Origin of the sequence: Marinobacterium lutimaris, assembly GCF_900108065.1 — a bacterium.
Classification (GTDB): Bacteria; Pseudomonadota; Gammaproteobacteria; order Pseudomonadales; family Balneatricaceae; genus Marinobacterium_D; species Marinobacterium_D lutimaris.
This window is the reverse complement of sequence record NZ_FNVQ01000005.1, coordinates 1-57671: the sequence shown is the minus strand read 5'-3', so window position 1 is coordinate 57671 and position 57671 is coordinate 1. Positions and strand designations below refer to the sequence as shown.

50 protein-coding genes and 2 tRNA genes (1 of these 52 running past the window's edge) are annotated in these 57671 nt (G+C 58.4%); 30 read left to right on the top strand and 22 right to left on the bottom strand.

Annotation, left to right across the window (positions count from 1 at the left end):
• The 6 genes from parE to greA all read left to right on the top strand — a co-directional run.
• Window positions 1-327, top strand: the 3' portion of a protein-coding gene (gene parE / locus C4S72_RS19650; RefSeq protein WP_104004889.1) for a DNA topoisomerase IV subunit B. 1569 nt of this gene lie to the left of the window's left edge; the window shows 327 of its 1896 coding nt (coding positions 1570-1896); the start codon falls outside the window, past its left edge; the stop codon is at window positions 325-327.
• A gap of 77 nt (window positions 328-404) precedes the next feature.
• The gene (locus C4S72_RS19645; RefSeq protein WP_160115553.1) at window positions 405-2030 is read left to right on the top strand and encodes a L,D-transpeptidase family protein; all 1626 of its coding nucleotides are present in this window, start codon (window positions 405-407) and stop codon (window positions 2028-2030) included.
• 105 nt (window positions 2031-2135) lie between these two features.
• On the top strand, window positions 2136-2708 hold the full coding sequence (locus C4S72_RS19640; protein WP_235009204.1) for a YcbK family protein: 573 nt from the start codon (window positions 2136-2138) through the stop codon (window positions 2706-2708).
• 676 nt (window positions 2709-3384) lie between these two features.
• Complete coding sequence (carA, locus tag C4S72_RS19635; protein WP_104004886.1) at window positions 3385-4518, top strand: glutamine-hydrolyzing carbamoyl-phosphate synthase small subunit; 1134 nt, start codon at window positions 3385-3387, stop codon at window positions 4516-4518.
• 54 nt (window positions 4519-4572) lie between these two features.
• Window positions 4573-7797: a carbamoyl-phosphate synthase large subunit gene (carB, locus tag C4S72_RS19630; RefSeq protein ID WP_104004885.1), complete on the top strand. Its 3225-nt coding sequence runs from the start codon at window positions 4573-4575 to the stop codon at window positions 7795-7797.
• The gene (gene greA, locus C4S72_RS19625; RefSeq protein WP_104004884.1) at window positions 7794-8270 is read left to right on the top strand and encodes a transcription elongation factor GreA; all 477 of its coding nucleotides are present in this window, start codon (window positions 7794-7796) and stop codon (window positions 8268-8270) included. Before carB ends, greA begins: the two co-directional genes overlap by 4 nt.
• Before the next feature lie 114 nt (window positions 8271-8384).
• On the opposite strand, the gene C4S72_RS19620 is transcribed toward greA, so the two are convergent.
• A complete protein-coding gene (locus C4S72_RS19620) occupies window positions 8385-8693 on the bottom strand; it encodes a YhbY family RNA-binding protein (RefSeq protein ID WP_104004883.1) in 309 nt (102 codons plus the stop codon).
• A gap of 110 nt (window positions 8694-8803) precedes the next feature.
• Between C4S72_RS19620 and rlmE the strand changes: the two genes are divergently transcribed.
• From rlmE to pnp, 15 genes are all read left to right on the top strand, one after another.
• The gene (gene rlmE / locus C4S72_RS19615; protein WP_104004882.1) at window positions 8804-9430 is read left to right on the top strand and encodes a 23S rRNA (uridine(2552)-2'-O)-methyltransferase RlmE; all 627 of its coding nucleotides are present in this window, start codon (window positions 8804-8806) and stop codon (window positions 9428-9430) included.
• 121 nt (window positions 9431-9551) lie between these two features.
• Entirely contained in the window at window positions 9552-11561 is a 2010-nt protein-coding gene (gene ftsH, locus C4S72_RS19610; protein ID WP_104004881.1) for an ATP-dependent zinc metalloprotease FtsH, read from the top strand.
• 103 nt (window positions 11562-11664) lie between these two features.
• Window positions 11665-12531: a dihydropteroate synthase gene (gene folP / locus C4S72_RS19605; protein ID WP_235009232.1), complete on the top strand. Its 867-nt coding sequence runs from the start codon at window positions 11665-11667 to the stop codon at window positions 12529-12531.
• Entirely contained in the window at window positions 12528-13877 is a 1350-nt protein-coding gene (glmM, locus tag C4S72_RS19600; RefSeq protein ID WP_104004880.1) for a phosphoglucosamine mutase, read from the top strand. Before folP ends, glmM begins: the two co-directional genes overlap by 4 nt.
• A 45-nt stretch (window positions 13878-13922) precedes the next feature.
• Window positions 13923-14687 (top strand): triose-phosphate isomerase, encoded by a 765-nt coding sequence (gene tpiA / locus C4S72_RS19595; RefSeq protein ID WP_104004879.1) that lies wholly within the window; start codon window positions 13923-13925, stop codon window positions 14685-14687.
• 13 nt (window positions 14688-14700) lie between these two features.
• Window positions 14701-15075: a preprotein translocase subunit SecG gene (gene secG, locus C4S72_RS19590; RefSeq protein WP_104004878.1), complete on the top strand. Its 375-nt coding sequence runs from the start codon at window positions 14701-14703 to the stop codon at window positions 15073-15075.
• 16 nt (window positions 15076-15091) lie between these two features.
• Window positions 15092-15177 (top strand) — tRNA-Leu (locus C4S72_RS19585).
• Between the two features lie 48 nt (window positions 15178-15225).
• A tRNA-Met gene (locus tag C4S72_RS19580) sits at window positions 15226-15302 on the top strand.
• A 209-nt stretch (window positions 15303-15511) separates the two neighbouring features.
• Complete coding sequence (gene rimP, locus C4S72_RS19575) at window positions 15512-15967, top strand: ribosome maturation factor RimP (RefSeq protein WP_104004877.1); 456 nt, start codon at window positions 15512-15514, stop codon at window positions 15965-15967.
• 33 nt (window positions 15968-16000) lie between these two features.
• Complete coding sequence (nusA, locus tag C4S72_RS19570) at window positions 16001-17491, top strand: transcription termination factor NusA (protein ID WP_104004876.1); 1491 nt, start codon at window positions 16001-16003, stop codon at window positions 17489-17491.
• Between the two features lie 24 nt (window positions 17492-17515).
• Complete coding sequence (gene infB, locus C4S72_RS19565) at window positions 17516-20062, top strand: translation initiation factor IF-2 (RefSeq protein WP_104004875.1); 2547 nt, start codon at window positions 17516-17518, stop codon at window positions 20060-20062.
• A gap of 33 nt (window positions 20063-20095) precedes the next feature.
• Window positions 20096-20497 carry a 30S ribosome-binding factor RbfA gene (gene rbfA, locus C4S72_RS19560; protein WP_104004874.1) on the top strand — a complete coding sequence of 134 codons (402 nt, stop codon included), beginning with the start codon at window positions 20096-20098 and terminating at the stop codon, window positions 20495-20497.
• Window positions 20498-20500: 3 nt separating this feature from the next.
• Window positions 20501-21457, top strand: coding sequence for a tRNA pseudouridine(55) synthase TruB (gene truB, locus C4S72_RS19555; protein WP_104004873.1), 957 nt, complete (start codon window positions 20501-20503; stop codon window positions 21455-21457).
• Window positions 21458-21571: 114 nt separating this feature from the next.
• On the top strand, window positions 21572-21841 hold the full coding sequence (gene rpsO / locus C4S72_RS19550; protein WP_104004872.1) for a 30S ribosomal protein S15: 270 nt from the start codon (window positions 21572-21574) through the stop codon (window positions 21839-21841).
• 234 nt (window positions 21842-22075) lie between these two features.
• Window positions 22076-24175: a polyribonucleotide nucleotidyltransferase gene (gene pnp / locus C4S72_RS19545; RefSeq protein WP_104004871.1), complete on the top strand. Its 2100-nt coding sequence runs from the start codon at window positions 22076-22078 to the stop codon at window positions 24173-24175.
• A 166-nt stretch (window positions 24176-24341) separates the two neighbouring features.
• Here the strand turns inward: pnp and C4S72_RS19540 are convergent, their stop codons facing one another.
• From C4S72_RS19540 to rsuA, 3 genes are read right to left on the bottom strand one after another with little or no spacing between them, the layout of a single operon-like run.
• Window positions 24342-25019 carry a YciC family protein gene (locus C4S72_RS19540; RefSeq protein WP_104004870.1) on the bottom strand — a complete coding sequence of 226 codons (678 nt, stop codon included), beginning with the start codon at window positions 25017-25019 and terminating at the stop codon, window positions 24342-24344.
• 43 nt (window positions 25020-25062) lie between these two features.
• On the bottom strand, window positions 25063-26106 hold the full coding sequence (locus C4S72_RS19535) for a class I SAM-dependent methyltransferase (RefSeq protein ID WP_104004869.1): 1044 nt from the start codon (window positions 26104-26106) through the stop codon (window positions 25063-25065).
• Between the two features lie 2 nt (window positions 26107-26108).
• On the bottom strand, window positions 26109-26798 hold the full coding sequence (gene rsuA, locus C4S72_RS19530; RefSeq protein ID WP_104004868.1) for a 16S rRNA pseudouridine(516) synthase RsuA: 690 nt from the start codon (window positions 26796-26798) through the stop codon (window positions 26109-26111).
• Window positions 26799-26910: 112 nt separating this feature from the next.
• Here rsuA and C4S72_RS19525 point away from each other — a divergent pair, with 112 nt between their 5' ends.
• Window positions 26911-27744 carry a 6-carboxytetrahydropterin synthase gene (locus C4S72_RS19525; RefSeq protein WP_104005234.1) on the top strand — a complete coding sequence of 278 codons (834 nt, stop codon included), beginning with the start codon at window positions 26911-26913 and terminating at the stop codon, window positions 27742-27744.
• A 70-nt stretch (window positions 27745-27814) separates the two neighbouring features.
• Here the strand turns inward: C4S72_RS19525 and C4S72_RS19520 are convergent, their stop codons facing one another.
• From C4S72_RS19520 to dksA, 10 genes are all read right to left on the bottom strand, one after another.
• On the bottom strand, window positions 27815-28996 hold the full coding sequence (locus C4S72_RS19520) for an acetyl-CoA C-acetyltransferase (protein ID WP_104004867.1): 1182 nt from the start codon (window positions 28994-28996) through the stop codon (window positions 27815-27817).
• Window positions 28997-29256: 260 nt separating this feature from the next.
• Window positions 29257-30105, bottom strand: a complete 849-nt coding sequence (gene panC / locus C4S72_RS19515) for a pantoate--beta-alanine ligase (RefSeq protein WP_104004866.1) — start codon at window positions 30103-30105, stop codon at window positions 29257-29259.
• Between the two features lie 3 nt (window positions 30106-30108).
• Window positions 30109-30903: a 3-methyl-2-oxobutanoate hydroxymethyltransferase gene (gene panB / locus C4S72_RS19510; protein ID WP_104004865.1), complete on the bottom strand. Its 795-nt coding sequence runs from the start codon at window positions 30901-30903 to the stop codon at window positions 30109-30111.
• A gap of 58 nt (window positions 30904-30961) precedes the next feature.
• Entirely contained in the window at window positions 30962-31453 is a 492-nt protein-coding gene (folK, locus tag C4S72_RS19505; RefSeq protein WP_104004864.1) for a 2-amino-4-hydroxy-6-hydroxymethyldihydropteridine diphosphokinase, read from the bottom strand.
• Entirely contained in the window at window positions 31446-32903 is a 1458-nt protein-coding gene (gene pcnB / locus C4S72_RS19500; protein WP_104004863.1) for a polynucleotide adenylyltransferase PcnB, read from the bottom strand. The genes folK and pcnB overlap by 8 nt, the downstream gene beginning before the upstream one ends.
• A gap of 568 nt (window positions 32904-33471) precedes the next feature.
• Window positions 33472-34875, bottom strand: a complete 1404-nt coding sequence (locus C4S72_RS19490) for a sigma-54-dependent transcriptional regulator (RefSeq protein ID WP_104004861.1) — start codon at window positions 34873-34875, stop codon at window positions 33472-33474.
• Window positions 34876-34911: 36 nt separating this feature from the next.
• Window positions 34912-37824 carry an ATP-binding protein gene (locus tag C4S72_RS19485; RefSeq protein WP_104004860.1) on the bottom strand — a complete coding sequence of 971 codons (2913 nt, stop codon included), beginning with the start codon at window positions 37822-37824 and terminating at the stop codon, window positions 34912-34914.
• A complete protein-coding gene (locus C4S72_RS25945; RefSeq protein ID WP_200826844.1) occupies window positions 37814-37987 on the bottom strand; it encodes a hypothetical protein in 174 nt (57 codons plus the stop codon). Before C4S72_RS25945 ends, C4S72_RS19485 begins: the two co-directional genes overlap by 11 nt.
• On the bottom strand, window positions 37988-38878 hold the full coding sequence (gluQRS, locus tag C4S72_RS19480; protein WP_104004859.1) for a tRNA glutamyl-Q(34) synthetase GluQRS: 891 nt from the start codon (window positions 38876-38878) through the stop codon (window positions 37988-37990).
• A gap of 73 nt (window positions 38879-38951) precedes the next feature.
• Entirely contained in the window at window positions 38952-39383 is a 432-nt protein-coding gene (gene dksA, locus C4S72_RS19475; RefSeq protein ID WP_104004858.1) for an RNA polymerase-binding protein DksA, read from the bottom strand.
• Between the two features lie 266 nt (window positions 39384-39649).
• Here dksA and C4S72_RS19470 point away from each other — a divergent pair, with 266 nt between their 5' ends.
• Complete coding sequence (locus tag C4S72_RS19470) at window positions 39650-40816, top strand: aminotransferase class I/II-fold pyridoxal phosphate-dependent enzyme (RefSeq protein WP_235009203.1); 1167 nt, start codon at window positions 39650-39652, stop codon at window positions 40814-40816.
• Here the strand turns inward: C4S72_RS19470 and C4S72_RS19465 are convergent.
• Window positions 40813-41130 (bottom strand): Rieske (2Fe-2S) protein, encoded by a 318-nt coding sequence (locus C4S72_RS19465; RefSeq protein ID WP_104004856.1) that lies wholly within the window; start codon window positions 41128-41130, stop codon window positions 40813-40815. The two genes, C4S72_RS19470 and C4S72_RS19465, sit on opposite strands and share 4 nt — an antisense overlap.
• Window positions 41131-41226: 96 nt before the next feature.
• Here C4S72_RS19465 and C4S72_RS19460 point away from each other — a divergent pair, with 96 nt between their 5' ends.
• Both C4S72_RS19460 and C4S72_RS19455 read left to right on the top strand, forming a co-directional pair.
• On the top strand, window positions 41227-42243 hold the full coding sequence (locus tag C4S72_RS19460) for a FecCD family ABC transporter permease (RefSeq protein WP_235009202.1): 1017 nt from the start codon (window positions 41227-41229) through the stop codon (window positions 42241-42243).
• Window positions 42236-43003, top strand: coding sequence for a heme ABC transporter ATP-binding protein (locus tag C4S72_RS19455; protein ID WP_104004855.1), 768 nt, complete (start codon window positions 42236-42238; stop codon window positions 43001-43003). The genes C4S72_RS19460 and C4S72_RS19455 overlap by 8 nt, the downstream gene beginning before the upstream one ends.
• Here C4S72_RS19455 and C4S72_RS19450 read toward each other — a convergent pair.
• On the bottom strand, window positions 43000-44535 hold the full coding sequence (locus C4S72_RS19450; protein ID WP_235009201.1) for a bifunctional aminoglycoside phosphotransferase/ATP-binding protein: 1536 nt from the start codon (window positions 44533-44535) through the stop codon (window positions 43000-43002). The two genes, C4S72_RS19455 and C4S72_RS19450, sit on opposite strands and share 4 nt — an antisense overlap.
• A 33-nt stretch (window positions 44536-44568) precedes the next feature.
• Between C4S72_RS19450 and mrcB the strand changes: the two genes are divergently transcribed.
• Both mrcB and C4S72_RS19440 read left to right on the top strand, forming a co-directional pair.
• Window positions 44569-46899, top strand: coding sequence for a penicillin-binding protein 1B (gene mrcB, locus C4S72_RS19445; RefSeq protein ID WP_104004854.1), 2331 nt, complete (start codon window positions 44569-44571; stop codon window positions 46897-46899).
• A 26-nt stretch (window positions 46900-46925) separates the two neighbouring features.
• Entirely contained in the window at window positions 46926-47519 is a 594-nt protein-coding gene (locus tag C4S72_RS19440) for a tetratricopeptide repeat protein (RefSeq protein ID WP_104004853.1), read from the top strand.
• Here C4S72_RS19440 and C4S72_RS19435 read toward each other — a convergent pair.
• From C4S72_RS19435 to C4S72_RS19420, 4 genes are read right to left on the bottom strand one after another with little or no spacing between them, the layout of a single operon-like run.
• Window positions 47513-48133: a hypothetical protein gene (locus C4S72_RS19435; RefSeq protein WP_104004852.1), complete on the bottom strand. Its 621-nt coding sequence runs from the start codon at window positions 48131-48133 to the stop codon at window positions 47513-47515. The genes C4S72_RS19440 and C4S72_RS19435 overlap by 7 nt on opposite strands.
• Window positions 48130-49410, bottom strand: a complete 1281-nt coding sequence (gene hemL / locus C4S72_RS19430) for a glutamate-1-semialdehyde 2,1-aminomutase (RefSeq protein WP_104004851.1) — start codon at window positions 49408-49410, stop codon at window positions 48130-48132. The genes C4S72_RS19435 and hemL overlap by 4 nt, the downstream gene beginning before the upstream one ends.
• A 39-nt stretch (window positions 49411-49449) precedes the next feature.
• Window positions 49450-50079, bottom strand: a complete 630-nt coding sequence (thiE, locus tag C4S72_RS19425) for a thiamine phosphate synthase (protein WP_104004850.1) — start codon at window positions 50077-50079, stop codon at window positions 49450-49452.
• The gene (locus C4S72_RS19420; RefSeq protein WP_104004849.1) at window positions 50076-51827 is read right to left on the bottom strand and encodes a chloride channel protein; all 1752 of its coding nucleotides are present in this window, start codon (window positions 51825-51827) and stop codon (window positions 50076-50078) included. The genes thiE and C4S72_RS19420 overlap by 4 nt, the downstream gene beginning before the upstream one ends.
• Before the next feature lie 115 nt (window positions 51828-51942).
• Here C4S72_RS19420 and argC point away from each other — a divergent pair, with 115 nt between their 5' ends.
• Both argC and erpA read left to right on the top strand, forming a co-directional pair.
• Entirely contained in the window at window positions 51943-52977 is a 1035-nt protein-coding gene (gene argC / locus C4S72_RS19415) for an N-acetyl-gamma-glutamyl-phosphate reductase (RefSeq protein ID WP_104004848.1), read from the top strand.
• 62 nt (window positions 52978-53039) lie between these two features.
• Window positions 53040-53387 (top strand): iron-sulfur cluster insertion protein ErpA, encoded by a 348-nt coding sequence (erpA, locus tag C4S72_RS19410; protein WP_104004847.1) that lies wholly within the window; start codon window positions 53040-53042, stop codon window positions 53385-53387.
• A 102-nt stretch (window positions 53388-53489) separates the two neighbouring features.
• Here the strand turns inward: erpA and C4S72_RS19405 are convergent, their stop codons facing one another.
• The gene (locus tag C4S72_RS19405) at window positions 53490-54587 is read right to left on the bottom strand and encodes an anhydro-N-acetylmuramic acid kinase (protein ID WP_104004846.1); all 1098 of its coding nucleotides are present in this window, start codon (window positions 54585-54587) and stop codon (window positions 53490-53492) included.
• A gap of 3 nt (window positions 54588-54590) precedes the next feature.
• A complete protein-coding gene (locus C4S72_RS19400; RefSeq protein ID WP_104004845.1) occupies window positions 54591-56021 on the bottom strand; it encodes an OapA family protein in 1431 nt (476 codons plus the stop codon).
• Window positions 56022-56215: 194 nt separating this feature from the next.
• Here C4S72_RS19400 and tyrS point away from each other — a divergent pair, with 194 nt between their 5' ends.
• Window positions 56216-57508 (top strand): tyrosine--tRNA ligase, encoded by a 1293-nt coding sequence (tyrS, locus tag C4S72_RS19395; RefSeq protein WP_104004844.1) that lies wholly within the window; start codon window positions 56216-56218, stop codon window positions 57506-57508.
• The last annotated feature ends 163 nt before the right edge of the window (window positions 57509-57671 follow it).

Here is a 57671-nt window from a genome sequence, read left to right as displayed (position 1 = left end):
GCGATGCCTCCGCTCTATCGTATCGATGCCGGCAAGGAGGTTTACTACGCGCTGGATGAAGAGGAGAAGCAGGGCATCGTTGAGCGAATCAAGGCTGAACGTCGTAATGCCAAGATCAATGTACAGCGCTTCAAGGGTCTCGGTGAAATGAACCCGATGCAGCTGCGTGAAACCACCATGGCGCCGGATACTCGCCGTTTGGTTCAACTAACGTTGACCGATGGCGACGATACTTTTGAAGTCATGGATATGCTGCTGGCCAAGAAGCGTTCCTCTGACCGCAAGCAATGGTTGGAGAGCAAAGGTAACCTCGCAGAGGTGATCTGAGCGCCCGCGGGGTCTATAGTTAAGGCATGGAGCCGGCGAAGGATGCCGGCTCATCACCGCTTGTCGGGGGTGTGCCCATGCCTGTTGATCGATCTCCCTTGCGCTGTTTATTGCTGACGACGCTGTTGAGCGTACTGACCGCACTAAGCGCGCTGAATGCCGTTGCCGCCCCTGTGCCGGCGGCGCAGGGACAGGTTATCCAGACTGTCGGTGAAATCGCGCCGGACTGGTCACGTCTGTACGCCCTCTATGCACGCTCTCAGTCACCCTATCTCTGGCATGATGCCGAACAACACCCCGATATCGAGCTGATCGACTCGCTGCTGAATGCGGTGGATATCGCCTACGCCCAGGGACTGCCCGCCTCCCGTTATCATGATGTGCGCCTCAGTCGTGAACCTGATCCTGGGGTAAGAGATCTGCTGCTGTCGGATGCCTTGATACGCCTGATGAACGACCTAGGTCGGGGGCGGGATGAGGCTGCCATTGATCGGCTCTGGTATCTTCCGCGCCCCGATATCGACCCGGTGGAACAGGCCTGGCTGGCGCTCCAGCAGCGCGCTCCCAGCGAAAGGGCGGAAGTGCTGGCGCCCAGGTCGCCCCAGTATCTCGCACTGGTAGATCTGTACGGACGCTATCGCGCTTTGTTGAAAAAGGGTTCAGTACAGCCGCTGCAACTGGATGATCTGCTGGAGCCCGGTGACCAGTCTGTGCTGGTGCCTGCGTTGCGAGAGCGGCTCGTTCAACTGGGTGATGCCCAGCCGGATCCGCTGGCTATGGAAACCGCCCCCGATCTTTACGACCAGCCTCTGGCAGAGTCTCTGAAACGTTTTCAGGCGCGTCATGGGCTGGCTGAAGATAGCGTGGTTGGGCCGAAAACCCTGGCAGAGCTGAATCGCAGCCTGGATCAGCGCTTGGCGCAGATCGAGGTTAACCTGGAGCGCTGGCGCTGGATGCCAAGAGAGCTGGGTCAGCGTTATATCCTGGTCAGCCCCGCGGGTTACTTCCTCGAACTGGTGGAGAATGACCAGGTCAGTCTCTATGCCAAAACCATCACCGGACGCCCAAGAAGGCCGACACCCTCTTTTCAGTCTGATCTTAGCTATCTCACCGTGAATCCCGACTGGACCGTGCCGCGACGGATTATGCGTGAGGATCTGTTGCCGAAGGTCCGTGCCGATATCAACTGGCTGGCGGAAAACCAGGTTCGGGTACAGCAATACCGGGATGGCAGCTGGAGCTATGTCGCCGCCGAGGAGATCGACTGGCAGGCGCCTGGCAATATCCGCATGATTCAGGCACCGGGTGCAGGCAATGCCCTGGGGCAACTGAAACTTGGTATGGAGAACCCTTACTCGATCTATCTCCACGATACACCGTCAAAATACCTGTTCGACAAACCCCTGCGTCCGTTCAGTTCAGGCTGCGTGCGAGTGGAGGGTATAGAACAGCTTGCGCAGCGACTGATCGCCGACTCGCCGTCGATGCAGAGCTGGTTTGATGCAGCGCAGGCGGGAGGGGAGAAACGGATCCGGAAACTACCTCAGTCGGTCCCTGTTTACCTTGTTTATCTATCAGCCTGGGTCGATCCCGAGGGTGGGGCGCAGTTCCGTCCGGATATCTACGGTCTTGATGCTCAGCTTCAGGCTAGGCTGGATGCTGCCGCGCCGATTTCGGATACCCAGGTGGCTGTGCACAAGTGATTAAAATATATACATTTGTTTCTTTATTGGTTAGCATTTGAACTATTGAAGGAATTTATAGCCAAAGGATTAAATCAAGAATCGACACCCTGAGGTAATACACGAGTGCCGTTCAAACGTAGTTCGAGGTTGACCGCACCTCTCTCCCGCCGCGGTTTTATGAAGGGCTTCGCAGCGACCGCTGCAGGGCTTTATATCCCCAAAACCTTTGCCAATATCCCCAATGAAAAAGAGCGTCAGGTCGCCCTGCATAACCTGCATACCGGCGAGAAGGTGAAACTGACCTACTGGGAAAAAGGGAATTACCTCAGCGAAAGCCTGGCCGAAATCGACCATGTGTTACGCGATTTCCGCACCGGCGATGTGCACCCCATGGATCCGGCGCTGATCGATCTGCTCAATGCGCTCAGGCTGCGGGCTGGTCGTAAGGGGCCGTTTGAAATCATCTCCGGCTACCGCTCTCCCAAGACCAACAACATGCTGCGTGCCAACAGTAATGGTGTGGCGAAGAAGAGTCTGCATATGCAGGGTAAGGCGATGGATATCCGTCTCCCCGGCATGGAGCTGCATCAGTTGCACAAGATGGCGGTGGATCTGAAGGTAGGTGGCGTCGGCCTCTACACCGAGTCCAACTTCATCCATGTGGATACAGGTAAGGTGCGCTACTGGGGCAGCTGATTGGCCCCTCCAGGTCGCCAGAAAGGTTATGCACAGGCCGATGGTCTCTGATGGAGCAGACCTGTCCATAACCTCTCTTTATCTCTTTATCTCTTTATCTCTTTATCTGGCCTGGCGAAAGCGGGCGACCAATCCAGGCTCTGCCTTTTTCCTATTACTGCAGGTTGCTCAGGTGCCTCCCAGTTCGCACAGCAGAGTAGTATTCGTCGCTATCCGGTTAACCCTCCGCACCTTCTGCTGAGTCTCGGTTCAGTAATCACGGTCGTGAAGGGGTTGCGTAAGCCCGGCGTTAAGCTCGCTCTGCGCGCGAGGCTGGAAATTTCATCGCCTGGGGCTCCTGGTCGAGAGTGTGACATCTGCCTGGTCGGCCACTCTATGACGGAAGTGTCATAAAAGTGTGATTGAGTCCAAATCAAGACACTTGGTGATGTCGGGTTTGAGCAGATTCGTGCCAGGTTTCGTGGACAGGAATAGCGACATACACTAAAATATTGCCGGTTTTAGCCACAGGTCTGTGGCGAATCAGCAGAATTTTTGTAGAAGCGAGGTGAGCCGAAGGCTCGACCTCGCTTTTTTGCACGTATTAGGCGGTGTTTAGAGGCTTTTGGGCTTCGAGCCTGAGGCGGCACTCTCTTTCAGATCATAAAATTTTTAGCGCACGCGCGGGGAGGTTCAATTGACGCGACCAGCCATTCTGGCCCTTGAAGATGGCAGCGTATTCCGGGGGGTAGCGATTGGCGCCGATGGAGAGTCCAGTGGTGAGGTGGTATTCAATACCTCGATGACCGGCTACCAGGAGATCCTGACAGATCCTTCCTACTGCCGCCAGATCGTCACGCTCACCTATCCGCATATCGGTAACGTCGGCGTCAATGCCGAGGACGAAGAATCCCGTGACCTCTGGGTTGCCGGACTCGTCATTCGTGACCTGCCGCTGCTGGCAAGCAACTTCCGTAGCGAAAAAGCGCTGGATGAATACCTGCGCGACAACAACATTCTCGGCATCGCCGATATTGATACCCGTCGCCTGACCCGTATTCTGCGTGAAAAAGGTGCGCAGAACGGCTGCATCATGGCAGGCGATGCCATCGATGAAGAGAAAGCGCTCGCGTCTGCCCGCGCCTTCCCGGGTCTGCAGGGTATGGATCTGGCTCGCGAAGTCAGCGCCAAAGAATCCTTTGAGTGGAACTCCAGCACCTGGAAACTGGGCGAAGGTCACGCAGAGATCGCTGCCGCTGATCAGGATTTCCACGTGGTCGCTTACGACTTCGGTGTGAAGAGCAATATCCTGCGCATGCTGGTTGAGCGCGGTTGCCGCCTCACCGTGGTACCGGCACAGACTCCCGCCGCTGACGTGCTGGCGCTGAATCCGGATGGTGTGTTCCTGTCCAACGGTCCTGGCGATCCAGAACCCTGTGACTACGCTATCCAGGCTATCCAGGAGATCCTGGCGACCAAGCTGCCAGTATTCGGTATCTGCCTGGGTCACCAGCTGCTGGCGCTGGCATCCGGTGCCAAGACCGTGAAGATGAAGTTCGGTCATCACGGTGCGAACCACCCGGTGCAGGATCTGGATAGCACTCATGTGATGATCACCAGCCAGAACCACGGCTTTGCTGTCGATGAGGCAACACTGCCGGATACGCTGCGTGCGACCCACAAATCCCTGTTCGATGGTTCCCTGCAGGGGATCGAGCGTACCGATTGCCCGGCTTTCAGCTTCCAGGGTCACCCTGAAGCCAGCCCGGGTCCTCACGATGTGGCGCCGCTGTTCGATCGCTTTATCGAACTGATGCGTGCTCGCGCCTGAGGCAAGACGCTCTACAAGCCCTGAACTGAAAACAGCGACGACCGGTTACTACAGATGCCAAAACGTACGGACATTAAAAGTATTCTCATCCTCGGCGCAGGCCCCATTGTCATCGGCCAGGCGTGCGAGTTCGACTATTCCGGAGCGCAGGCGTGTAAAGCGCTGCGTGAAGAGGGTTACCGGGTCATCCTGGTAAACTCCAACCCGGCTACCATCATGACCGACCCGGTGATGGCTGATGCTACTTACATCGAGCCGATCAACTGGAAGACCGTAGCCAAGATCATTGAAAAAGAGCGCCCGGACGCGCTGCTGCCGACCATGGGTGGCCAGACTGCACTGAACTGTGCGCTGGACCTGGACCGCGAAGGCGTGCTGGCCGAGTTCGGTGTCGAGATGATCGGCGCGACTCAGGATGCCATCGACAAGGCGGAAGACCGTGAGCGTTTCGATAAGGCGATGAAAAACATCGGCCTGGAATGCCCGCGTGCATCCATCGCTCACAGCATGGAAGAAGCACTGCAGGTGCTCGATTCTATCGGCTTCCCGGCGATCATCCGTCCCTCCTTCACCATGGGTGGTTCCGGTGGCGGTATCGCCTACAACCGTGAAGAGTTCATCGAGATCTGTGAACGTGGTCTGGACCTGTCCCCGACCAGCGAGCTGCTGATCGATGAATCCCTGATCGGCTGGAAAGAGTACGAGATGGAAGTTGTTCGCGACAAGAACGACAACTGCATCATCGTCTGTGCTATCGAAAACTTTGACGCCATGGGTGTGCACACCGGTGACTCCATCACCGTGGCGCCGGCCCAGACTCTGACCGATAAGGAGTACCAGATCATGCGTAATGCATCGATCGCGGTGCTGCGTGAGATCGGTGTAGAGACCGGCGGCTCCAACGTACAGTTTGGTGTCGATCCGAAGACCGGCCGTGTCGTGGTTATCGAGATGAACCCGCGTGTATCTCGCTCCTCCGCGCTGGCTTCCAAGGCTACCGGCTTCCCGATCGCCAAGATCGCGGCCAAGCTGGCGGTGGGTTACACCCTGGATGAACTGCAGAACGACATTACTGGCGGTCGCACTCCGGCATCATTCGAGCCGGCTATCGACTACGTAGTTACCAAGATTCCGCGTTTCACCTTCGAGAAATTTCCTCAGGCCAATGATCGTCTGACGACTCAGATGAAGTCTGTTGGTGAGGTGATGGCGATCGGTCGTACCCAGCAGGAATCCCTGCAGAAAGCGCTGCGGGGCCTGGAAGTGGGTTCAGATGGCTTTGATCCGATTGTTGATCTGAGCCACGAAGATGAAGCTCGCGACGAAGTGATCGCCGAGCTGTCTCAGCCTGGCGCCCAGCGTATCTGGTATATCGGTGATGCTTTCCGTCTGGGAATGAGTGTTGATGAGATCTATCAGTACAGCGGTGTGGATCCCTGGTTCCTGGTGCAGATCGAAGATCTGATCAAGGACGAACAGCGCGTTTCCGAAATGGCGCTGAGCGAGTTGGATAAAGACCAGGTTTACCGCCTCAAGCGCAAGGGCTTCTCCGATGCACGTCTGGCGAAGCTGCTGGGCGTGTCTGAGAAACAGTTCCGCAAGCAGCGTCAGAAGCTGGCCGTACGTCCGGTGTTCAAACGTGTTGATACCTGCTCTGCCGAGTTCGCTACCGATACCGCTTACATGTACTCGAGCTATGAAGAGGAGTGCGAAGCGGCGCCGAGCGATCGTGAAAAGATCATGGTCATCGGCGGTGGCCCGAACCGTATCGGTCAGGGTATCGAATTTGACTACTGCTGCGTACACGCAGCGCTGGCAGCCCGTGAAGACGGTTACGAGACCATCATGGTCAACTGTAACCCGGAAACGGTTTCCACCGATTACGACACCTCCGATCGCCTCTACTTCGAGCCGATCACCCTGGAAGATGTGCTCGAGATCGTTAACGTCGAGAAGCCCAAGGGCGTTATCGTGCAGTACGGCGGTCAGACTCCGCTGAAACTGGCGGTCGCACTGGAAGAGGCTGGCGTGCCGATCATCGGTACCAGCCCGGAAGCGATCGACCGTGCGGAAGACCGTGAACAGTTCCTGCAGATGCTCAAGCGTCTGGGGCTGAAACAGCCGGAAAACGCCACCGTGCGTTCCCTGGAAGAAGCGATCATTCAGGCCAAGAACATCGGTTACCCGCTGGTTGTGCGTCCGTCCTACGTTCTTGGTGGCCGTGCCATGGAGATCGTCTACAAGGAAGACGAGCTGCGTCGCTACATGAACAACGCGGTTCAGGTTTCCAACGACGCACCGGTGCTGCTTGATCACTTCCTGAATGCAGCGATCGAAGTCGATATCGACGCAGTCAGCGACGGCAAGACCGTGGTGATCGGCGCGATCATGCAGCACATCGAACAGGCCGGTGTACACTCCGGTGACTCTGCCTGCTCACTGCCGCCGTACAACCTGGCGGCGGACGTTCAGGACGATATGCGCGAGATGGTGCGCAAGATGGCGCTGGAACTGGGTGTTGTCGGTCTGATGAACGTGCAGCTGGCCTACCAGGACGGCGAAATCTATGTGATCGAGGTGAACCCGCGTGCATCCCGTACGGTGCCGTTTGTTTCCAAGTGTATCGGTGTTTCCCTGGCAGCTGTGGCTGCGCGGGTGATGACCGGCAAGACACTGGAAGAGCTCGGCTTTACCGAAGAGATCGTACCGAAGTTCTTCAACGTCAAGGAAGCGGTATTCCCGTTCAACAAGTTCCAGGGTGTTGACCCGATTCTCGGCCCTGAGATGAAGTCCACCGGCGAAGTCATGGGTACAGGTGATACCTTCGGCGAAGCGTTCATGAAGGCTCAGCTTGGAGCTGGTGAGCGTCTGCCGCGCAAGGGTACTGCCTTTATCTCCGTGCGTGATGTGGATAAGGCGGGCGTTGTCGCCGTAGCTCAGGATCTGGTAGAACTGGGATACAAACTTGTTGCAACTGCTGGCACTGCCTCTCTGCTGAGCGACAACGGTATTGCCGTAGAGCGGATCAACAAGGTGGCTGAAGGTCGACCGAATATCGTCGACATGCTGAAAAATGGAGAGATCGCCTACGTCATCAACACGACGGAAGGGCGCAAGGCAATTGCAGATTCTGCTGAGATCCGTCGTTCTGCGCTGCAGCACAAGGTGCCTTACACCACCACGCTGGCGGGCGCTGCGGCCACTGCGGAAGCACTGAAGTACGGTGAAGAGAAAACCGTGCGTCGTCTGCAGGATCTGCATTCAGGAGTTGCAGGATGAAACGAGTACCCATGACGGTCGAAGGCGAAAAGCGCCTTCGTGAAGAGTTGTCACATCTCAAGTCAGTGGAGCGTCCCAAGGTGATCGGTGCGATCGCTGAGGCGCGCGAACACGGTGATCTCAAGGAGAACGCCGAATACCATGCTGCGCGTGAGCAGCAGGGTTTTATCGAAGGCCGTATTGCCGATCTGGAGCACAAGCTGTCCCAGGCTCTCGTGATCGATGTGACGAGCATCGATCACACCGGCAAGGTGATTTTTGGTACCACCGTTGAGCTGATCAACCTGGATACTGAAGCGACTGTGCGCTACCAGATCGTCGGTGACGATGAGGCGGATATCAAGGCGGGCAAAATCTCGGTGAACTCACCGATCGCCCGCGCGATGATCGGCAAGGAAGAGGGTGATATCGCCTGCGTGGAAACGCCGGCGGGTGCCACCGAGTACGAAATTGCTGAAGTGCTGCATCTCTGATTCAGTTAGCGAACGAAAAAAAAAGCCGCTCCGGGTAACCGAGAGCGGCTTTTTTATGCTGAAGCCAGATTTTGCGGCAGCTAATAAAGTCAGGCTGCGATTAGGGCGCGCGAATTAGAGTACGCGATGCAGATTTGAGAGCTTCGGGTTGGGCTTGTCGGCAGCGCGATAGATCAGAGCGATATTGCCGATCTCCTGTACCAGGTCGCATTCGACAATGGCGCAGAGCTCGCGAATCATCTCTTTTTTGACGTCGCGGTCGCCGACGACGAGCTTCACCTTGATCAGCTCATGATCCTCAAGCGCACGATCGACTTCCAGCTGGATGTTTTCTGTCAGGCCGTTGCCGGCAACGGTGACGATCGGATTCAGTTTGTGTCCCAGGGTACGGAACTGCTTCTTTTGCTCGGGGGTCAAGCTCATACTAGAATATGGTGCCTCGTTGAAAAGGGGTTTCCCAGGCGGGTTGAAGTACAATTTTAACCGAGTTGTTCAGAATAGAGTAGCAACGCGGTGCCGGAGATGAGTTTCACGTGGCAAAATCTAAAAGTAGCGGGCGCTGGCTCAAGGAACATTTTGATGACCAGTACGTCAAACGCTCGAAGGAAGCGGGCCTGCGCTCCCGTGCCAGTTATAAGCTGCAGGAGATAGACGCCAAGGATAAGCTGTTGAAGCCGGGTTCTACCGTGGTGGATCTGGGCGCAGCGCCGGGCGGCTGGTCTCAGGTGGCGGCGGAGCTGGTGGGTGAGCGCGGTCGTGTGGTCGCCTCGGACATCCTGTCGATGGATCCGCTGGCCGGTGTCGAGTTCATACAGGGCGACTTTACCGAAGAGGCTGTGCTGGAAAAAATCCTCCAGGCGCTCGGTGGTGAGCTGGCCGACCTTGTAATCTCTGATATGGCCCCCAATATGAGTGGTAATGCGTCTATCGATCAGCCGGCAGCCATGTATCTGGTTGAGCTGGCGCTGGATCTGGCACGTCAGGTGTTGAAGCCCGGTGGTAATTTCCTGGTGAAAGTGTTCCAGGGTGAGGGTTTCGACACGTACCTGCAGGATATGCGGTCCAGCTTCGGATCGGTGGTAACACGCAAGCCAGACGCCTCCAGGGCGAGATCCAGAGAGGTCTACCTGCTCGGAAAAGGTTTCTTGCGCGTAGATTAGAATATTGACCGACCGGGGGCTGGCATGGTCAGCTGGACCCGGGCCGAAAAATGGCTGTCCGGATACCCCTGAGGCAGCCACAGCGAGTTTAGAGAGAACCGAGGGTAGCTCATTGAACGATATGGCAAAAAATCTGGTGCTCTGGCTGGTAATCGCCGCAGTGCTGTTGACGGTGTTCAACAACTTTAGCACCGAGACCGATTCACGCCGCGTGAATTACTCCGATTTCGTGAAGGAGGTTCAGGCGGATCGCGTCACCAAGGTGACCATCGATGGCTACACCATTGTCGGTCAGCGCAGTAATGGTGAGCGCTTTGAAACCGTGCGTCCCTCTGTGCAGGACCCCAAGCTGATCGATGACCTGCTCGAGCACAATGTGGTGATCGAGGGTAAACAGCCGGAGCGTCAGAGTATCTGGACCCAGCTGCTGGTAGCTTCCTTCCCGATCCTGATCATTATTGCGATCTTCATGTTCTTCATGCGCCAGATGCAGGGCGGCGGTGGCGGCAAAGGCGGCCCCATGTCGTTCGGCAAGTCCAAGGCGCGAATGATGGGCGAAGACCAGGTCAAAACCACCTTTGACGATGTCGCCGGTGTTGAAGAAGCCAAAGAGGAAGTGGCTGAGCTGGTTGATTACCTGCGTGATCCCGGTAAATTCCAGCGTCTCGGCGGTCACATTCCTCGCGGTGTGTTGATGGCCGGCTCTCCGGGTACCGGTAAAACGCTGCTGGCGAAAGCGATCGCCGGTGAAGCCAAGGTGCCTTTCTTCAGTATTTCCGGTTCTGACTTCGTTGAGATGTTTGTCGGTGTGGGTGCGTCCCGTGTCCGTGACATGTTCGATCAGGCCAAGAAGCATGCGCCCTGCATCATCTTTATCGATGAGATCGATGCGGTTGGTCGTCATCGTGGCGCCGGTATGGGCGGCGGTAATGACGAGCGCGAACAGACCCTCAACCAGCTGCTGGTAGAGATGGACGGCTTTGAAGGTACCGAAGGTATCATCGTTATCGCCGCCACCAACCGTCCTGATGTGCTTGACCAGGCGCTGCTGCGCCCGGGTCGTTTTGACCGTCAGGTCCATGTAGGTCTGCCGGATATTCGTGGTCGCGAACAGATCCTGAAAGTGCATATGCGTCGAGTGCCTCTGGGCGACGACGTCAAGCCGGAGCTGATTGCGCGTGGTACGCCGGGCTTCTCCGGTGCGGACCTGTCCAACCTGGTGAACGAGGCGGCGCTGTTTGCTGCGCGTGAAAACCGTCGCACCGTAAGCATGGATCAGTTCGAGAAAGCCAAGGACAAGATCATGATGGGCGCCGAGCGCAAATCGATGGTCATGTCCTACAAGGAGCGTCTGAATACCGCCTACCATGAGGCCGGTCACGCCATTATCGGTCGTGTCATGCCGGAGCATGATCCGGTGTACAAGGTGTCTATTATTCCTCGCGGCCGTGCTCTCGGTGTGACCATGTTCCTGCCGGCGGAAGACCGCTACAGCCACAGCCTGAGATCGATCACCTCGCAGATCTGCTCGCTTTACGGCGGCCGCTTGGCTGAAGAGATGACGCTGGGTAAGGAAGGTGTCACCACCGGCGCCTCCAACGATATTCAGAAAGCGACTATGCTTGCGCGCAATATGGTTACGAAGTGGGGTCTGACCGATGAGTTGGGTCCGCTGCTGTACGGCGACGAAGATGACGATCCGTTTGGTCGTGGCATGGGCCAGGCAGCCAAGGCGATGTCGGAAGAGACCCAGAAGGCGATCGATGCCAAGGTCCGCGATATCATCGACAGCTGCTACAAGAAGGCTCAGCAGATTCTTGAAGAGAACCGAGATATCCTCGACGCTATGGCCGCAGCGCTGATGAAGTACGAAACCATCGGTTCCGAACAGCTGGATGAGCTGATGGCTCGCAAGCCGGTATCTCCGCCGGAAGGTTGGGTTGAAGCGCAGGAACGTGCCGATCGTGCAGAGCGTGATATCGAAGAAGCCAAGGCTGCTCAGCGTGATGTGAAGCCCGAGCAGGACGAGCGCGATCAGGATGTGCCGGATGTCGATGAGGAAGGCAGTGAGCGTTCCGAGCGTCGTGGAGATGATTCTGACTCCAGCGGCGATGAGCCCAAGGCCAATTGATCGGTCATTACGCCGGTTAACCCGCACATTTTGGTAAACTGTCGAAGCCAGCTAACGCTGGCTTCTTTTTTTGTAAAAGATCGATTTTTGGGAGCTGCAAGTGATAACTGAGCTGCAATGCGCCGACCGTGTCCTGGATCTGAAGCGGGTGCAGGTGATGGGGATATTGAATGTGACCCCGGACTCCTTTTCAGATGGTGGTAATCTCTATCAGGCCTCGCGCCTGTCGGTGGATAAGGCGCTGGTGCATGCAGCGAACATGGTGGCGGATGGCGCTTCGATGATCGATGTGGGTGGTGAGTCCACCCGTCCGGGTGCATCCCCGGTCAGTGTTCAGGAGGAGCTGGATCGCGTGATCCCGGTGGTGGAGCGGATCAAGGCCGAACTCGATACGGTGATCTCAGTGGATACCAGTGCTCCGGAAGTGATGATCGAGTCCGCCAGGGCCGGAGCCGGGCTTATAAATGATGTGCGTTCCCTGGCGCGAGAGGGCGCGATGGAGGCGGCGGCCTCAACCGGGCTTCCTGTCTGCATTATGCATATGCAGGGCGCAACGCCCGCGACCATGCAGCTTGCGCCGCATTATGACGATGTCCTGGCTGAGGTTTATGACTTCCTGTCGCAGCGGGCGGAGCAGTGTGTGGCGGCGGGCATTGGCCGAGAGCGTATCGTGCTGGATCCCGGTTTTGGCTTCGGTAAAACCCTGGAACACAACCTGACGCTCCTGCGTCGGATGGGTGAGCTTGAAAGCCTGGGAATGCCGATTCTGGTGGGAACCTCGCGCAAGACTATGGTGGGGCAGGCGCTGGGTCGCGAAGTGGGCGACCGTCTGGCGGGTAGCCTGGCAACCGTGGCCTTGGCGATAGAACGGGGTGGTCGTATTATTCGCGTCCATGATGTGGCCGCTACGGCGGACGTGGTACGTATGACTGAAGCCGTGCTCTATGGGCCGGAACAGGAGAGGGTATGAGCAGACGTTATTTTGGTACCGACGGAATCCGTGGCACCGTAGGTCAGTTTCCGATTACGCCGGATTTCATGATCAAGCTGGGGTGGGCTGCCGGTTGTGTCTTCGCCCGCAGCGGGCGCAGCAGTATCGTGATCGGTAAGGATACCCGCATCTCTGGCTACATGTTTGAGTCCGCGCTTGAGGCAGGATTGTCAGCGGCGGGTGTGGATGTGCTGCTCACCGGCCCTATGCCGACCCCTGCGGTCGCTTATCTGACGCGGGCGTTTCAGGCCAGCGCCGGCATAGTGATCAGTGCCTCGCATAACCCGTTCGATGATAACGGCATCAAGTTCTTCTCCGCCCAGGGCACCAAGTTGCCGGATGAGGTGGAGCAGGCGATCGAGGCGCAGATGGATCTGCAGATGTCCACGGCGACCTCCGACAAACTAGGTAAGGCGCGTCGTATCAATGACGCCGCCGGCCGCTACATCGAATTCTGTAAATCCACCGGCGGTGGCAATCTGACCTTGCGTGGCATGAAAATCGTGCTGGATTGCGCCAATGGCGCAACCTATCACGTGGCGCCGAATGTATTCTCGGAACTGGGTGCGGAGGTCGTAAAAATAGCGTCCTCGCCTAATGGCCTGAATATCAATGAGGGTTGTGGAGCAACTGCGCCCGAAGGCCTGCGCAAGATAGTGCTGGAAGAGAAGGCCGACCTGGGGATCGCGCTGGATGGCGACGGTGATCGGGTTATTCTGGTGGATCATAAGGGTGAGATCGTCGATGGCGACGAGGTGCTGTTCATTATCGCCAAGGCGATGCTTGATCAGGAACAGTTGGAAGGCGGTGTGGTGGGCACACTGATGTCCAACTTCGGTCTTGAGCAGGCCTTTAAACGACTCGATGTGCCCTTCGTGCGTGCTGCAGTCGGAGACCGTTATGTCATGGAAGAGCTGGCTCGTAACGGCTGGCTGTTGGGTGGCGAAAGCTCCGGTCACGTCGTCTGCCGTCATCTGACCTCAACTGGCGATGGTATCGTTTCTGCAGTGCAGGTCCTCAAGGCGATGTCGGACAGCGGCTGCTCTCTGCATGAGCTCAAGCAGGGCATGATTAAGATGCCTCAGGTGATGATCAATGTACGTCTGGCTGGTCGGGTTTCGCTCGCCAATAACGGCAGCCTGGAACAGGCAGTCGCAGCGGCCGAGGAACGTCTTGGTGACCGCGGTCGAGTGTTGTTACGTCCCTCGGGTACTGAGCCTGTGGTGAGGGTCATGGTTGAGGGTGAAGATGAGGCCCTCGTAAATCAAATATGTCGCGAACTTGCTGAAAAGGTAGAAAATATTCTGTCGGCGCTTGTAAGTTGATAGAGCCTCAGTTAAGATTTGCGCCTCTTTCGTAAGGGGGTCCCGATGCGCAAAGCGCTGGTAGCTGGAAACTGGAAGATGAACGGGCGCGCCAAAGTAAATGGCGAGCTGGTTGCCCAAGTTCTGGCAGGGCTAGATGCTCAGGTTGATTCCGATTCTGTCGATGTGATGGTTTTTCCTCCATCGCTCTATATCTCACAGGTGAAAGGCTTGGCGGGTAAAGAGATCGGAGTCGGTGCTCAGAACCTTTGCGAATTTGCTGATGGTGCCTTTACGGGTGAACTATCGGCAGGGATGCTCAGTGACGCTGGCTGTAATGCCGTGTTGGTTGGTCATTCCGAGCGTCGCTCAATGTTCGGTGATTCCGATGCGCGAGTGGCGGCAAAAGTGAAGGCTGCGTTGGCGGCTGATCTGACCCCGGTGCTTTGCCTTGGCGAATCCCTGGAACAGCGTGACAGTGGCGAGGCCCTGAACGTTGTGGCAGAACAGCTTCGCTTGGCGACAGAAGATCTTACCGTGGAACAGATCGCTCGGCTGGTTTTTGCATACGAGCCGGTCTGGGCAATCGGTACCGGTCGAACCGCAACCCCGGAGCAAGCGCAGGAAGTTCATGCGTACCTCAGAGGGCAGTTGCAGCAGGTCGATGCAGAAGTCGCAGCAAAAGCTCGAATTTTGTACGGCGGAAGCTGCAATCCGGCGAATGCGGCTGAGCTTTTTGCTCAGGCGGATATCGATGGCGGTCTGATCGGTGGTGCTTCGCTTAAAGCTAACGATTTCGTAGCGATCTGCCAGGCGGCAGGCGCTCGCTAAGACGGTTGAGACGATGGAATCACTGGTTCTGATAGTGCATGTGTTGCTGGCGGCCGCGATTATTGCGCTGGTTCTGCTGCAGCAGGGTAAAGGCGCTGAAGCAGGTGCATCCTTTGGTGGTGGTGCCTCGCAGACCGTCTTTGGTAGTCAAGGTACAAGCAGTTTCCTCGGTCGTGTGACCGCGGTCCTCGCTGCTGCTCTGTTTGTTACCAGCTTTGCTCTGGCGGTATTCGCCAAAGATAAAGCAAATAGTGTAAATGATGCTGGCATTCCTTCTGCAGAAGTGATTGAATCTGCAGCCGAAACGCCGAGCGAGCCAGAGCTTCCGGCTCTGGGAGAAAGCTCTGCACCGGCTGAGTCCGACGTCCCGACGGCGGGTCAGCAGTAAGAGGTTTCAAAGTTTAGCCCAAGTGGTGGAATTGGTAGACACGCTATCTTGAGGGGGTAGTGTCCTACGGACGTGCCGGTTCGAGTCCGGCCTTGGGCACCAAGTTGTAAAAAAGTCAGGTTGTCTGTATAATGTGCAACCTGTTTCTGATGCGGGGTGGAGCAGTCTGGTAGCTCGTCGGGCTCATAACCCGAAGGTCGTTGGTTCAAATCCAGCCCCCGCTACCACGTTTAAGAGTGATCTGACCTTTGGTCGCACTCTTGATTTCATGGTGTAAAGGTTCCTTATTTACAGGCCTTTGCCACCAGCGGAAGTCTCGATGGGCCCCTTTTAAGGGGCTTTTTCGTAGCTAATTCAAGGCGTTGGTGCCTCGTCAGAAATGGGTCCTTTTGTGACCCATTTTTTGTTTTGGGCGTACGTCAAGGTGGGGTTATCAGTGTCAGCGAAGCTGAAGCATCTGCAAGAGTTGATTGAGCCGGCGGTTGCCGCGCTGGATCTTGAACTGTGGGGCGTAGAGTTCCACTCAGCGGGCCAGAACAGCCTGCTACGTATCTATATTGATGGCCCTGAAGGGGTCAGCGTCGATGACTGCGCCCGCGTTAGTCATCAGGTCAGCGGTATTCTTGATGTGGAGGATCCCATCACCGAGCACTATACGCTCGAGGTCTCCTCTCCAGGGATGGACCGCCCTCTATACACTTTGAAACACTTTGAGGCCTATCGCGGCCATAAAGTGCAGATCAAACTGCGAGTCCCCTTCGAAGGGCGCCGCAAGTTCAGTGGATTACTTAACGGGGTTGAAGGCGACGAGGTGCTGTTGATCGTCGATAACGAAGAGTACCTGTTGCCTATCGATTACATCGACCGGGCCAACGTGGTGCCCCAGGTCTAACAGCGGATTGAGGTATTTGGGCGAGGCAGTGGTATGAATAAAGAGATTCTACTGGTTGCAGAAGCTGTTTCTAATGAGAAAGACGTTTCCAAGGCAGTCATTTTCGAGGCTATCGAAGTGGCGCTGGCGACGGCTACCAAGAAACGCTATGACGAAGAGGCTGATATCCGTGTCGTGATCGACCGCACAAGTGGCGATTACGAAACCTTCCGTCGCTGGCTGGTTGTCAGTAACGAAGAGGTTCCAGCACTGGGTACCGAGCTGACTCTGGAAGAAGCACTGGAGATCGATCCCAACCTCAAGCCGGGTGATACCTGGGAAGAGGAAGTGGAATCGGTCAAGTTCGGCCGCATCGCTGCGCAGACCGCCAAACAGGTGATCGTGCAGAAGGTTCGCGAAGCTGAACGCGCAAAGGTTGTCGAGCTGTATCGTGACCGCCAGGGCGAGCTGATCGCGGGTACTGTCAAGAAGGTGACACGCGACAACATTATCGTCGATCTGGGTAACAACGCTGAAGCGCTGCTGCCGCGTGAACACCTGATCCCGCGTGAAAGCTTCCGCATGGGTGACCGCGTGCGCGCCGTGCTGCAGGAAGTTCGCGCCGAAGGTCGTGGCCCGCAGCTGATTCTGAGCCGCACCTCAGCGGAAATGCTGATCGAACTGTTCCGCATTGAAGTGCCTGAGATCTCCGAAGAGGTGATCGAGATCCGCGCTGCTGCACGTGATCCGGGTGCTCGTGCCAAGATCGCTGTAAAAACCAACGACGGCCGTATCGATCCGATCGGTGCCTGTGTTGGTATGCGTGGTTCACGTGTCCAGGCAGTATCCAACGAGCTCGGTGGCGAGCGCGTTGATATCGTGCTTTGGGACGACAACCCCGCTCAGCTCGTGATCAACGCTATGGCGCCGGCTGAAGTGGCGTCGATCGTGATCGACGAAGATTCCCACGCTATGGACGTGGCGGTGGCTGAGGAAGCTCTGGCCATGGCTATCGGGCGCAGCGGACAGAACGTTCGTCTGGCTTCCGAGCTGACCGGCTGGGAGCTGAACGTGATGAGCGAAGAGGACGCTGCCGAGAAACAGCAGTCCGAAATCGGCTCCATCATCGACCTGTTTATCAAACATCTGGATGCCGACGAAGAGCTGGCCCAGGTGCTGGTAGAAGAAGGCTTCACCTCACTGGAAGAGGTGGCCTACGTGCCTGTGGACGAAATGCTCGAGATCGAGGGTTTCGACGAGGACATCGTAGAGGCTCTGCGGACCCGCGCCAAAGATGCGCTGCTGAACCTGGCGATTGCCAGCGAAGAGCAGCTTGGCGATGCGGAGCCCGCCGAGGACCTGCTGAACATGGATGGTATGGAAAAACATCTGGCGTACCTGCTTGCGGCCAAGGGCATCATTACGATGGAAGACCTGGCGGAACAGGGCGTTGAAGATCTGCTCGATATCGAGGGGCTGGATGAAGCCAAAGCGGCAGAATTGATTATGACTGCGCGCGCCCCCTGGTTCGCAGAGCAACAGTAACCCAACGGGGAGGAGAGACCATTTATGGCAGAAGTAACAGTTAAGCAGCTTGCCGATGTGGTTGGTGTACCCGTTGAGCGTTTGCTGAAGCAGATGCAGGAAGCGGGCATTGATAAAAAGAACGACGGATCGGTTGTATCAGAAAACGAACGTCAGACTTTGCTGACCTATCTCAAGCGCAGCCACGGCGATGACGCCGAGTCTGGCGAGCCGAAGAAGATCACGCTCAAGCGTAAGACCACTTCTCAGCTGAAAGTGGCCGGTGCATCGGGCAAGCGTAAGACGGTCAACATCGAGGTTCGTAAGAAGCGTACCTACGTCAAGCGTACTGATCTCGAAGAGAGCAAACCGGAAGAAGTAGCCGATGAAGCTGCGGTTGTTGAGGCCGTTGCAGAAACAGCAGCAGTTGCTGAAGCGCCGGTACAGCCTGAAGTTACAACTGAAGTCGCAGCTGAAGCCGCACCAATCGCGGCGGAAGAGAAGCCCGCAGCTGCCGAAACTGCCTCAGCGGAAGCTCCGCAGGCACGTGAAGAAGTTAAGCCGGAGCCTCAGGCTGCAGCGCCCAAAGCGGCAGAACCTGCTGCACAGGAAGCACCGGCGGCGCCGAAGCGCGAAGACGCTCATCGTCGTAAAGACAAAGAGAAGTCCAAGGGCAAAAGTGCGCGCGGTGGCGGTGATGACCAGGCACGTCGCGGCAAGGGCCGTTTCGACGATGAAGGTCGCGGCGCTCGTCGTCCTGCCAAGGGTGGCAAGCGTGGCTCCCGTGGTCGTGCTCAGCCGAACCAGCATGGTTTCGAGAAGCCGACCGCACCTGTAGTGCATGAAGTAAGCATCCCGGAAAGCATCACCGTTGCCGAACTGGCGAAGAAAATGTCCGTGAAAGCGGCCGAGGTGATCAAGGTGATGTTCAAGATGGGCGCCATGGCGACCATCAACCAGGTGATCGACCAGGATACGGCAATTCTTGTCGTTGAAGAGATGGGTCACGTGGCTAAGCCGATGCAGGAAAACGCTATCGAGGACGCGCTGATTGAGAGCCTCGAGGCGGTGCAGGGTGAGCAGACTCATCGTGCTCCTGTCGTCACCGTTATGGGTCACGTTGACCACGGTAAAACCTCTCTGCTCGACTACATCCGCCGCACCCGTGTTGCTGCTGGTGAGTCTGGTGGTATTACCCAGCATATCGGTGCCTACCACGTTGAAACCGACAACGGCATGGTCACCTTCCTGGATACCCCGGGACACGCGGCGTTTACCGCCATGCGTGCACGCGGTGCCCAGCTGACCGATATCGTTATCCTGGTAGTTGCCGCCGATGATGGCGTGATGCCGCAGACCGAAGAAGCGATCCAGCACGCCAAGGCTGCCGGTGTACCTCTGGTGGTTGCGGTCAACAAGATCGATAAGCCGGAAGCGGATCCTGATCGTGTACGCGGTGAGCTGGCTCAGCGTGACGTTATCTCCGAGGACTGGGGTGGCGACGTACAGTTCGCTCACGTATCAGCCAAGAGCGGTGAAGGCATCGACGACCTGCTGGACAAGGTCCTGCTGCAGGCAGAGCTGCTTGAACTGAAAGCGGTTTCCGATGCACCGGGTCAGGGTGTTGTGGTCGAATCCCGTCTCGATAAGGGACGCGGTCCGGTCTCCACCGTGCTGGTACAGAACGGTACCCTGAAGAAGGGCGATATCGTCCTGGCTGGTCTGCATTACGGTCGTGTTCGTGCGATGCTGGATGAAGCCGGCAAGCAGACTGAAGATGCTGGCCCGTCTATCCCGGTTGAGATTCTGGGTCTGGATGGCACGCCGGATGCCGGTGACGAGTTCACCGTCGTTTCCAGCGAGAAGAAAGCCCGTGAAGTCGCACTGTTCCGTCAGGGCAAGTTCCGCGAAGTGAAGCTGGCACGCCAGCAGAAAGCGAAGCTGGAAAACCTGTTCGACAACATGCAGGCCGGCGAAGTGAAGAGCCTGAACATCGTCCTCAAGGCCGACGTTCGTGGTTCACTGGAAGCACTCAACCAGTCACTGCAGGAGCTGTCCACCGACGAAGTGAAGGTGACTATCGTCTCCAGCGGTGTGGGTGGTATCGGTGAAACCGACGCCAACCTGGCGCTGGCATCGTCTGCAATCCTGATCGGCTTTAACGTCCGTGCGGATGCCCAGGCTCGTGCTATCGTTGAGCGTGAAGAGCTGGAACTGCGTTACTACAGTGTTATCTACGACATCATCGATGACGTGAAACAGGCGATGACAGGTCTGCTGTCGCCGGAGTATCGCGAAGAGATCGTGGGTATCGCCGAGGTACGCGACGTGTTCCGTTCACCGAAGCTGGGCGCTATCGCTGGCTGTATGGTGACCGAAGGCACGGTATTCCGTAACAAGCGCATCCGCGTACTGCGTGAAAACGTGGTGATCTACGAGGGTGAGCTGGAGTCTCTGCGCCGCTTCAAGGACGCTGTCCAGGAAGTGCGTCAGGGTATGGAGTGCGGTATCGGCGTCAAGAACTACAATGACGTCAAGGTCGGCGACCAGATCGAAGTCTACGACACCGTTGAAGTACAGCGTACCCTCTAAGACTCTATTACCTGAGGTAGAACAAAAAGCCCTATGGCAAGAGAGTTTAAACGTACCGACCGTGTAGGCGACCAGATCCAGCGTGATCTGGCCGTCCTGATCCAGCGCGAGATCAAGGATCCGCGCCTGGGCATGGTCACCATCAGCCATGCGAAGGTCAGCAAGGACCTGAGCTACGCCGATATTTACATCACCGTTCTGGCGCTGGGCGATCAGGATGAGGTGGAAGCGATTGCAGCCTCTTTGAAGGTGCTGCGCAACGCCGCCGGATTCCTGCGCGCTCAACTGGCACGTGGTATCAAGCTGCGCGTGATGCCCGAGCTCCGCTTTCATTTCGATGAAAGCATCGAGCGCGGTCGTCGTCTGCACAGCCTGATCGAAGATGCCTATCGCAAGGAGAACGAGCGCAAGCCTGAATCGGATAACGAGGAGTAAGGCATGGCGCGCAAACCAAAAGGACGCCGCATCGACGGCGTTTTTTTGCTTGATAAGCCCGGTGGTCTCTCATCCAACGCCGTATTGCAGCGGGTGAAACGGATCTATGGCGCCGCCAAGGCGGGGCATACCGGCGCGCTGGACCCTCTGGCGACCGGCATGCTGCCGATCTGCCTGGGCGAGGCGACCAAGTTCTCCCAGTACCTGCTGGAATCGGACAAGCGATACCGCACGACTGCCAAGCTCGGTGTGCGTACCGACAGCAGTGATGCTGATGGTGCTGTGATCGAAACCAAGCCGGTTCCCGCTGATCTTTCGCGGGAGCAGGTCGAAGCGCTACTGGTGGAACACTTCAGCGGCGAGATCGAGCAGGTGCCGTCGATGTTCTCGGCGCTCAAGCACAACGGTCAGCCGCTCTACAAGCTGGCACGTCAGGGCATCGAGGTTGAGGTCAAGCCGCGCAGGGTGACAATCCACGAGATCAAACTGCTTGATCTGCGTGAGGATGAGCTGGATCTGGAGGTTTATTGCTCCAAGGGAACCTACATCCGCAGCATTGTCGAAGACCTGGGGCATATGCTCGGTTGTGGCGCCCATGTGAGTGTGTTGCGCCGCCTGGATACCGGTCCCTACCAGGAGCCGATGATGATGCCGCTGGAGCAGCTTCAGGCACTGGCAGAAATGCGCGAAGGTGATGATGCTGAGTGCATACAAGGGCGTCTGGATCAGTTATTATTGCCGCCCTGGACAGCCATCGCATCTTTGCCGGCTCTTGAGCTGAGCGAAACCCAGGCGAAGCGGCTGCAATGCGGACAGGGTTGCGCGGATTATTTCGAGCAGCGCGGCGAAGTCCGACTGTTTATAGCCGGCACCGAGACCTTTATCGGTGTAGGCGAGGTAGCGGATACCGGTATTCTCAAGCCCAAGCGGCTGATGAGTACCGCACCGGATACCGAATAAGTATTTCTCCGGGTACCGGAGTTATCGACGCTGTACTGAAAATATGCTCGGTGCAGCGCGTCTTTGAACCAGCGGCGGACTATTCGCCGTGTGCATATTTATAAGGAGCTGAACATGTCTCTGAGCGTTGAACAGAAAGCACAGATCGTTGCTGATTACGGCCGTGGCGAAGGCGATACCGGTTCTCCGGAAGTGCAGGTTGCACTGCTGACCGCCAACATCACTGGTCTGCAGGATCACTTCAAATCTCACAAGCAGGACCACCACTCCCGTCGTGGTCTGATTCGGATGGTTAACCAGCGTCGTAAGCTGCTGGACTACCTGAAGAAGAAAGATGCTGACCGTTACCTCGAGCTGATCGGGCGTCTGGGTCTGCGTCGCTAAGAGTAAACTCGAAGGCCATACAACTGTATGGCCTTCGTTTTATCTGCTGTTCGGTCATTTGGCCGGCAGTGCTGTAAAAGGGCAGGCCGAGCGGTGAGCTCAATCATCAAGCCCGTACTCAATTGTTCATCCCAAGGCGTTAAAACCGGGGTGTACAACTGAGTACAGGCTTCAAAGATGGCATGATTGATCACCCTGCGGTTGCCCTCCCCTCAAATAAGTTAGGAGTAAACCGTGCAAGCGATTACCAAGACATTCCAGTATGGCAAGCACAGCGTAACCCTCGAAACCGGCAAGGTTGCCCGTCAGGCGACCGGTGCTGTGATGGTTACCATGGGTGGTGTTCAGGTTCTCTGTACCGTTGTCGGTGCGAAAGAGATGAAAGAGGGCCAGGACTTCTTCCCGCTGTCCGTGCACTACCAGGAAAAATACTACTCCGTCGGTCGTATCCCCGGTGGTTTCTTCAAGCGTGAAGCGCGTCCTTCCGAAAAGGAAACTCTGACTTCACGTCTGATCGACCGTCCGATCCGTCCGCTGTTCCCGAAAGGCTTCATGAACGAAGTCCAGGTCGTTTGTACCGTTATGTCTGCGGACAAGGTTAACGATCCGGATATCGCTGCGATGATTGGTACCTCTGCCGCTCTGGCTATCTCCGGTCTGCCGTTCCTGGGCCCCATCGGTGGCGCCCGCGTTGGCTTCACCGAAGACGCTGGTTACATCCTGAACCCGACTTACGAAGAACTCGCTACCTCCGAGCTGGACATGGTGGTTGCCGGTACTTCCGAAGCGGTGCTGATGGTTGAATCCGAAGCCAAAGAACTGACCGAAGACGAAATGCTGGGCGCTGTTCTGTTCGCGCACCAGGAGATGCAGGTTGTCGTTTGTGCGATCAACGAACTGGTTGCTGAAGCTGGCAAGCCGAAGTGGGAATGGGCTCCGGCTGCCAAGAACGAAGCGCTGATCGCACAGGTTCGCGAGCAGGCTGCTGCAGGCATCGAAGCTGCTTACCAGGTGGCTGACAAGATGCAGCGTCAGAACGCGCTGAGCGATCTGCGTGGTCAGGTCGTTGAAGCCCTGTCTGGTGAAGAAGGTCCGAGCGGCAAAGAAGTTGCCGGCATCTTCAGCTCACTGGAAAAAGAGATCGTACGTAACCGTATCATCGATGGTCAGCCGCGTATCGACGGTCGTGACACCAAGACTGTACGTCCGATCAGCGTTGAGATCGACCTGCTCAAAGGCGTTCACGGTTCTGCCCTGTTCACCCGTGGTGAAACTCAGGCGATCGCTACTTGTACCCTGGGTACCAGCCGTGATCAGCAGATCATTGACGCCCTGGAAGGCGAGCGCAAAGACCCGTTCATGCTGCACTACAACTTCCCTCCGTACTCCGTTGGTGAAGCTGGCCGTATGGGTGGCGCAGGCCGTCGTGAGATCGGTCACGGTCGTCTGGCCCGTCGCGGTGTTGCTGCTGTACTGCCGACCCAGGAAGAGTTCCCGTACACCATCCGTATCGTCTCCGAGATCACTGAATCCAACGGTTCCAGCTCCATGGCTTCTGTCTGTGGTGCTTCCCTGTCCATGATGGACGCGGGTGTTCCGCTGAAGGCGCCGGTTGCCGGTATCGCCATGGGTCTGGTGAAAGAGAATGATCGTTTTGCCGTACTGACCGACATCCTCGGTGATGAAGATCACCTCGGCGACATGGACTTCAAGGTAGCCGGTACCGAAGCGGGCGTTACCGCCCTGCAGATGGATATCAAGATCACCGGTATCACCGAAGAGATCATGGAAATCGCCCTGGAGCAGGCGCACGAAGCGCGTAAGCACATCCTCAAAGAGATGGCTCTGGTTATCGGTTACGCGCGTCCGGAACTGCCGGATAACGCTCCTGCAATGCAGCTGGTTAAGATCAACCCGGAGAAGATCCGTGACCTGATCGGCAAGGGCGGCGCCACCATCCGTGCGCTGACCGAAGAAACCGGCGCCATGATCGACATCGAAGATGACGGCACCGTTCGCATCTACGCTGATGACAAGGCCAAGGGCAAGGCTGCCTACGACCGCGTTATGGCGATCACCGCTGAAGCGGAAGTTGGCAAGATCTACGAAGGTAAGGTTGTCCGTATCGAAGACTTCGGTGCGTTCGTTAACATCCTGCCGGGCAAAGACGGTCTGGTTCACATCTCCCAGATCGCCAAAGAGCGCGTCAACAAGGTTACCGACTTTGTGAACATGGACGACGTGGTTAAAGTGAAGGTACTGGACGTGGATGTTCGCGGCCGTATCAAGCTTTCCATGAAGGACATGGAAGAGGACGAATCAGTTTCCAACTGAGTTCTCTAGCCTGGTCATGAAAAAGCCCTCTTCGTGAGGGCTTTTTTACGTCTGTGATTTGGTGCTGTGGCAGCAGTGCCTCGCCGCGATCGACCGCGACGTGTGGGATAACCCTCGTGCGGGTTTCGATCGGCGCGAGGTTTTATGCCCTTTGGGTACGCGCCTCCTAGAGGGCCCCGTCGCGCTTTTCTTCCCGGATTACGCAGTAGATACGGAAACCGTAGATGGTCACCAACACGCCGAGAAAATCGATGATGGCGCCGGCCAGGGTGCTGAGTATCAGCTGATCGAACAGCGCCTGGGTGATCAATACGTTGGCCAGGAACAGCAGGCCCATCAGCAGGGCCAGACCCTGCAATAGCAGCCAGAAATAGTCTGAGGTGCTGTCCCAGCTGCTGCGCATCGCCGCTACCGGAGATTTACGTTCAAGCACGCAGGCGTAGTCGGCCACAGCGAAACGCACCCCGAAGTAGACCCCTGGCACCACCAGCAGCATAAGCCCCAGGGAGATCGCCAGCAGGTTCAGCACGTAGGTCAGCAGCAGTCGGCCCCAACTGCTCAGGGCGCTGAGGATGGCGGTCAGCGGGTGTACCGGGGCGTCGTCGATAACTGACTGAAGATAGATGATCGTGCCGCCCAGGTAGAGCGGCAGCAGCAGGATGCGCGTCAGCGATGCCAGCGCAGCATTCATCTGTACTTCCGGGTCAGCGGCGTCGCTGAGGTCACCCAGCAGGGCGTAGTTCGCCAGGGCGATAATCAGCAGGAAGGGCAGCTGGATTGCTGCCAGCGACAGAAGGTGCTGACGAAAAAAGAACAGCGTCTGACGCAAGTAATCGAAAGCCATAACTCTCCAGGTCTAGAGGTGCTAGTCATGAGAAACCCTGGTTTTAGCCTTTAGGTTTACTCAGTTGTATCAGTTTGAAGTGACCATTATCTGCATGGCAGTGAATCTGCGCAAACAAACCCTGCGCCTTGCGCTCCAGCGGGATATGCAGGTTGACCACGAAGCAGGCGGTGCCATTCGGAGTCAGCAGTCGTTGGGTCTGCTGCAGAAAACGGTCGGTCAGATCGCCCTCGACACCGAAGCCGGCATGGAAGGGCGGGTTGCATAGAATCGTATCGAAGCGCTGCTGCAGCGTATCTCCAGCATCGCTGGCCACGACCTGCGCATGGGTGTAACCCCTCGCCTCCAGGTTGGCCCGGCAGGCAATCAGCGCCGCAGCGTTGTTATCGGTGCAGGTCAGTTCGGCTGAGATTGCACAGGCGTTCAGCGCTAGATAACCGAAGCCGCAGCCCAGGTCGAGAATCGAGCCTTCCACCGGCAGCGGACGGTCCAGCATTTCGGCCAGGTTTTCGACCAGGAAGGCGCTGCCTCTGTCGATCTTGTTCCAGCCAAAAAGGCCGGGCTTGCTGAGGTACTGACCGGCGTCTTTCAGATCAAGTTCCCGCATTTGGGCGTAGTTCTGGTCATCCAGAGGTGCGTCGGCGGGTTGGGCAACGCTCAGTTCGCAGCGCCAGACGCTGCCCTGCTTCTGCTCGGCCTTGGCGCCGCCGAGGCGTTGCTGCGCCTTGCGGGCGTAAGTTTTTATCCCTTCGCCCTTATCGCCGATCAGGATCAGTTTGCCGTTGGGGCCAAGCAGCCGTGCCGCTTCATTGATCAGGTGGTGGACGACCGCCTTCTCCTTGGAGACGCGGTAGATGATCTGTTCAATGCTGGCATCGGGTAATTTGCCGAGATCGAAATCTGAAAGCTCTGCGTTCCAGCCCTGTTCGCGCATGGCGCGGATCAGGTCGAAGCGGTTACCGACCACCTGAGTCCCCGTCTGAGGCGCAAGCAGCTGAGGTGGAATATTCTCATCCACTATCCACAGGCGCCGTTCAGCTGGCTGGCGTAGCTCGTTAACGAGCAGGTTAAGCGCGGTATCTGTCATGCTTAGAGGCTGTTGATCTCGTCTTCGGTAAGGTGACGGTATTCCCCCGGGAACAGGTCGTCATCCAGCACAATCTCGCCAACGCTTTCGCGGTGCAGCTCTACCACTCTGTTCCCCAGGGCTGCGAACATCCGCTTCACCTGGTGATAGCGGCCTTCGTGAATGACCACCCGCGCCTCGTTGTCACTGAGAAGGGTCAGTTCCGCGGGTTTAGTGGGGAAGCGTTCGCTGTCGAGCTTGATCCCCTTAGCGAACTTATCCACAGCATCGGCAGGGATAGGATCGGCGGTGGTGACCAGGTAAACCTTGTGTGTCTTGTGCCGGGGCGAGGTGGCGCGATGCGCCCACTTGCCGTCGTCGGTGATCAGCACCAGGCCCGTGGCATCGATATCCAGACGCCCGGCGATGGTCATCTCTTCGGCGCGGGGCAGTTCGATCAGTGCCAGCACCGTGGGGTGGGTTGGATCATCGTTGGCACAGACCACGCCATCAGGCTTGTTCATCATCAGGTAGCGTGGCTCGGGGCGCTCCATGGGCCGGTCGTTGAGACTCACCTCGTCACCCTCTTTGATATGGCGTGCAGGGTTACGTTCTGGCTCGCCATTGACGCTGACTTCGTCGGCGTGGAGCAGGCGTTTCACCTCTTTACGGGAGAGCCCGGAGGATTTGGCCAAGTATTTATCGAGTCGCATAGGAATCCGGCAGTTTGAAAAGCGCCTAGTATAACAAGAGAGTGCAGGATTCCTTATCCTGACCGCTTCGATAGGTTAAAATATGCGCCCCCTGAATCCTGCGAGGCCTATTGTGAAGCTGTTTGTTGAAAACCTGACCCATGTTGATTTTTCCTACCTGGATGCGCAGCGCGGTCTGCTGGGCGAGTCCTGGAAGGTCAACCTGATCCTTGACGGTTCGCTGGATGATCAGGGGATGATCTGCGACTTCGGTGTGGTCAAAAAACGGGTCAAGCAGTGGCTGGATGACTTTGTCGATCACTGCCTCGTAGTTGCCGAAGAGATGCCTGGGCTTGAGGTTTGCCGCCAGCAAGAGCGCACCGAGCTGAGCTGGACCTATCCAGATGGTGGCGAGCTGCGTTGCAGCGCCCCCAAGCAGGCGATTGCGGTGGTCCCCGGCGCGGCGGTAACGCCAACAGAGCTGGCCGACTGGTGCCGCCAGCAGCTGCTGGCACTGTTCCCCGAGCAGGTTCAGGGCGTTGAGCTTGAATTTATCGCCGAGCAGATCGACGGCGCTTACTACCATTACAGCCACGGCCTGCAGAAGCACGCGGGTAACTGCCAGCGTATCGCCCACGGGCATCGCTCACGTATCCAACTGCTGCGTAATGGTCAGCGTGACGCGGCGCTGGAAGCGGTCTGGGCGGAGAAATTTCGCGATATCTATATCGGAACCCGGGAGCATCTGCAGGCTGAAGGTGCTATCCATCACTACGTCTATGATGCGCCCCAGGGCCATTTCGAACTCAGCCTGCCATCGCGCTGCTGCTACGATATCGATACCGAGTCGACGGTTGAGCTGATAGCCGATCATCTCGCCAAGCAGATCAAGGCGGCCTGTCCGCAAGATCGGATCGAAGTGCGGGCGTTTGAGGGGATCGGCAAGGGTGCTGTAGCCACCGCCTGATAGGGGTAGGAAAGAATAAAAAACGGGCAGCTTGAGGGCTGCCCGTTTTTTATTGCCTGGACGCGAGGGTTCAGTCGCGCTCGATCGCCAGCGCGGTGCCCATGCCGCCGCCGATACAGAGAGTAGCAAGGCCTTTTTTGGCGTCGCGCTTGATCATCTCGTGTACCAGGGAAACCAGGATACGGCAGCCGGAGGCGCCGATCGGGTGGCCCAGTGCAATGGCGCCGCCATTAACGTTGACCATATCGGTGTTCCAGCCCAGGTCCTTGTTAACCGACATCGCCTGAGCCGCGAAGGCTTCGTTGGCTTCTACCAGCTCCAGCTCATCGATGCCCCAGCCGGCTTTTTCCAGGGCCTTGGTGGTAGCGCAGATCGGGCCTGTACCCATGATCGCAGGATCCACACCAGCAGAGGCGTACGCCTTGATACGCGCTAGAACGGGCAGACCCAGCTCGGCAGCCTTTTCGGCGGAGCAGAGGATAACCGCAGCGGCGCCGTCGTTGATGGTGGAGCTGTTACCGGCGGTGACGCTGCCGTCTTTCTTGAATGCCGGACGCAGTTTGGCAAGTGCTTCTACGGTGCAGCCGAAACGCGGCTGTTCGTCGGTGTCGAAAACGACCGGATCGCCCTTACGCTGCGGGATGCTCACCGGGATGATCTCGTCCTTAAAACGACCTGAGCTGACAGCGGCTTCTGCCTTGTTCTGGGAGGCGGTGGCAAAGGCGTCCTGCTCTTCACGAGTAAAGCCGTATTTCTCGACGATGTTCTCGGTAGTGATACCCATGTGGTAGTCGTTGAACGCGTCCCAGAGGCCGTCCGTGATCATCGAGTCGATCATCTTCCAGTCACCCATGCGGGCGCCGTTACGGGAGTTGGGAAGCAGATGCGGAGACTGGGACATGTTTTCCTGGCCGCCAGCGATGATCACATCGGCGTCGCCGCAGCGGATCGCCTGGGTGGCCAGCTGCAGTGCTTTGAGGCCAGAGCCGCAGACCTTGTTGATGGTCATGGCGGGAGTTTCCTGATCCAGGCCGCCGTTGAGGCTGGCCTGGCGCGCCGGGTTCTGGCCGCAGCCAGCGGTGAGTACCTGGCCGAGAATAACTTCATCTACAGCGGCCGGTGAAAGGCCGGTTTTTTCCAGCAGTCCTTTGATAACGGTAGCACCGAGATCGGATGCCTTAACTGAAGCGAGTGAACCATTGAATGTACCAACAGCCGTACGACCGGCCGCCACGATAACAACGTCGCGCATAGGTATGTGCCTCTCTAACTCGTTCTAGTTGTGGTGTTTCTTCTGCGATCCATGCTAGCGCGGTCAGATGACCGGTTAATGGCATGAGTGGCGGAATTGAGCTATGGGCGGCCTGTGTAAACAAGCGTTCGTTTCACAGGCCTTGCTGTTCGAGTCTGCGTTAAGGCTTTACAGGGTGTCAAGCGGGCGGTGGCACAGAGGGGAATGATGCAGAGACAACACGGGGCTTTCCTGATAAAGGTCAGCCCCGTGCGGTTTGATCAGAGGCTGACTTCGATATTGTCGATCAGGCGTGCGGCGCCGAGGTATGCAGCGGCGATAATCACCAGCTCACGATCATCGGCGTTGGCTGCCAGCATATCGCTGCGGCGCAGGATATGGATGTAGTCACGCATGAAGCCGGCTTTTTCCAGGTCGTTCTGTGCCTGCTCGATCAGGGCAGGGTAGTCAGAGGCGCCTTCCTCCAGCGCCCTGGCAAGCGTCTTCAGGGTGGCGTAAAGCGCGGGGGCGATCGCCAGCTCTTCGGCGGTCAGGTAGCCGTTGCGTGAACTCAGGGCCAGGCCGCTGTCGGCACGTTCGGTACCCACGCCGATCAGGCTTACCGGCATCGACAGGTCCTCAACCATGCGGTTGATAACGTGCAGCTGCTGGTAATCCTTGCGACCGAAAACGGCCACATCGGGCTGGATCAGATTGAACAGTTTGTTCACGATGGTGGTGACACCGCGGAAGTGACCCGGCCGGGTAGAGCCGCAGTACAGGTCGGAGATGCCTGGTACTTCCACGAAGCTCTGACCATCGCGACCCTGGGGGTAGATCTCCTGTTCTTGCGGGGCGAACAGCAGGTCGCAGCCGAAGGCCTGCAGTTGTTCCTGATCCTGTTCCAGGGTGCGCGGGTAACGCTCCAGATCTTCCGTAGGGCCAAACTGCAGTGGATTGACGAAGATCGATGCGACGACGAAATCCGCATTCTTTACCGCGGACTCGACCAGGCGCAGGTGCCCCTGGTGCAGGTTGCCCATGGTGGGCACCAGGCCGATACGTTTGCCGGCGCGGCGTTCCGCCTGAAGGCGTTCACGCAGCTCCTTGATGGAGGTAACTGTCTGCATCTGTTATTCGAATCCGTGTTCGCTGGCAGGGAAGCTGCCGTTTTTGACCTGTTCGGCATACAGCGCGAAAGCGCCCTGAATACTGCCGCCTTCCGCTAAAAAGTTTTTTACGAAGCGGGGTGTGCGCCCCGGTGTGATGCCAAGAATATCGTGCATCACCAGCACCTGCGCATCGGTATGCGGGCCAGCGCCGATACCGATCACAGGGATGCCTGCGTTGGCGGTGATCTCCTGCGCCAGTACCGTGGGTACACACTCCAGCAGCAGCATGCTGGCGCCGGCTTCTTCCAGCCTGCGGGCATCTTCGATCATCTCCAGTGCCGACTCGCGGGTGCGGCCCTGAACGCGGTAGCCGCCCAGCTTGTTGATTGTCTGCGGGGTCAGGCCCATGTGCGCGCAGACAGGAACGCCGCGCTCAGCCAGCATGCTGGTGGCTTCGCACAGCCAGCGACCGCCCTCAAGCTTGAGGATATGGGCTCCGGCGCGCATCAGCTCGGCACCGCTTTGCATCGCCTGTTCAGGAGTTGCGTAACTCATGAACGGCAGGTCGGCCATAATCATGGCGCCCTGGTTGCCACGGGCTACCGCCTCGGTGTGATAGACCATCTCTTCGAGGGATACCGGCAAGGTGCTGTCCCGCCCCTGAAGCACCATGCCCAGGGAGTCGCCGACCAGAATCATCTCTATTCCGGCGGAGCTCACCTGGTGGGCGAACGTCGCATCATAGGCAGTCAGCACAGCGAATTTTTCGCCTGCTGCTTTACGTGCGGCGAGGGTATGCAGGGTGATGTTACTCATAGCGCTCTCGACCTTATATGTTGTCTTTTAGTGTCTGTCGCGTCGTGAAAAGGGCGGATTATAGCCCTATCTTTTCGAGTGTGCCCATCGGGCAAAGGGATAATAGCTTAGACAGGGGCGTTCCATCCGGCAGGATCAGCGAGGGGGCGATCTCTGCCAGCGGCCAGAGGACGAAGCCTCTTTCCCGCATGAATCTGTGCGGCACGACCAGGCGCTCGCTTTCGATCTGCTGCTCTGCGTAGAGCAGGATATCCAGGTCCAGTGTACGCGGGCCCCAATGGCGCTCGCGTACGCGCCGATGTGCCTGTTCAATCGCCTGTAACTCGTCAAGCAGCGCCTCTGGGGCAAGCCGGGTGTTCAGTTCGGCCACCGCATTGACGAAGTCGGGCTGGTCCTGTGGGCCGACCGGGTCGGAGCGGTACAGCGAGGAGGCGGCAAACAGCTCGGTATCCGGCAGGCTGGTCAGCTGCTCCAGCGCGGTACGAACCTGTGCCTGTGGGTCCTCGAGGTTGCTGCCCAGGCCGATGTAACAGCGGATCGAATCAGTCATCGCTTTGCGGCTTGCGAGGTTTACAGCGACGACGGCGTTTGCGCGGTGCGCGTTCGCTGTCATCGGCAGGCTTCTGCTGCAGTTCTGAACGCTGGTTCTCGTCGGCGTTCTGGTAGTCGGTCCACCACTGGCTCAGGCCGCCCAGATCTTCGCCACTGGTTTCGCGCAGCAGCAGCAGGTCGTAGGCCGCGCGGAAGCGCGGATGGGTAACCAGCTGATCGGCACGACGCTTGCGCGGCAGACGCTGCTGGAGTTCCCAGATTTCACGTACCGGTGCGGAGAAGCGGCGTGGAATAGCGGTTGAGCGAACCTGTTCGGAGAGTACTTCGTTGGCGGCCTGGTGCAGGCACTGCAGGGCGGGCTGGTCGCGCTCGTCCATCAGCTCCTGGAAGCGGCGCTGCATCGGGTACCAGAGCAGGGCGGCAAACAGGAAGGCCGGGGTAACACTCTTGCCCTGGGCAAGACGGCGGTCGGTATTGCTCAGTGCGTTCTCGACCAGGGTTTCCACCGGATACTCTTCGGAGTCGAGCATCGCATCGGTCTGCGGGAACAGGGTGCGGAACAGGTCAAAGCGTTTCAGCTGACGCAGGGATGCTTCGCCGTGGCCGCTCTGCAGCAGTTTCAGGGCTTCGTCGAACAGGCGCGCCGGAGCAATGCGGGTCAGCATCGGGCCCAGTTTGTGAATCGGCTCGGCGGTGCCGGGCTCAATCTCGAAGCCCAGTTTGGCGGCAAAGCGGGCGGCGCGAAGCATGCGCACCGGGTCTTCGCGGTAACGGGTTTCCGGGTCGCCGATCATGCGGATCTGGCGTTTTTTGATATCGCGGTAGCCGTTGGCGAAGTCGAGAATGCTGTGGTCGGCGACGCTGTAATACAGGGCGTTGATGGTGAAGTCGCGGCGCAGGGCGTCCTCTTCTATCGTGCCGTAGACGTTGTCGCGCAGAATCATGCCGGATTCGGCCTGCTTGCCGTGTTCGCCGTTGTTATCTTCGCTGTCATGACCGGCGCGGAAGGTGGCGACCTCGATCAATTCGCGGCCAAAACGCACATGCAGCAGCTTGAAGCGGCGGCCGATCAGGCGTGAACGTCTGAACAGCTCCTCGCCCTGCTCCGGGTGGGCGGAGGTGGCGACGTCGAAGTCCTTGGGACTCTTGTTGAGCAGCAGGTCGCGAATGCAGCCGCCAACCAGGTAGGCTTCATAGCCCTCGTCCAGCAGACGGTAGACAACCTTCATCGCGTTGTCGTCGAGCTTCTGCCGCGCTATGCGGTGCTCATCTTCCGGGATGCTGAGACGCTGGCCCAGAGGCTGTTCTACGTCGGTCTGCCGGCCGCGCTCTTCAGTGGCGGAGCCGGAAGCGGGAACAGGTGTGCGCGCGATAGTGTAGCGCACGTAAATGAAGCCCAGCAGCGGGATAGCCACTACCAGCAACAGGATCAATAACGAAGTGAGCATCAGTGCAGGATCGCTGTGTGAATAAGGATCAATAATTCAAAAGGTGCCGCATCATAGCATTTCGGGGGACCAGGCTGTAGTCCACCATGCAGGGCGTTATACGAGAGGATAAGAGCTATCTAACCCAGTTCGGGTACAGAAAGGATAGAGTATGAAAATTCAATCGGAGGAAACAGAGTAGGTGGGGGGTGCTGACCACAAACTTGCCACCTCAGGCGTGCATCTTCGGTTTATTATTTTTATTACCGTCAATGACCGGGTAGTCAACTCTGTGATCAGCCAAGCCTCATTTTTATTTTTATTCGAGGCGGGACACCTTTCCGGAACGACTATTTTTATTTTTATTGATGTCGAACCTTCGCAGGTCGTCGTTGTTGTTGTTCTGATATGTATAGAGCAGAACTTGTGCCAGTTTTTTTAAGTTGTTGATTTATATTGATAAAAAATTTTTTCGCGGTGGCCTGTTACTAAGTGTTACCTTGGAAGTGTTACCGGCCGTCACGTTTTTTGCAGTGCGTCATGGGTAGATAGGTAACACTTTCTGAGGTGTTACCTTCATCCCTAAGTGTTACTTCTTCTGTTTACGTGGGATGCCCAGTTTCTGGCGTCTTTCCCACAGGCATTTACGGCTGACGCCGAGGGTGCGGGCCAGCTCTGTCTCGCTCATCTGTTCCTGGTTTTCCAGCACGAAGCGTTGGAAGTAGTCATCCAGCGACAGATCGGTGCGAGCGCGGCGGTTGCTGCCGCCGCCAGCGGAGGCAGAGGCTGCCAGTTCCACATTGCTCTGTTCGTAGTTGTTTTCCAGCGCGCTCAGCGACAGGTGATCGGTATCCAGACCCAGCAGCTCCGGTGTGATTTGTGCGCCGTCGGCCAGGATCACCGCGCGTTCAATGGCGTTTTCCAGTTCACGCACGTTACCGGGCCAGTGGTAACCGAGCATCACCTCGCGGGTAGCGGGGCTCAGTGACAGGGAGCCTGCATCGAGCTTGCGCGCCTGACTCTGCAGGAAGCGCTCCGCCAGCTCGATAATATCTTCGCCGCGCTCGCGCAGTGGCGGCATACGCAGTTCCATGACATAGAGACGGTAGTAAAGGTCTTCGCGGAAGTCGCCCACCTTGGCCAGGTTTTTCAGATCACGGTGGGTGGCGGCGATCAGACGGACATTGACTTTGCGCGGCTGAACGGCGCCGACGCGGCGGATCTCTCCCTCCTGCAGGAAGCGCAGCAGACGCGCCTGGGCTTCCAGCGGCAGCTCGCCGATTTCGTCGAGGAACAGGGTGCCGCCATCGGCGGATTCGATCAGGCCGCTGCGGGTCGCGTTGGCGCCGGTGAAAGCGCCCTTTTCATGACCGAAGAGTTCGGATTCGATCAGTGTATCGGGGATAGCGGCGCAGTTTACGCAGATCATCGCCTTGCCGGCGCGGTCGCTCTGCTCATGGATGGCGCGGGCAGCCAGTTCCTTGCCGGTACCGGATTCGCCGAGGATCAGTACCGTGGCATCGGTGCGCGCGACCTTGCTGATGCGCTTGAACAGCTCCTGCATCGGCTGGCAACGACCGATAATTTCGGTCTGGTTACTGGCCGCAGCGGTATCCTCAGGACGGCTTGGCTCGGGCGAGGCGCCGGTACGTTCCAGCACGCTGCGCACGGTTGCGAGCATCTCGTCATGGTCGAACGGCTTGGCGATATAGTCTACGGCGCCGAGCTTCATCGCATCGACAGCGGAACGCAGGCTGGCGTAGCTGGTCATTATCAGTACTGGCACCGGTCGTGCCAGCTCGATAAGATCGGTTCCGCTGGCGCCAGGCAGGCGCAGATCACTGATGATCAGATCAAAATCGGCCAGTTGAAACTGCTCTGTAGCCTCGGCGACCGAGGCGGCGTCGCTTACGTTATAGTCGTTTTTTTCGAGTAAGCGTTTGAGTGCTGAGCGGATGATTGATTCATCCTCAACAATCAGAATTCGGCTCATATGGCTGGGACCCTTGGTTCTCTCTTGCGGTACGGGTCAGGAAAGATTTCCGCTGTACCGGGGTAAGGTTATAACCACCTGAGTGCCATTATTCTGGTTCTTATTGGCGGGGCTGAAGAGTTCGATACTACCATAGTGTTCAGTAATAATATTGTAGACCAAAGATAGTCCCAGCCCCGTGCCTTTCCCTGGCTCCTTGGTGGTGAAGAAAGGCTCAAACAGGCGGTTCATATCCTGAGCTGAAATACCGCTGCCGTTGTCGGTAATCGTCAGCTTTATCCTGCTCTGCTCCTCTTTTGCATCGATCACAATCCGCCCGTCATCGGGAGATGCATCGCTGGCGTTGTTGAGCAGGTTGATAAACACCTGCAGCATCTGCTGCGGGTCTGCGGCGATCTGAAGCTCCGCGGGAACCCGGTTTTCAAACTGTTGCTGGCGCGTACGGCTGTCCAGTTGTACCAGACGTATGGAATCTGCCGCCAGATCGTGCAGAGAGGTGGGCAGGTGTTCGCCGCTGTTCTGCTGTCGCCCGGTGTGGGCAAAGCGCACCAGTGAACGCACGATGCGGCTGATACGGTCGGTCTGTTCGACGATCTGATCGCCGGTGGTGAGGATCTCCTGGTTATCCGTTTCCAGCTTCAGGTTCTGCGCCAGGCAGGCGATGCCGGTGACCGGGTTACCGATCTCGTGGGCGACGCCGGCGGCGAACTGGCCGATCGATGCAAGTCGCTCCTGGTGGGCCAGGTTTTTCGCGATCAGCTGGTATTCGGTTTCATCCTCGATCAACAGCACCATGCCGCCGCGGGCGGCGCTGTCCAGTGATGCCTTGTGCAGTGTGAACCAGCGTGGTCTGCCGTCGAGTTCCAGCTGCACTGCCGTCTTGTGGTAGCTGTCGCCGCTGGCAAAGTCGTTGAGTAGGTCACTCCAGGGTGCTGGCAGGGTCCAGAGTGGCGCACCGATGCAGCTCTCGTCGTCGACGCCGGTGTAGTGGGTCAGTTCGCTGTTCCAGAACTGGATACGCTGTTCGCTATCCAGGGTGCAGGCGCCGATCGGCAGGCGCTGCAGCGTCAGGCGGTGATAGCGGCGCAGTTGATCGAGTTCAGCGGCGAGGCCCGAAAGCTCGGCGTCATAGCGCTCAAGCTGATTTTCCAGCAAATGGATCTCGCGGGCGCGGAAGCCGCTGCTGGCCTGCAGCGACTGCGGATTCAGAATCGCCGTGGCTTCAACGGGGCCGAGCAGACCGGAGAGGTTGTATTCCAGCTGGCTGCGCAGGCGCAGCATGTCCAGCGGTCGCAGTTCACCGGCGGGAAGATTCAGCTCGGCGCGGGCGCGGTTGATCTCGCGGCGTGCGCTTTCCGTACCGACCCGGGGCTCAAGCTGCGCCTGAAGATCTTCCGCCTGGCCGGCGGCGGCGCTGGCACCCAGCGGCCGCTTCAGGCCGTTAAGTACGCAGGCGTTGGCGCTCTGGCGCTCGGCGTCGCTACCGGGGAATAGGATCGAACCGAGAATCATCAACCCCATGTTGAGCAGCAGTGAGAACAGTGTCACCAGGTGCCAGTTTTCGTCGTTGCCGCTGGGGATATCCAGCAGGAACATGTCGCGGTGTAGTGGCAGCGTCAGCGCGAACAGCCAGACACCAAGGCCGCCCGCGAGACCCAGCAGAAAACCGTTGCGGCTGGCGCCTGGCCAGTAAAGCGTTGCCAGCAGCCCGGGCAGGAACTGGACGAAGGCGATCAGGCCCAGGGAGCCGAGCTGGCGCAGGGAGAAACGCTCGCCGAAGAACACATAGAACAGGTAGCAGCTGAAGATCAGCAGCACGATCAGGAAACGGCGCAGCCACAAAAGCCAGGTGTAGAAACGGGTGTGCTCCGGCCGTTTCAGCAGCGGCAGCACCAGGTGGTTCTGCATCATCGAAGCTAGTGCCACGGCGGCCACGATCATCAGGCCGCTGGCGGCGGAGAGGCCACCGAGCAGGGCAACCAGTGTCAGCGCCGGATGATTCAGGGCGTTGCCGAGCATCAGCACCGAGAACTTGGCCTCGCCCGCCAGCCCGCCGCTGGCAAGGTTGGCCCAGTAGATCGGGGGGACGCAGATGGCGAGCAGCAGCAGTAGCAGCGGCACCACCCAGGTTGCTTTGTAGAGGCTCTCCGAAGAGACGTTTTCGGTGAACGCCAGATGGAACATATGCGGCATCACGACGACGGAGCCAGCAAAGGCCAGCACCATCACCTGCCAGTTATCCCGGCTCTCGGGATGCTGCATCTCCTCCAGCACCGAAGGCACCGCCTGCAACCAAGCAGCCAGCCCCCAGGGACCGTCGAAAACGCCGAAGAAGGCGAAGGCCGCCACTGTCAGCATGGCCGCGACCTTGATCAGCGACTGAATGGCGATCGCTGCAACCAGACCCGAATGACTGTTACGCAGCGAGGCATGACGGGCGCCGAACAGAATCGCGAACAGGGCGATCAGGGCACAGAAAACGGCGGCGATTTCGTGGCGGCCGATCCTGTCGTTGAGATAGTAGAGCGAGTCGGAGACCGCCTGAATCTGAATCGATATCAGCGGCAGGCTGGCGCAGAGCAGGGCCAGCGTCGTGAGGATACCGACCCGCCCGCTGCGAAACCTGAACGCAAACAGATCCGCCAAAGACGACAGCTGGTAGGTGCGGGTGATCCTCAGGATCGGCATCAGCAGTACTGGCGTCAGCATGAAGGTGGCGGCTGCACCGAGATACGGCGCCAGGTAGATATAACCGGATTCCGCCGCCATGCTGAAGTTGCCGTAGAAGGTCCAGGCGCTGGCATAGACGCCAAACGACAGCGCATGCACCATCGGGTGATGGATCAGTTTGCGCGGCAGACGGCCCTTCTCCGCCAGGTAAGCGGCGGTGAAAAGGCAGAGCAGGTAGCCAAAGCAGATCAGCAGCAGTTGGGGCAGTTCAAAGTTCATGGCGGTGCCACTGTTCGATCAGAAGAATCAAAATACACAGCCCGGCCCAGATCAGAAAGGGCTGGTACCAGGGGCCTTCGCTAAACAGCCAGAGGTCCAGTAGGCCTGGAGCCAGCAGAGCGACTATGAGCGACAGCAACAACAGCAGCCGGTGGGTATACATTCAGCCAGCCTCCGGTGCCAGGGTCAGGCCGCGCGGGACCTGGGCCATAGACCAGTGCTGTACCGCCCAGGCGAGTATCTCTGCGTGACTGCCGGTCTGGAGCTCGTCAGGTACTGGATGGCCGAGCAGGTTTAGAGCCCGCAGCAGTTGCCGGCGGATTTCGTCGCTGTCCAGCGAAAGGGGCTTGGCAAAGGTCTGTTTGCTGAGTTTCTGCCCCTCGGCGTTGGTCAGTACCGGGATATGTGCATAGCTTGGCTGGCGATAACCCAGGTGTTGCTGCAGTACCATCTGCCGTGGTGTTTCATCGATCAGATCGGCGCCTCGTACCACCTGGTCGATTCCCTGCTCCTGATCATCGATGATTACGGCGAGCTGGTAGGCGAAAAAACCGTCGCGACGGAAAATAACGAAATCGCCACGGCCGGGATCCGCTGGATAGACTCTTTCACCCTGAATACGGTCGTCGAAGCTGAGGGCTGTATCGGGATAGATCGCTCTTACCGACGTGGTCGCATCGCTGCTCGGGGGATGGCTACGGCAGTAACCATCGTAAGATTGCTGAGCGTGGCGCTGGGTCAACTGTTTGCGGCTGCACTGACAGTGGTAGGCGAGGCCGTCCCTGAGCAGTTGCTCCAGGGCTGAGTGATAGAGTGCGTGTCGCTGGCTCTGGTAGACGACTTCAGCGTCCCAGTGCAGGCCAAAGCGGTCGAGAGTTTTCAGGATAAGATCGCTGGCGCCGGGGACTTCACGGGGTGGGTCAAGGTCCTCGATACGGACCAGCCAGGTTCCGCCCTGTGCGCGAATATCCAGATAGCTGGCAAGGGCTGCCAGCAGGGAGCCAAAATGAAGAGGGCCGGTGGGCGAGGGAGCGAAACGTCCTGTGCAGCTCAAGGTTGCCGGTTCCTCCTGTAGCCTCTCCTGTAGACATCAGGACCGGAGCGTACTCCGGCCCTGAAATGTCTGGTCAGCCGCCGAGCTGTTTCTCTTTGATCTCGGCCAGCGTCTTGCAGTCGATGCAGAGGGTGGCGGTCGGGCGGGCTTCCAGACGGCGGATGCCGATCTCAACGCCGCAGGCATCGCAGTAGCCGTAGTCGTCTTCGTCGATCCGTTCCATCGCTTCGTCGATCTTGCGGATCAGTTTGCGCTCACGGTCACGCGTTCTCAACTCGAGGCTGAATTCCTCTTCCTGGCTGGCCCGGTCGCTCGGGTCGGCGAAGTTGGATGCTTCTTCCTTGAGATGCGTAATGGTGCTGTCCACTTCTTCCATCAACTGGTGTTTCCAGTTCAACAGGATGGCGCGGAAGTGATCTTTCTGCGCATCGTTCATGTACTCCTCACCCGTATCAAGCGGATAAGGTTCGAAGTGTGTGAACTGAGATTCGGTTGTATTTGGCATTGGCGCAGCCTCACATCTAGGGCCGTTTTGACGAGGTTTTCCCGGTGCCGGGCCCTGATCCTGATTAGGGAAACCGCAGTGCGCGGTATCTCAAAAGCCGGTGAAATTACCAGAAGCCTTCCATTTAGGCTAGACCTGTTCGGTGGATTTGCGCACTTTACGTGACCGCTTTGATCCAGCTCCAGAGCGCCAGATTACGACCTTGGTCGCTCTGCTTCAACGGGTGGGGCGGGTATACTCTGGCTCAGTTCAACGGAGGGTATAAGGTGAGTGCAAAAAACTGGAGTTCAAGAGCCAGGGCGATCGATTCATTCAAGGTGATGGATCTGCTCAAGCGTGCGCGAGAGCTGGATGATCAGGGCTTTGATGTGGTCCATATGGAGGCGGGCGAGCCAGACTTCAGCGCCGCGCCGCTGGTCAAGGCGGCCGCCAGCAAGCTGATCGACGCTGGCAGCATCCAGTACACCCCGGCCGGGGGCATTGCCCCGCTGCGCCAGCGCATCGCGCAGTTTTACGCCGAGCGCTACGGTGTGCATATCGGCCCCGAGCGGGTACTGGTGACGCCGGGTGCCTCCGGCGGTTTGCTGCTGGCCTTTGCCCTGCTGGCCGAAAAAGACAGCAGTTTTATGATGGCGGATCCCGGTTATCCCTGTAATCCGCAGTTCTTGCGACTGGTCGAGGCGCGGGCGCAGCGGGTGAGGGTGGATGCATCGACCAATTTTCAGCTCACCGCCGAACTGGTGCGGGAACACTGGCAGCCCGATACCGCCGGCGTTCTGCTGGCCTCGCCGGCAAACCCTACAGGCTCAGTCGTACCGCCGGATGAGATGGCCAAGATCGCCGCGGTGGTACGTGAGCTGGGTGGCGAGCTGATCGTCGACGAGCTCTATCACGGCCTCACCTATGGCTTCGATGCCGAGACCGCGCTGGCGCTGGACTCCGACGTGATCGTCATGAACAGCTTCTCGAAGTATTTCGGCATGACTGGCTGGCGGTTGGGTTGGCTGGTTGGGCCTGCGGATGCGGTGGCCGAGATGGAAAAGGTGGCGCAGAACCTGTTTATCTCACCGCCCACCATCTCCCAGCATGCGGCCCTGGCCTGTTTCGAGCCGGAGTCGATCGAGCTTTTCGAACAGCGTCGGGTCGAGTTTGGCAAGCGGCGGGATCTGCTTGTTTCCGGTCTGCGTGAGCTGGGCTTTGGTATCGCCCGGCCGCCGGAAGGGGCGTTTTATGTCTACGCCGATGCCAGCCACCTCACCGATAACAGCTTTGACTGGTGCTGGTCGCTGCTGGAAGAGGATAAGGTGGCGGCAACGCCCGGTGCGGATTTTTCTCGCTTCGATGCCGAGCGTTACGTGCGCTTCTCCTACACCACCGGGCTTGATCGTATCGAGCTGGCGCTGGAGAGGCTGGCGAAGCGCGGCGCCCGTTAAATGTCGACGAGGACCTTGCCCCCTTCAACCCGACAGCGCAGCTGGTCCAGCTTCTCGCCGGGGCAGGGGCCGGCGATGCACTCGCCCTCATCGATGGTGAACAGGGCACCGTGGGTGGCGCACTGGATGTACTGTTTCTCGTAGTCGAGAAACTGGTCCGGCTGCCACTCCAGGCGGATGCCGCGATGGGGGCAGTTGTTGCGATAGGCGAACACCTGCTCGCCGCGGCGGATCAATAGCAGCGCGTCGAGTTCGATATCGAAGCCTCGGCCCTCTCCATCCGGCAGTTCGTCCAGTTTGCAGATCTCCTGCATCGGCTTTCCCATTTGTTTAGACTGATTTTTATGACTGAATTTGATGATCAGTTTTCATTAAACTAAGGCGCTGATTTTACGGTGGGAGAGATTCATTTGCCCAGTATTAGCCGGTCTCCGGTGTTATTTCGGCTGGTATTACTGCTGGCGCTGTTGCTGTTGAGCTTTGTCAGCCTGAACTTTGGTGCGCTACAGCTGGAACCTGGCGCCTGGCTGGCGCCAGACAGCGACCAGGGGCGGGTGCTCTACCAGTTGCGCTTACCAAGACTGCTGCTGGCGCTGTTCGCCGGTGCGCTGTTGGCCTGCACCGGTGCCGCGGCCCAGTCACTGTTTCGTAATCCGTTGGCGGATCCTTCGCTGATCGGTGTCTCCGCCGGTGCAGCTCTGGCCGTAGTCACGCTGATGGTGTTCGCCGGTGGTTGGCTGGTACAGCATCGCTTTGCCGAGTTTGCCATGCCGCTGACCGCATTTATGGGTGGCCTGGCCTCCACCTGGCTGGTGATGAGGCTGTCGCGCTCCCTCGCGGGTGTATCGGTGACTACGCTGCTGCTCACCGGGATGGCGATCAATGCTATCGCCCTGGCCGGTATCGGCGCTCTCAAGTATCTCTCCGATGAGCTGACACTGCGCCAGGCGAGCTTCTGGCTGATGGGCAACTTCAGCGTGCAGGGCTGGCTGCCGGTCATTGTGCTTAGCTGTGTTGCCTTCCCCGTGCTGATGTTGTTGGCGCGGGAGGGGCGCGAACTCAACCTGCTGCTGCTGGGTGTTTCTCAGGCCCAACTGCTGGGTGTGGATGTGATCAAGCTGCAGCGCCGCCTGGTGGTGCTCTGTGCGCTGGGCGTGGGCTCTGTGGTGGCTTTTGGTGGCCTGATCAGCTTTGTGGGCCTGATTGTGCCGCACCTGGTGCGTTTGCTCAGCGGGCCTGATAACCGCCATCTGCTGCCGCACTCGGCGCTGTTGGGGGCGTTTTTCCTCGGTCTCGCGGATCTGCTGTCGCGCATGCTGGCCAGTCCTGCTGAGCTGCCGATCGGTATTTTGACCGCTTTGGTGGGCGGACCTTTCTTCCTGTTTGTACTGCTCTACCGGATGCGACGTGGAGGCGGCTATGCTTGAAGCGCGCACACTGGCGTTTGAGGGCGGCGGCTCACGACGTATCAGGCCCCTTGATCTGCAGCTGCAGGGTGGCGCTATCCACGTAGCATTGGGTCCAAACGGGTCCGGCAAATCGACGCTGCTGGCGCTGCTTAGTGGCCTGCTCGAACCCGGTTCCGGTGAGGTGTTACTGCGTGGGCGTAACCTGCATCGATACCCGCTTGCCGAGCGTGCCCGCCATCTGGCGGTGATGCTGCAGAGCCAGCCGCTGGACTTCGCCTTCCCGGTACGGGAGGTCATCGCCATGGGCGGTTATCCACTGGATCTCAGCCTGCCGGAGCTGGACCAGCGTATCGAACAGCTGGCGGCGGGGCTGGATATCGCACATCTGCTGGATCGCAGTTATCTAAGCCTGTCCGGGGGCGAGGCGCAGCGTGTTCAGCTGGCGCGGGTGCTGGCGCAGCGCGGGCGAGAGCCTTCGCTGATTCTGCTGGATGAGCCGCTGACGGCGCTGGATCTCAAACATCAGCATCAGGCGCTGACGCTGCTGCGGCAATTGGCTGCGGAGGGATACTCGATCTTTATCGTGCTGCACGACCTGAATCTGGCGGCCTGCTATGCCGACAGGGTCTTGCTGATGCGCGAGGGTGAACTGGTCGCGCAGGGGCTATGCGCCGAGGTGATGACCGCCGAGACCCTGTCCGCGCTGTATGACGTGCGTATCGAACGCTACGAATCATCCGGCGGACAGGCGCTGTTCAGCAGTTCGGGCGGGGGTTAGTCTTCGATCAGCTTCTGGCCGCGCAGCTGGGCCAGCAGTTGTTCGATTGCCTCGTCGTCGCGGGTATCCACATCCAGAGTGACCAGGCTCTCTTCAGCGGTGATCGGGTGCAGAAGCTCCTGCTGGCGCAGCATCACCTCCACATCGGCATCGGAGGGATCCGTACCCTCTTCAGCACGCCGCTTCAGCCTTGCCTCGATCAGATTCTGGTCGCAGTGGCAGCTGATGATCCTGACATCAACCTGCTCTTTTGCCGCCATCTGGCGGAACAGATTGCGACCGCGCAGGCGGATAAAGGTGGCATCCACCACCACACTGATCCCCGCACGCAGCATGGCACGGGTGCTGTCCAGCAAGTGATTGAAGGTGCGCAGGTTCATGTCAGAGCCGTATAGCTCAAGCTGCTGGCTGCGCGATGCCTCGCGATAGATCCGCTTGCGCTCCACATCGGAACGGATGCGGATGGCGCCCATCGCCTCGAACAGACGCTTGCTCAGGTAGCTTTTGCCGCTGCCGCTGACGCCGTGCATCAACAGCAGGAATGGCGGCTTGGGTGTGCAGTAGCGCTCTGTCAGTTTGAGGTAATGACGGAAAGCGTCGATATCCGGGTGATCGCCGAGCATGGCGACCTTGGCGCGCACCATGGAGCGATACGCCTTGTAAAAATCGAGTAGCACCAGGCCGTCATAATCCCCAGTCAATTCCAGGTAGCGGTTCAGACAACGGTTAGCCCAGCGGAACTGTCCGTTCGCTTCCAGGTCCATCAGCAGGAACGCCAGATCGCAGATGGTGTCTATCCAGCGGAACTGCAGGTTGAACTCGATGCAGTCGAACAGGCGCAGATGGCCCTGGTACAGGGTAACGTTGCCCAGATGCAGGTCACCATGGCACTCGCGAATATGCCCCTGGCGCTTGCGCGCGGCCAGAGTGTCCTTGAGGGCTTCGAAACGCTGCTTGGTATAGCTTTCGAGCCTTTCAAGGAGTGCGATGTCATCGCTGGAAAGGCGGGATTTGTCCAGGTGCGCATAGTTGTCGAAGACCACGCCGGAGATAGTTTCCGGTCCACCCCAGGGACTGTCCTGGGCCACGATCGGAATACGTTTGTGGAAATCGGCGATTTGTGCGGCCAGGACATCGATCCACTTGGCCTGAAACTGGTGGCGCTGCAGCAGTTGATCCAGGCGCTGGCCCGATTCGAACTGGCGCATGCGTACGGCGTACTCGATCGGCGCGGAAGCGTCGCCCAGCAATGGCGCTGATTCAGTGCCGCTGATCGGTACGACCGCCTCGTAGATATCGGGCGCCAGGCGCTGGTTCAGGCGCAGCTCCTCCTCGCAGCAGTAACGTCGCTGCTCGAGGGTAGTGAAATCGAGAAAACCGAAATTGACCGGTTTCTTGATCTTGTACGCGTAGTCGCCGGTGAGCAGCAGCCAGGAGATGTGAGTCTCTATCACCTCGATCTCAGTGACCGGGTGGGGGTAGTGCTCGGGCAGGCGCAAGCGTTGGATCAGTTCTGGTACCATGACGCGCATTCAGTTGATAAAGCTCCGGATTATACTGACACGATGAGTAAAAAGAGAAATAGCCGCAAGCCCGCACGGGGTCGCAAGACCTCCCGTTCCTGGTTCAGAAAGCTGCTTGGGCCCCTGCTCAAGCTGGCGCTGGTGCTCTCGGTGGTCGCTGCAGCGGGGCTTGTTTATCTCGATGCCCAGGTGCGGGAAAAATTTGAAGGCAAGCGTTGGGCGCTGCCCGCCAAGGTCTATGCCCGGCCGCTGGAACTCTATCCGGGGCAGGCGTTGACGGCCGATGATTTCAAAATCGAGCTGCAGGCGCTGGGCTATCGCTCCGTCTCCTCTGCGAGTCGTCCCGGCAGCGTGCACTGGTCTGGCAACAGCGCCCGTATCGTAACCCGCAGCTTCCCTTTCCCCGATGGTGAGGAAGCCTCCCGTACGCTGCAACTGGACTTTGGCTCCGGTAGTTTGCAGCGCCTGCGGGACGGCGGTGGCCGTTCGCTGTCGCTGGTGCGGATGGAGCCGATGCTGATCGGTGGTATCTATCCTAAGGATAACGAAGATCGGGACCTGATTCGCCTGGAAGATGCGCCGCCCGCGTTGCCTGCGGCGCTGATCGCCGTGGAAGACAGGGATTATTACGACCATTACGGTGTTTCCCTGCGCGGTATCGCCCGTGCCATGTGGGTCAATATCCAGGCCGGTCGCTTTGTGCAGGGTGGCAGTACTCTGACTCAGCAGCTGATCAAGAACTTCTACCTGACCTCGGATCGTACTCTGGTGCGCAAGCTGCTTGAGATGCCGATGGCGGTGCTGCTCGATCTGCACTACGACAAAAACGATATCCTCGAAGCTTACCTGAACGAGGTTTACCTGGGGCAGTCTGGCGCCCGCGCCATCCATGGCTTCGGTATGGGAAGTCGTTATTACTTCGGCCGTCCCGTGGGAGAGCTGTCACTGGCGCAGTCGGCGCTGCTGGCGGGTCTGGTGAAAGGGCCCTCTTACTTCGATCCCCGGCGTCATCCGGAGCGCGCGCTGGAGCGGCGTAACCTGGTGCTGCGCCTGATGAAAGATCAGGAGAAGATCGATGAAGAGCAGTATCAGGCCGCCATCGAAGAGCCCCTGGGTGTGGTAGAGCAGGGCGGTCTGCGCAAGGGCGCTTACCCCGCTTACCTGGATCTGGTGAAGCGTCAGTTGCAGGAGGAGTACCGCGATGAGGATCTCAGCTCCGAAGGTCTGCGTGTCTTCACTGCCCTGGATCCGCTGGTGCAGGCCCGCGCCGAGGGGGCTCAGCAGGACTGGCTGAAAAAACTGGAAAGTGGTTACAAGCTCCCCGCCAATGAGCTGGAAAGCAGCATGGTAGTGGCGGATCCGCAGACCGGTGAGATTCTCTCGGTAATCGGTGGTCGTAACAGCAGCTATGAAGGTTTCAACCGGGCGTTGGATGCACTGCGTCCGGTGGGGTCGCTGGTCAAGCCGGCGGTTTACCTGACGGCGCTGGAGCAGGGGTATACCCTGGCTTCACGGGTTGAGGATGAAGCCTTCGATCTGGAACTGCCCAACGGTGATATCTGGTCGCCGGACAATTTTGATCACAAGAGCCACGGCGAGGTGCCGCTGCATTACGCACTGTCGCGCTCCTATAACCAGGCCACGGCTAAGCTCGGTCTGGATATCGGTGTCGACAAGGTGGTCGATATGCTGGAGCGGCTTGGTGTGGATCGGGAGCTGAAACCCTACCCGTCGCTGCTGCTCGGTGCCCAGGCGCTGTCGCCACTGGAGGTAGCCGGTGTCTACCAGACCATCGCGGCCAACGGTTTCCGTGTGCCGTTGCGGGCGATCCGCTCGGTTACCGATGCCGAGGGTGAAGAGCTGTCACGTTATCCGTTCAAACTGCGTCAGCAGGTCGATCCCCGGTTGGTGCACCTGATTCAGTACGCCATGCAGGAGGTCGCTCGCGAGGGCACCGGCCGTTACGCCTACTCGGTGCTGCCCAATAACCTGAATATCGCCGGCAAAACCGGCACCTCCAACGGTCAGCGAGACAGCTGGTTTGCCGGATTTACCGGGAATCGACTTGCGGTTGTCTGGGTGGGACGCGATGATAATGCCAGTCTGCCGTTTACCGGTTCCAGCGGCGCCCTGCGTGTCTGGACCGATTTTATGCGGCGTGAGCACCCTGAACCGTTCTATGCTTCGCGCCCTGAGGGGGTGGAGTACACCTGGATTGATGAGGCGACGGGTCTACTGTCGGACAAACGCTGCGAAGGCTCGCAGCAGCTGCCTTTCCTGGCGGGTACCGAGCCGAAGGGTAGTGTCGACTGTGGGCAGCGACGGTCGCAGTCGAATAATCCGTTGGACTGGTTCCGTGGCTGGTTCCAATGATACCGAGATCAACGAAAGGCTAGATTATGAAGAAGATCGTTCCGGCGCTGGGATTGGCGCTTTTGCTGGCGGGCTGTGCAGGTCCGAACCCTTACCGGGCGCCGGTGGAGGATCGTAGCGAAAGTCGGTCCAGCACTTTGCCACCGCCGCCAGGCAGTGTGCAGGAGGTGGATCCCAGCCCTGGTGTGAAGGTTCAGCCTATCGATGAAATGCCGGTGTTCCGCCAGCAGCGCATCGAGGTGCCTGAAGAGAGCAATGCAGGCAGCGGTACATCGGGTCAGGATGCGAGTCAGCAGACCCGTAATGCTGCAGTCGTGGCGCTGCTCGATACCGCCCAGCAGGAAACCCAGAACGGTGATCTGCGGGCCGCCCAGAATCGCCTGGAACGCGCCCTGCGTATTGCACCGCGTGATCCGCAGATCTATTACCAGCTGGCCGACGTGCAGCGCCGTCTTGGCCAGTTCCTGCAGGCGGAACAGGTGGCGTTGAAAGGTGTGAATGTGGCTTCAGGGCAGGCGCAGCAGCAGCGCCGCCTGTGGAGCCTGATCGCGCTGATCAGAAGTGACGCCGGCGACAGCGCCGGCGCCCGTGAGGCTCAGCAGAAAGCCAGCCGTTACTGAGACGGCTGGTTCAGCTGAGAAATTTCGAGGCGCACTGCTGAGGTCAGCAGTGCGATGCCGATGGCGGCCAGCAAGGTGGCGGCCATCGGATAGGCCATGACGGGCAGGGCAGAACTGCCGCTGAACGCCAGAGCTGCAGCGACACAGACTGCAGCAGCAGCGCTGAGAATGCGCGCCTGGGTAAGGCCCAGGAACAGCGCACCACTCAACACGCCAATCACCGAGGCGGCGCCAAGCACATTGGTGTACTCCTCGCCGTAACCCAGCTGCCGGTTCAGCTCAAACAGGGCGAAAAAGCCCAGCAGCAGTCTTCCCCACCCGGCAGCACTCCAGAACAGCCGCTTGCCCAGCGCATAGACCGCTGTTGCCAGCATCGGCATGCCTGCGTAGATCCCCAGATTGATGCCCAGACGCTTCAGCGTCTCCAGGTCGGCGCTGCCTTGCGGCAGCCAGGCGGCAATAACCGCCAGTGCCAGAAACAGCGCGCTTAATGACCAGGCTCCGAGCAGCACCGAGTGTGGTTTCTCGGTCTGTTTGGATCGATAGGCCCAGATGGCACTGCCGCTGGCGACCAGCAGCAGTATCAGGTCGGCGAGGGTGGTGAGTGCGCTCACAGGGCGGCGAACGCCTTGTCGGCTGCCGCCAGGGTCGCATCCAGATCCGCTTCGGTATGAGCATCGGAGATGAAGCCCGCTTCGAAGGCGGATGGTGCCAAGTAGATTCCCTCATCCAGCATGGCGTGGAAGAAGCGACCGAAGGCTTCGGTATCGCAGGCGGTGGCGCCCTTGAAGTCGGTTACTTCGGACTTGTCGGTGAAGAACAGGCCAAACATGCCGCCAACACAGTTGGTGGTGAACGGCACGTTGTGGCGTGCTGCGATCACTTCCAGACCCTGGGTGAGGTACTCGGCCTTGGCGCTCAGCGACTCATGAACATCGCCTTCGCACAGAGCGTTCAACATCGCGAGGCCCGCAGACATGGCCAGCGGGTTACCGGACAGGGTGCCCGCCTGGTACACAGGGCCCAGCGGTGCGATATGAGACATGATCTCTTTCTTGCCGCCGAATGCGCCGACCGGCAGGCCGCCGCCAATCACCTTGCCGAGGGTGGTCAGGTCAGGCTTGACGTTGTAGTAAGCCTGGGCGCCGCCGAGCGCGACGCGGAAACCGGTCATTACCTCGTCAAAGATCAGCACGGTGCCGTACTGGTCGCAGATTTCACGCAGGCCTTCCAGGAAGCCCGGCTGCGGCGGGATGCAGTTCATGTTGCCGGCCACCGGCTCGACGATGATGCAGGCGACCTGCTCGCCGACCTGGGCAAAGGCTTCGCGCACGTTATCCAGGTTGTTGTATTCCAGGGTCAGGGTGTGCTCGGCCAGGGAAGCGGGAACTCCCGGGGAGTTCGGTTCACCCAGGGTCAGCGCGCCGGAGCCTGCCTTGACCAGCAGGGAATCGGAGTGACCGTGGTAGCAGCCTTCGAATTTGACGATCTTGTCACGGCCGGTGTAACCACGGGCCAGGCGGATAGCGCTCATGGTGGCTTCGGTGCCTGAGCTCACCATGCGTACCATTTCGATGGACGGCATGATCTCGCAGACCTTGTCAGCCATCTCGGTTTCGATAGCGGTAGGGGCGCCGAAGCCGAGGCCGTTATCCAGCGCGGAACGCACCGCGTCCATCACCGGCGGGAAGTTGTGGCCGAGAATCATAGGGCCCCAGGAACCGACGTAGTCGATGTACTGCTTGTCGTCTTCGTCGATCAGGTAGGCGCCTTCGCCCTTTTTAAAGAAAACCGGAGTGCCGCCAACACCCTTGAATGCGCGGACCGGGGAGTTAACACCACCGGGAATATGGGCCTGGGCGGCCTTGAACAGAGCTTCGGAACCTGACATGGGTGCCTTCCTTAAATCTTTAATGGATGAAACTGGAATTCAACGGGCAAACAGGCGGCTGAATGCCTGGGCGCGGGTCTCGATGTCGTCGGCTGCAAAGAGAGCATGAACCACGGCGACCAGGTCCGCGCCGGCGGAAATAACCTGGCTGGCATTATCCACACTGAGACCGCCAATCGCCACTATCGGGCAGTCCAGCTGCTGCCGCGCCTGCTGCAGCAGAGTCAGCGGCGCCGGCTGGGCGTTGGGCTTGGTTTTGGAGGCGAAGAAAGCGCCGAAGGCGACGTAATCTGCGCCACCTTCCCTGGCCTGCAGGGCAAGGTCGAGCTGGTCGTGGCAGGTGATGCCGATAATGGCGTCGGGCCCCAACAGGTCGCGGGCCTGCTGCAGCGAACCATCGGTCTGGCCCAAATGAACACCGCTGGCGCCGGAGTCAAAAGCCAGCTGGGCGTCGTCATTGATCAGCAGCGGTACCTGGTATTGCTGGCAAAGCTGGTTCAGGGCGCGGGCCTGGCGCAGGCGTTTGTCGCTGTCATCGGATTTGTCCCGATACTGGATCAGGCTGGCGCCGCCACGCAGGGATTTTTCAACCGCATCGAGCAGCGTGCGGTCATCGGGCATAAGAGTGGAATCGGTGATGCCGTATAGGCCGGGTTTAACTGCGTTCATAGTGCCTGTCTGTGGTGGTAGAACTCTTCGATCTGGCGGTGGCTGATCACGCCGAGAGGTTTGTCCTGGTTACTGACAACCAGCAGTGCGCTGACGCCCTTGGCGCTCATCAGCTCCCAGGCCTCGTGTAGGGTGGAGCGGGAGTAGATGTTGATCGCATCCTGGCGTGTAGCCGGGATCTGCATCAGGTCGATGGTGGCGGGTTTATCCTTCTCGCCACTGCCCTTCTCGCCAATGTTGTTCTCTAGCCAGCTTCTGATATCGCCCGGCGGCATCAGTGCCCGTTCATCCTGGCGCTCGACCAGAATCCAGCGCGGCGAACTTTGCAGCAGTCGCTTCAGCAGTTCCGGCGTGCTTTGGCCCGGGGTTGAGATAAAGTCCCGGTCCATCAGGCTGCCGACAGCAGCGCGCGAGAGCGCCTGGGCCACCGGCGCCTGGTTAATATCCAGCCCCTGGGCCTGGAGCATCGCCTGGAATGCGGAGGGGCGCTTGAACAGGGAACGCAGCGTCAGGTTGCTGATGACGATGGCGATCATGCCGGGCAGGATAATCGCCGAGTTGTCGGTGAGTTCCAGCAGGGCGATCAACGCGGCCAACGGGGCATTCAGCACCGCTCCCATCATCGAGCCCATGCCGATAATAGCGAACAGGTCGGTGGAGATATCCAGACCCAGGTGGCGGGCGGTGCCGGCCAGCAGGGCGCCACCGACGGCGCCGATCACCAGTGAAGGGCCGATCAGACCGCCGGGAATGCCCATGGCGATCACGAAGGGGGTCAGTAGCGTCTTGCAGATCAGTAGCAGGAGCAGAAATTCCAGATGGTCCGGGTTTTGAAATACGCCTTCGATACTGTCGTAACCTGTGCCCATCACCTCGGGTAGAGCCATGGAAATGGTGCCGGCAATAAAGCCTGCAAACAGCAATCGGATCGCCAGCGGTACCCGCCTCAGTCGCAGCGTTTGCTGCAGGGTGCCGATAAAAGCGGCGGCGAGAAGGCCAATGCCGAGCCCCAGAATGAGCAGCAGCGGCAGGTCATGCAGCATATCCAGCGGCAGCGTCGGCAGGCTCAGGCCTTCGGCGCGCCCCAGCGTTACCTGCATAAATACATCGGCGACCACCGCCGCGACAATGATCGGGATAAAACCGAGGATGCTGTACTCCAGCAGCACCACCTCCATGGCGAAGATGACGCCCGCCAGCGGGGTGTTAAAGACCGCTGAAATAGCCGCGGCCGTACCGCAGCCGATCAGTATGCGCAGGGTGTTGTTAGGCAGTTTCATCCACTGCCCGATCAAGCTGCTGCAGCTGCCCCCAAGATAGACGGCCGGGCCCTCGCGACCCACGCTATGGCCACTGCCCAGAGCAATGGCGCCGCCAATAAACTGGGTAATCAGGTTAGTGAGCGATAACTTGCCTTGGTGGTAATTAAGCCTGGCCATCAGGTGCGGAATACCCACCGAGCGAGAAGCTACGGGAAGGGCATAAAGCAGGCCGATCAGCAGCAGGCTACCGACGACGGGAAAGGCGAAACGCTGCCACAGCGGCAGGGATTCAAAGTGCTCGCTGATACCGGCGGGGAGTAGCCAAAGTTGAGGCAGCTCTATCGCCAGACGGAAGAGCAGGATGACCAGTCCGGTGGATAAACCGGACAGCACACCCAGTACCACCAGCTGGGGCAGGGCGTCGAAATGGGTCAGTCGTTGCCTGAAGCGTTCAAGCCAGGGCATGCGGCGGATCTCTATACGCATTCGATAGTCAATGAACTAGTGTGTCGTTATGATACTTGTTATACGCCGCCGATTCCTTCGGCTTTTGGCGTGCTTAACAAGATTAACAGTTCTGAAAAGTGGATGAGAGGTTGCCGTGGTCAGGGTAGGTATTGTTGGTGGTACGGGCTATACAGGCGTCGAACTGCTGCGTCTTCTGGCGAATCACCCGGAAGTCAGTGTTGAAGTCATTACGTCGCGCTCTGAAGAGGGTGTACGTGTTGCTGACATGTTCCCCAACCTGCGCGGTCATTATGACCTGGCGTTCACTGTTCCGGATATCGAGCGCCTGGCCGCCTGTGATGTCGTGTTCTTCGCTACACCGCACGGCGTCGCCATGTCCATGGCGCCGGAGCTTGTTGCGCGCGGCGTAAGAATTATCGACCTGGGCGCGGACTTCCGTATCAAGGACGTGCCGCTCTGGGAAAAATGGTACAAGCTGGAGCATACCTGCCCGGACCTGGTTGAAAAGGCGGTTTATGGTCTGCCTGAGGTCAATCGCGAAGCGATCGCGGGCGCACAGCTGGTGGCCTGCGCCGGTTGCTACCCGACCGCGACCCAGCTCGGTTACCTGCCGCTGCTGGAACAGGGGTTGGTGGATCATCGCCGCCTGATCGCTGACTGCAAATCCGGTGTCAGTGGCGCTGGCCGTGGCGCCAGTGTCGGTACTCTGCTGTGTGAAACCAGCGAAAGCATGAAAGCCTACGGTGCGTCAGGCCATCGTCATCTTCCGGAAATTCGCCAGGGTCTTGGCAATGCAGCCGGTCGTCCGGTTGGCCTGACCTTCGTGCCGCACCTGACGCCGATGATTCGTGGTATCCACGCAACGCTCTATTCCGTACTCAAGGATCCGGTCGATCCGGGCCTGCAGCAGCTGTTTGAAGAACGCTTCGCCAACGAGCCGTTTGTGGATGTGATGCCGGCCGGCAGTCATCCGGAAACCCGCAGCGTGAAGGGCTCCAACTACTGCCGTATCAGCGTTCATCGCCCGCAGGATGATGACACCGTGGTGGTACTGTCGGTGATCGATAACCTGGTGAAAGGTGCTTCCGGTCAGGCAGTGCAGGTGATGAATATCATGTTCGGGCTGAAGGAAACTGCCGGCCTGAATGTGGTGGGGTTGATGCCTTAATACTTGACTAAAACGGTTGGTATAAGGGAGAATTCAGCCTCAAGTGGAGGATTTCTAGTCATATGAGCGAAAACGTACAGGATACGTCGCTGGAGTTTACCGAAGCGGCGGCGGCTAAAGTCCGGGGGCTGATTGAAGAGGAACAGAACGACAACCTTAAACTGCGTGTTTATATCACCGGCGGCGGTTGCGCGGGGTTCTCTTACGGCTTCACGTTCGACGAAGACAAGGCCGATGACGATACAGAGATCGTGAGAAGCGGCGTGACGTTGCTGGTTGATCCGATGAGCTTCCAGTACCTGGCCGGCTCTGTGGTCGATTACAGGGAAGGTCTGCAGGGCTCTCAGTTTATCGTCAACAACCCCAACGCGACCACGACCTGCGGTTGCGGATCATCCTTCTCTATCTGATTCTTCCCTGACTCAGACTATCAAAATGCCGGGCTTGCCCCGGCATTTCTGTTTTCAAAGCCCAGGTTTCAGAGTCCAGTTTTCTGTGTCAGCTATCTTGTATCAAGCAGGGTAGATAGCGCCCAGAATCCGTTCGCCCGCTGCGCCTGTAACGGCAGGTAGATTGCCGCTCAGCGCGCTATCGGTGCGCCAGGCAAGCCAGGCAAAGGCAGCGGCCTCGACCCAGTCGGGATCGAGGCCCAGGGTGGCCGTGGATTGCACGTTTGAGCCCGGTGCATGCCGCGCGATGCGCTGCATAAGATGCAGGTTTCGAGCGCCGCCGCCGCAGATATAAAGCTCGGGCGAGCTCATCCCCAGTGATGCCACCGCGTGGCAGATCGAGATGGCGGTGAATTCTGCCAGTGTTGCCTGCACGTCCTCGGCTCCGATGGGGCTGATGTTGTTCAGGTGGATGCTCAGCCAATCCATGCTGAACAGTTCGCGACCGGTGCTTTTGGGCGGCGGTAGCTGGAAGAAGGGTTCGTCGAGTAGACGCTCGAGTAACTCGGAATTAACCATGCCGCTGGCGCCCCAGGCTCCATCCTGATCGTAAGCCTTACTCTGTTGCAGGCTAATCCACTCGTCCAGCAATACATTGCCGGGGCCGGTATCGAAACCGATCACCATTTGCTCGGTATCGCCCGGAAGACTGGTCAGGTTCGCCATGCCGCCAATATTGATGATGACACGATCCGTACCGCTCTTCTGGAACAGCGCCCGATGGAAAGCGGGGACCAGTGGTGCTCCCTGACCGCCGGCGGCCAGGTCCCGTCGGCGAAAGTCGGCGATGGTCTTGATGCTGGTCTGCTCAGCGATCCGGCTGGGGTCGCCGGACTGGAGCGTAAAGCCGAGGGAAGGACGGTGACGAAGGGTCTGGCCGTGGCTGCCAATTGCCGCGATCTCTGAGCGAGGGATAGGGTTGGCCTCGATCAGATTATTGGCAGCTTCGGCGAACAGGTCAGCCAGGTCTTTGTCCAGCACACCCAGTTTATCGATCGACTCTCCCTTGCCGGTAGCCATGTCGAGGATGCGCTGCTTGAGTTCAGCGCTGATTGGGGTGCTATGGGTGGCGATAATCTCGAAGCCGGGCTCGAAGCGAGCCAGGACCGCGTCAACGCCGTCGACGCTGGTACCTGACATCAGTCCCAGGTAAAGGGGCATGACTTAGTTGCTCAGTTCGTTGGTTTGCGTGTTGTCAGCCATGGCCAGCGCCGGTTGGCCAGCATCCAGCATCGCCATCAGCTGTGCTGATTGCTTGTTGAACGCGGCAAGTTCAGCTTTAGGAACCGGGCTGGCGTGGGGCAGATCCACGGTAACCGGGTTTTTATGCACGCCATTGACGCGGAATTCGTAATGCAGATGCGGGCCGGTGGCGGTGCCGGACATGCCGACGTAGCCGATGATATCGCCCTGTTTGACGCGTGAGCCGTTGGATAGGCCGGATTTGTAACCGTTCATATGCGCGTACAGGGTAGTGATGTTGCCGCCGTGCTGAACAATGATGGTGCGTCCATAACCGCCTTTGGTGCCGCGCCAGATGATCTTACCGTCGCCGGCTGCCTTGATCGCCGTGCCTGTCGAGGCGGCATAGTCGGTGCCGCGATGGGGGCGTTTCTTGCCCAGCACCGGGTGAAAGCGTTCGGGATTGAAGTTGGAGCTGATGCGGCGGAAGTCTACGGGAGAGCGCAGGAACGCCTTGCGCATGCTCATCCCTTGCGGAGTGTAATAGTTACTGTCGCCATGGCTGTCGGTAAAGCGCACCGCCTGGACGAGGCGACCGTCGTTGACGAACTCCACGGCCAGGATGTCGCCTTCGCCGATTTTTTCGTCATCCAGGTACTTCTCTTCGTAAAGTACGCGGAAGTGGTCGCCCTTGCGGATATCCAGCGCGAAGTCCACGTCCCAGCCCAGTACCTGGGCCATCTGCATGATCATGCGGCTGGATAGGCCAGCGCGCTCTGCATCGACAAACAGCGAGTTGCTGATCACGCCGCTGGCGGTTTGCTGCTCGATACGTGGTTCCAGGGTCGTCCGGTCGATAGAGTAACCGCTGTCATTACGCACCAGTTCAACAGTGTTCAGGCGATCCTCGGCAAAGCGCATTTTCTCCAGCTTGCCGCCTTCGATCAGGAAGGAGATCGTTTGTCCCGGGTAGAGGCGGGATAGCTCTCCCGACTCCTTGGTGGCCTGGCTGACCTGGTACACATCCCGTGCGGAAAGGCCGGCTCTCTGGAACAGGGTGCTGAGGCTGTCGCCACTACGCACCTCAAAATCTATCCAGTTTTCGATAATCGGTGCCGGTGCTTCGGCGAGCGCCTGTGGAGTTTCTGCGACTTCGTCACTCAATGGATTGACGGTTTCGCTCTCAGGATCGAGGGATAAGGTATCCGAAGATGCGGTATCGGTGCTGCTCAAAGGCAGAGTTGCCAGTGGCTGGTCGCCGGGCTGAATGATTTTCAGAGTGCTGCGGGTGGCCTCAACCTCTTCAGAGGGAAGCAGTAACAGCGTAGTGCCAATAATGGCGGTACAGATAGAAGCAGCAGCGAGGTGGACTCTAGGAAGGCTGATAACAAAACTGGAGGCTTTTCGGATCACGGTGTCACCTGAGCGTACTGAAATTAGAAACGATGGCAATATGACTGCCGAGTATATAGAAGTTCCCTATTGTTGTGTCTGCCAGGTTGGTGATTTCTTGAGCATTTTTCGAGGGGTTTCATTTGTCTGGGTCAAGGGGCGGCGCTAAAATGCGCCCCTTGTTTTTCGAAACTGAATTTATATAGAAGGCAGCTATGAGTAAGCGGAATCTGATTGACGACCTCAAGGCGCGTGGTTTGATCGCGCAGACGACCAGCGAAGAGGAGCTGGTAGAGCATCTCGAATCAGGGCCGGTTACTCTTTATTGTGGCTTCGACCCTACCGCCGACAGTCTGCACCTGGGACACCTGGTACCCCTGTTGATGCTCAAGCGCTTCCAGGATTATGGTCATCGTCCCATCGCACTCGTCGGTGGTGCTACCGGTCTGATCGGCGATCCGAGCTTCAAGGCGCAGGAGCGTCAGCTGAACTCTGCCGAAGTGGTACAGCAGTGGAGTGACTGTCTGAAAGGGCAGATCAGCCAGTTCATCGATTTCGGTGGTGAGGATGGTGCGATCCTCGCTAACAACTATGACTGGACCTCCAATGTGGATGTGCTCAGTTTTCTGCGTGACATCGGTAAACACTTCAGTGTTAACAAGATGATCTCCAAGGAGTCTGTGAAACAGCGTATCGACCGTGATGGCGAGGGTATCTCTTTTACCGAGTTCACTTACCAGATCCTGCAGTCATACGACTACCAGAAGCTGAATGAGCTGTACGGCTGCTCCCTGCAGATCGGCGGTTCCGATCAGTGGGGCAACATCACCGGTGGTATCGAGCTGGTACGTCGGATGAACAGCAAGTCTGTTCACGCACTGACCCTGCCGCTGATTACCAAGTCGGATGGCACCAAGTTTGGTAAGACTGAAGGTGGTGCGGTATGGCTGGATCCGAAGAAAACCTCTCCTTATGCCTTCTACCAGTTCTGGCTGCAGACGCCGGATGCGGACGTTTACCGCTTCCTCAAGTTCTTCACCTTCCTTGATGTTGAGCGCATCGATGAGATCGAAGCTGAAGATAAAGCGCGTGAAGGGCGTCCTGAAGCTCAGCGTATCCTGGCGGAAGAGGCTACTCGCCTGGTGCATGGAGAGCAGGCGCTGGAAGCGGCGCGTCGTATTACCGAAGCGCTGTTCTCCGGCGATCACTCCGCGCTGGACGAGAACGACTACTCTCAGCTTCAGCTGGATGGTCTGCCGTCCTCCCAGTTGCCGGAGTCTCTGTCCGAGTTGCCGTTGACCTCGCTGTTGGTGGAAGCGGGTGTGGCCACTAACGGCAAGCAGGTTAAAGATGCACTGCAGAGAAGCGCGGTGATGATCAACGATCAGAGCTGCTCCATGGATCAGAACATGGAAACCGAAGCGCTGTTCGGTAAAGAGAATGCACGCTTCGGTCGTTTCTTCCTGGTTAAGCTGGGCAAGAAGAAGCATCACCTCTTCTTCGTCTGATCAACGGTTGGAGAGGCGATTCAGCCTTTTTGAAACTTTTTTCAAAAAGGCTGTTGACTCCCTCCGGCAGGTCTGTAGAATGCGCCTCCTCGCTTGAGACGACACGCCCTTCGGGGTTGCAGACGACCAGCGAGGCGGTTTTCCAACCACTTGAATTTCTAAG

Bases quoted from the DNA above. Each gene is read 5' to 3' on its own strand.
- C4S72_RS19645 (WP_160115553.1), top strand. From the start codon at position 405: ATGCCTGTTGATCGATCTCCCTTGCGCTGTTTATTGCTGACGACGCTG.
- carB (WP_104004885.1), top strand. From the start codon at position 4,573: ATGCCAAAACGTACGGACATTAAAAGTATTCTCATCCTCGGCGCAGGC.
- greA (WP_104004884.1), top strand. From the start codon at position 7,794: ATGAAACGAGTACCCATGACGGTCGAAGGCGAAAAGCGCCTTCGTGAA.
- C4S72_RS19620 (WP_104004883.1), bottom strand. From the start codon at position 8,693: ATGAGCTTGACCCCCGAGCAAAAGAAGCAGTTCCGTACCCTGGGACAC.
- ftsH (WP_104004881.1), top strand. From the start codon at position 9,552: ATGGCAAAAAATCTGGTGCTCTGGCTGGTAATCGCCGCAGTGCTGTTG.
- glmM (WP_104004880.1), top strand. From the start codon at position 12,528: ATGAGCAGACGTTATTTTGGTACCGACGGAATCCGTGGCACCGTAGGT.
- tpiA (WP_104004879.1), top strand. From the start codon at position 13,923: ATGCGCAAAGCGCTGGTAGCTGGAAACTGGAAGATGAACGGGCGCGCC.
- secG (WP_104004878.1), top strand. From the start codon at position 14,701: ATGGAATCACTGGTTCTGATAGTGCATGTGTTGCTGGCGGCCGCGATT.
- nusA (WP_104004876.1), top strand. From the start codon at position 16,001: ATGAATAAAGAGATTCTACTGGTTGCAGAAGCTGTTTCTAATGAGAAA.
- infB (WP_104004875.1), top strand. From the start codon at position 17,516: ATGGCAGAAGTAACAGTTAAGCAGCTTGCCGATGTGGTTGGTGTACCC.
- rbfA (WP_104004874.1), top strand. From the start codon at position 20,096: ATGGCAAGAGAGTTTAAACGTACCGACCGTGTAGGCGACCAGATCCAG.
- truB (WP_104004873.1), top strand. From the start codon at position 20,501: ATGGCGCGCAAACCAAAAGGACGCCGCATCGACGGCGTTTTTTTGCTT.
- rpsO (WP_104004872.1), top strand. From the start codon at position 21,572: ATGTCTCTGAGCGTTGAACAGAAAGCACAGATCGTTGCTGATTACGGC.
- C4S72_RS19540 (WP_104004870.1), bottom strand. From the start codon at position 25,019: ATGGCTTTCGATTACTTGCGTCAGACGCTGTTCTTTTTTCGTCAGCAC.
- C4S72_RS19535 (WP_104004869.1), bottom strand. From the start codon at position 26,106: ATGACAGATACCGCGCTTAACCTGCTCGTTAACGAGCTACGCCAGCCA.
- rsuA (WP_104004868.1), bottom strand. From the start codon at position 26,798: ATGCGACTCGATAAATACTTGGCCAAATCCTCCGGGCTCTCCCGTAAA.
- C4S72_RS19520 (WP_104004867.1), bottom strand. From the start codon at position 28,996: ATGCGCGACGTTGTTATCGTGGCGGCCGGTCGTACGGCTGTTGGTACA.
- panC (WP_104004866.1), bottom strand. From the start codon at position 30,105: ATGCAGACAGTTACCTCCATCAAGGAGCTGCGTGAACGCCTTCAGGCG.
- panB (WP_104004865.1), bottom strand. From the start codon at position 30,903: ATGAGTAACATCACCCTGCATACCCTCGCCGCACGTAAAGCAGCAGGC.
- folK (WP_104004864.1), bottom strand. From the start codon at position 31,453: ATGACTGATTCGATCCGCTGTTACATCGGCCTGGGCAGCAACCTCGAG.
- pcnB (WP_104004863.1), bottom strand. From the start codon at position 32,903: ATGCTCACTTCGTTATTGATCCTGTTGCTGGTAGTGGCTATCCCGCTG.
- C4S72_RS19490 (WP_104004861.1), bottom strand. From the start codon at position 34,875: ATGAGCCGAATTCTGATTGTTGAGGATGAATCAATCATCCGCTCAGCA.
- C4S72_RS19485 (WP_104004860.1), bottom strand. From the start codon at position 37,824: ATGAACTTTGAACTGCCCCAACTGCTGCTGATCTGCTTTGGCTACCTG.
- C4S72_RS25945 (WP_200826844.1), bottom strand. From the start codon at position 37,987: ATGTATACCCACCGGCTGCTGTTGTTGCTGTCGCTCATAGTCGCTCTG.
- dksA (WP_104004858.1), bottom strand. From the start codon at position 39,383: ATGCCAAATACAACCGAATCTCAGTTCACACACTTCGAACCTTATCCG.
- C4S72_RS19465 (WP_104004856.1), bottom strand. From the start codon at position 41,130: ATGCAGGAGATCTGCAAACTGGACGAACTGCCGGATGGAGAGGGCCGA.
- C4S72_RS19455 (WP_104004855.1), top strand. From the start codon at position 42,236: ATGCTTGAAGCGCGCACACTGGCGTTTGAGGGCGGCGGCTCACGACGT.
- C4S72_RS19450 (WP_235009201.1), bottom strand. From the start codon at position 44,535: ATGCGCGTCATGGTACCAGAACTGATCCAACGCTTGCGCCTGCCCGAG.
- mrcB (WP_104004854.1), top strand. From the start codon at position 44,569: ATGAGTAAAAAGAGAAATAGCCGCAAGCCCGCACGGGGTCGCAAGACC.
- C4S72_RS19440 (WP_104004853.1), top strand. From the start codon at position 46,926: ATGAAGAAGATCGTTCCGGCGCTGGGATTGGCGCTTTTGCTGGCGGGC.
- hemL (WP_104004851.1), bottom strand. From the start codon at position 49,410: ATGTCAGGTTCCGAAGCTCTGTTCAAGGCCGCCCAGGCCCATATTCCC.
- thiE (WP_104004850.1), bottom strand. From the start codon at position 50,079: ATGAACGCAGTTAAACCCGGCCTATACGGCATCACCGATTCCACTCTT.
- C4S72_RS19420 (WP_104004849.1), bottom strand. From the start codon at position 51,827: ATGCGTATAGAGATCCGCCGCATGCCCTGGCTTGAACGCTTCAGGCAA.
- erpA (WP_104004847.1), top strand. From the start codon at position 53,040: ATGAGCGAAAACGTACAGGATACGTCGCTGGAGTTTACCGAAGCGGCG.
- C4S72_RS19405 (WP_104004846.1), bottom strand. From the start codon at position 54,587: ATGCCCCTTTACCTGGGACTGATGTCAGGTACCAGCGTCGACGGCGTT.
- tyrS (WP_104004844.1), top strand. From the start codon at position 56,216: ATGAGTAAGCGGAATCTGATTGACGACCTCAAGGCGCGTGGTTTGATC.